The organism is Novosphingobium mississippiense (genome assembly GCF_044029535.1).
In the GTDB taxonomy this organism is placed as follows: Bacteria; Pseudomonadota; Alphaproteobacteria; order Sphingomonadales; family Sphingomonadaceae; genus Novosphingobium.
This window is the reverse complement of the sequence record NZ_CP147003.1, coordinates 1,328,127-1,385,000: the sequence shown is the minus strand read 5'-3', so window position 1 is coordinate 1,385,000 and position 56,874 is coordinate 1,328,127. Positions and strand designations below refer to the sequence as shown.

Genomic DNA, 56,874 nt, shown 5'->3' with positions numbered 1-56,874 from the left:
GCGCTCGAGCTTGATCGCGAGAGGCAGCGTCCCGTTGCCGCCACAGTTACTCCTCAGACACCGACCGACGAGCTTCCCATCAGCGAGAGAACCGTGGTTGCGCTCCAATACGGGAACTATAGGATACTGGCCGATCTATTGCCCATTGGCAACGGATACAGCGGATGCTCATGTTGCCCAATTTCCATAGGGAATGCTTGGAAGAAGTTATCACTCTGGTCGCAAGCCTCCGGTGATCCGCCTTGGTGGGCCGATCCCGGCTAAACAACCGTAAAGCCCCCCTCTATGCGGTGCCACCCATTAGGATTGGGATATGACCCGGTTGGATGCTGGGAGAAAGGTTATCAATACAGAACGATCTCCATATTGCTTAAGATCAGGACTCATTGATTGAGCCAGAAGATGACGGTTACAGCGATGCAGATGGCAGACATGAAGGTGTGGGCGCAGCGGTCGTAGCGAGTGTGTATGCGCCGCCAATCCTTGAGCCTGCCGAACATGTTCTCGATCCTGTGCCGCTGGCGATAGAGCACGGCATCGTGCGGGATCGGGACCTTTCTGTTTTTCTTTGACGGGATGCAGGCGGTGATGTGTAAGCGTACGGCCTCCGGCGTGTTGTCGCATCCGGCGTTGGCGCTGATGGACTTCCGCTAAGGAGTCTCTTTCTGGACTCCAGAAGGAGGCCGAGTGAAGGACCGGGTAGAGATCATCACACGCACCGAGCGGCGCAGAAAGTTTTCGGATGCCGAGAAGACGGCGATCCTCGCCGAGGCAGATGCAGACGGAGTATCGGTCCGTCAGGTCGCAGAGCGCCACGAGATTGCCGAGAGCCTAATTTACAACTGGCGATCGGCGCGTCGTCAGGCGGCGGCCATCGCCAGCGAGGCGCTCGAGTTCATTCCCTATGGCGCGATCATAACGGCGGAACCTGCGGCCGCGCCGGCGGTTCCCGAGCCCCAGAAGGCGCCGCGACCTGTTTCGTCGCCGATGCCGCCAGCGCCGGACGAACTGGTCCGACCGCATCCCGGCGCTCGCCCCGGCGCGATAGACATAGATCTGCCCAGCGGCGTTCGCCTGTCGGTGGACAGCTACGTCAACGAGAAGGCATTGGCCCGCGTTCTACGGGCATTCCGGGACGTGTCGTGATTTCGCTGGCGCCCGGAACGAAGGTCTATCTGGCGAGCAAGCCGGTCAGCATGCGGCTCGGTTTCGATGGGCTGGCTGCATTGGTCCGCCCGCTATTCGCGGTCGAGCCCTACGGCGGGCATGTCTTCCTGTTCCGCAGCAAGAGCGGCAACTACCTGAAGGCACTGCATTGGGACGGGAGCGGGCTTTGTCTGTTCGCGAAGCGTTTGGAACGCAGCCGTTTCGTCTGGCCGCCGCTCATCGACGGCGGTGTCGTACTCACCCCAGCGCAGTTTGCGCTGCTGATCGAAGCAATGGATTGGCGGCGCACAGTAGCCCCTGATCCGCCCCGCCTGCCGGTGCAGATTTGACGCGATAATCGCCGCATTTCCGGGCTTTCTGCTTGGGCGGAAGGCCGGATTCTGCTAACGGGAAGCGTGTCTCCCGACGATCTCGAACTCCCTACCGATCCCGCAGAACTGCGCGCTTTTGCGGAGGCCATGCGCGCACGTCTGGCTGTTTCGGAGCAGGCGCTGGAAGCCGAACGGGCGGACCATGACGCGACCCGCGAGAAGCTTCAGACTGCTCAAAACTCGATCAAGCTGACGGCGCTGCAGATCGAGAAGTTCAAGGTCCAGCTGGCCCGCCTCCGGCGCATGAAGTTCGGTCAATCATCGGAACGCCTTGCCCTTCAGGCCGACCAGCTCGAGTTGACGCTGGAGGATCTCGAGGCCGAGCATGCCCATGCGGAGTGTGTGATCGAGGGGCATGTGCCCGAAGATTCCCCGGCTAGGGCTGCCCCTCGCAAGCCTCGCCGTGCTCCGCTGCCCGATCATCTTCCTCGCGACGAGGTCATGCACGCAGCGCCGGATGCCGACGGCTGCTCCGCGTGTGGGGGCACGATGGGCAAGCTCGGCGAGGACGTGACCGAAGTGCTGGAATATGTCCCCGGCCGCTTCCGCGTCGTCCGTCATGTCCGGCCCAAGCTGTCCTGCAACCGCTGCGATGCAATCAGCCAGGCACCGGCCCCGGCGCTTCCTGTGCCGCGCGGCCGTGCTGGTCCCGGCCTGCTGACCCACGTTATCGTTTCCAAGTTTGCCGATCATCTGCCGCTGTACCGCCAGTCACAGATTTACGCTCGCGAGGGCGTGGAGATCAGCCGTTCGACCATGGCGGACTGGCTCGGCCAGGCAAGCTGGCTGCTGCAGCCGCTGGTCGATCGGATCGCCGACCACGTCATGGCCAGCGTGAAGCTCCACGCCGACGACACACCCGTCCCGGTATTAGCGCCGGGGACCGGGAAGACGGCGACCGGCAGACTATGGGTCTACCTTCGCGATAACCGACGATGGAGCCATCTGGACAAGCCGGCAGCGCTGTTCCGCTACAGCCCCGATCGCAAGGGCGAGCGACCGCGTGAGCACCTCAAGACATTCGCAGGCTTCCTGCAAGCCGATGCCTATGCCGGTTTCGAGCGCCTCTACGCGAGTGATCGCCAGCCAGCCCCGATCACGCCCGTCGCGTGTTGGGCGCATGCGCGGCGCAAACTCAACGATGTCTACAAGGCGGATCCGCACTCAGTTGCGCTCAAGGGCCTGCAGATGATCGGCGCGCTTTACGACGTCGAGCGGCAGATCGTGCGTGAGCCGGCGGATTTTCGTCGCAAGGCCCGTAAGCTCTCGAAGCTCAAGGCGCTGGAGTTCTTCGTCTGGGCCGATGACGTACTGTCCAAGGCATCGGCCCGGTCGCCGCTGGCCGAGGCGCTGCGTTATGCCGTGAAGCTCAAGCCGCAACTGCTCACCTACACCGACGACGGCAGGCTGGAGATCGACAATAATCCGGCGGAGAATGCCCTGCGGAGTATCTGCCTCGGCAGGAAGAATTGGCTTTTTGCTGGCGCCGACTGCGGCGGTGAGCGAGCTGCCGCCATGTACTCATTGCTCGAAACGGCCAAGCTTAACGGCGTCAATCCGCAGGAGTGGCTCGCGGATGTGCTCGATCGCATCGGCAAGGGCCACCCGATCAACCGGGTCAATGAATTGCTACCGTGGAACTGGCCCACCCCGCTGGAGTGAGCGCCCATTTTGAGTGGTCAGCTGCCGTTCCTGCGGAGAGTCTTGTCGATCATCCAGAAGTGAAGAAGCTGGATGAGAACGAACAAAGCACCAATCCCGATGAGTGTCGGAACTACCATGCCCTCTTGGCCTGGCCTCGGTTGCATGTTGAGTGACAAAACGACAAAACTCAGAAGCACACAGAATGCCAGCGCCGGAATAAAAGCGAGGGCCACTAGCCGCGGCACCGACCAGGTCACGTTCCCGTCTAGCCACCACTGCATCGGCAATCGATCTTCAAGGCGGAACCGGGCATTAGCCGATCGAGCTAGGCCACAAAGCGCCAAAGCAAAGAGAACCGCAATGATGACTAAGGTCATGCGCCAACCTCCGAGACTGGATAGCATCCTACCATGCAACAGCGGTTAGGGGGGCATTTTTCTGCGACCGACCTTTAAAATCGGACGCTTACGGAACTGCCGATACAGATCGACGTGACTGCACAAACTATCAGCGCCGTAACATAGAACCAGTTGGGATCTATTATCCCCAGTCCGTAGTATACCAGCGTGGGAATAGTTCCTGCCATGTTCCATGTACCGATCAGCGCACCCACTGCAAGCAAAATGAAAATCGCGCTCACCACTGAAGAGACCCCGCGACGACCTGCCTCCGCGATGCTTTCCCAAGGATGTCCGTTCTTAAGGATAATCAGGGATGCCACCATGCCGGCCAACATCATCGCGACCTGCAATGGCCCGGCCATCGCGTCCACCCCGAACAACACAACCGCGCCGCTGACGAGCACCGCCAAAATGACCAGCGGTAGCAGCGAGTCCACATAAGAAGGCTCGCGAGGCTGTTTAGGACGGGATTCTCGATCCGTTTCTCGCATGCGGTCGATCTCTCGAAAAAATCCGCAGTAAAAGCATTCACCGATTCGCCTGGATGACAGTCGGATATTGGCGCACAAGGAAAAATTATCACGCTAAAAATGCAGAAATTTGCGAATGCACTCCTTCTTCAGAATGCGTTGGCAAGCGCTGAGAGCCAATTTCGGCAGGTTTTCTGAAGGCGAATTTACCGTGACCGAGCACAACGCTGGCCGGCGGCGAGCATTGTCGCGAACTTCTTCCTGAAGTTCAGCGCCCAAGGCGGAATCGGACGATGTTGCCCTGATCATCACCGTTGGCGCCAAGGACAAGATCGATATCGATACCTGGGACGCTTTTGGCAGACAGGTTGATGTCCGTCAGTATACCGAAGGCCAGCTCTCCGTGGATGCATTCGATGCAAAAACCAATCGACCTCTCTGGCCCGGCAAGGCAGTGGACGATGTCGGCTCGAAGCTAAACCCCGACAAGGCCGACAAGGAGGTAGGCAAACTGATGGCGCAGTTTCCCGCCAGAATGGCAGGATAAAGGGATCGAAACAAAACCGAGCGAGCTGCGCGGCGGGCTTCGCAGTCTGAAGCGCAGCGCGCCGTTCTAATCCCATCATTTGGGGAAAACAGCACCGTCAGGGCAGAAAACTGTCCTCCAGTCATTCTTCATGCTGACCAGGCCAATTCCGAACTCCTCTGACCGGTCGAGCGCCTCGGCCAGCGGGCTCACGACAAACTCCCGGTCGTAAGCGAACTCCCTTTCCGCATCGTCGTGATGCAGGAGCAGACCCAATCGCGGTCCGCTTCCGGATAGGGTGTAGCGAAGCATAGCGAGATCGCCGTCGGAGTTTCCGAAGGCAAAGACCGGGCGGCGCCCGATGTGGAGCGCGATATTCTGGACCTTGACCTCCCGGTCATCGAAACTTTGCAACTCAGCGAGTTTGAGCAGATCGATCTTTCCGGCTTGGATTTCCGTACGCGTTTTCACGCTCGAACCCACGACCTGCGAGCGGGGTACTCCATAAACCTCTTCCGAGAACGCGCGGATCAGATCGATCCCGCCGCCAGACACGATGAAGACGCGAAAGTCATTCTGTCGCAGAAAATCCAGCAGTTCGAGTTGCGGCTGATAGACCAGATCGACGAACCTTCGATCCTTGAGCGGATTTTTCGCCCGAGCCAGCCACTCGCGCGCATGCGAGTGAAACTCGTCTTCGGTCATCCCTGCGTGAGTTGCTGCCGCGACCTCGAAAAACCCCTGCTTGCCCTGTTGCTTGATGACCCCAAGGTCATGCTCGAGGAAAGCCTTGTAGGGCTGACGTTCCTTGAGGCTCGGATCTGCCTGCGCCAGCTTGCCCAGTTGCTCTCGCCCAAAGAAAAACTGGACTTGCAGGGGCTGCTCGCACCACAGCGTCCCATCGTTGTCGAAGGTCGCGATCCTCTCCTCCGGCGGCAGAAAATCGGGACTATCCTGCCTAGACACACGGCCGACGAATGCCAGGATCGCCGCTTTTGCCGGTCCATCGCTCCAACTGGAAAGCGGCGATTGCATATAGTTCTCCTGGCTATCTGCCGATGCCATCGTTTCCAGCCCGCACTTCGGGCGGAAACGATGGCTCGCATTCAATTGCTGCGATGCTGCAGCGCTTCGTCGACGATCTGCTTGATATCGCCCCGGATACGTTCCGGATCGATGTTCTGCTTGAGCGTCCGGACCGCCCTGATTGCGTGCAGGGTCGATTCCAGGATGTTGGCGGGGTTGAAGCTGGGCGGGAAGGACCGCGGCGGGAAAGTCTTGAAGGTTTCGACGAATTCGAAAACCTCCGCCATCATGCCGTACGCCGCCCCGACATGGTTCAGGTTCCAGTCCCAATACGTGTTCGAGGTGATGTCCGCACGCTCGAAGGGATCCTGGAACAGATTGTAGATTTTCTGAAGCCGCAGCGTGGTGAAGGGCTCCGCCCAGAGGCCCATGGTCCCTTCCATCCGCTGTTCGGAGAAGACGTACTTGTAGTCGCCCTGCCGCATCGCCACGAGAAGACCGTCGTCGTCGGAGTAGAAGAACTTGTTACGCGCGCTCTTCGCTCCGTTGTTGACGGTCGCGCTGCCCTTCACGCTGCGCAGGAAGTCGGACTGGTCGTAGCCGTCGAGGTGAACCTTGTAGTCCAGCCCGTTAGCCGTGTAGCCCTGCTTCAGCTTGCCGACGATATCGGGTTCGCCTGCGATCGCGCAGAGCGTGGGGATCCAGTCGTTGTGGCTCATCAATTCGTTAGTCTTGGTTCCGGCCTCGATCACGCCGGGCCAGCGGACCAGCATAGGCACGCGGAAGGCGCCCTCCCAGTTCGTGTTCTTCTCGGAACGGAACCAGGTCATGGCGCCGTCGGGCCAGGTATTCATGTGCGGCCCGTTGTCGGTGCTGTAGACCACGATGGTATCATTGGTGATGCCCATTTCGTCCAGCGCATCGAGAACCGAGCCGACCGTATCGTCATGCTCCATCATGCCGTCGATATATTCGCTGTCGCCATGCTCATAGCGCCCGCGATGCTCTGAACGGACATGGGTGCGCAGATGCATGCGCGTCGTGTTGAACCAGCAGAAGAACGGCTTGCCCGCTTCATTCTGGCGCTTCATGAAGTCGATCGCGGCCGCCGATGTCTCGTCGTCAATCGTTTCCATGCGCTTCTTGGTCAGCGCGCCGGTATCCTCGATGGTCTGCTTGCCGATCTTGCCGAAGCGCGGATCCTCCGTTGGGTCATCGATGTCGGTCGCCTTGCAGCGCAGAACGCCACGCGGGCCGAACTTTTTGACGTAGGACGGATCCTTCGGATAGTCGGGCAATTCCGGCTCTTCCTCCGCATTGAGGTGGTAGAGATTACCGAAGAATTCGTCGAAGCCGTTGACGGTCGGCAGCGATTCATTGCGATCGCCAACGTGGTTCTTGCCGAACTGCCCTGTCGCGTAGCCCAGGTTTTTCAGCAAACCGCCGATGGATGGATCCAACTGGCTCATGCCCATTGGAGCCCCGGGAAATCCAACCTTGCTGAGGCCGCTGCGGATGATGTGCTGCCCGGTCAGAAACGCAGATCGTCCGGCGGTGCAGGACTGTTCGCCATAGTAATGAAAGAACTGCAGGCCCTCATCGGCGAGTCGGTCGATATTGGGCGTCCCGTAACCCATAAGACCATGAGAGTAGGCACTTATATTCGCAATCCCGATATCGTCACCCCAGATGACGAGAATGTTGGGTTTTCCATCTGCCATGGTCGTTTCCTTCCGGCGTTGAATACACCCGGACAATCCACCATGGCCGCGCAGGCCAAGCTAATCGGGAGAAACCCGGTCAAGCAAAAGGGATTCTGCCGATCAGGGATATCAGGATGGGCCTCAAGCATACGAAAGACAAAGGCGTCCGACGAAGACGACATCAAAATTCACAGCGCACTGGACGACCAGTGTCGTTTGACACTTGATGGACAAAGGGCGCGGGCGGAGACCGGCCTCTGTCAACATGGCTAAATTCGGCGCAAGCTGGAGGCGGTTCGGGAGCCGGACAGCGGAGGTTTCCGGTGTCCGGCTCCCGAACGGGCGAGGTTGGCGGTGAAGGAATTAGCGGCTTTCGGAGCCGAGTACACGGTAGCCGCCAGACCGCTGCCATTGGCGCAGCCTATGCGTCCTTCTCTATATCGCCCGGCTTCCACACCTGGTTGAACCAATTGTCGAGCGGGCCGTAGAATCTAAGCAGCGGAAACCAACCTCGGCCGGGCACGGTCTTCACCCAGTTACGCTCTTTTCCTGACGGCACACTCGGGCCGAAATAGAAGTCGATCGAGCCATCGGCGTTGAATTCAGGGTTCGTATAGACGCTGACGGTTGGGAACTTGTTGCCATTTTGAAGCATCGAACGGCTCACGGCATCATAGACGACGATCGACCAGAATGCCTTGACCGGAATGTCGGCCGGATAGTGCAGCTTGTAGTTCCTGCCGCCGTCGAGATAATCACCGTCTGCGTCACGCGGACTGAACAGATATTGCGAGCCTCCGCCCACGATCTTCTTCACCATCGCCGGGGACATGCCGATCGCGGCGTAAGCGAAGCCGGCCCGGTGGTCGCTGTTGACGAAGCCTCTTTCGTCCCAGCTTGCAGTGCCACCCACGAACAGCCGCTCCCATTTCCGATCGGGATAGACCAGTCGCACCGGATCGGGGCAGTCGTAAGTGTTGGCGCGCGCCGTCGCGGCGCCCAGCTTTGCCGCTTCCTCCAACAAGGCTTTGTGCGCGGGATCGGGCGTGAAGTCCTGGTCCTTCTCGATCCCGATCGCGGCCAGATTGAACCATTGCGCAGAGGAAAGATGATCGACCTCATAGGCGATGATGCCCGCGAGATCCTCGAAGAAGCCATAGCCGTCCCGGAAGATCGTATCGATGTCGGTGTTCGAGACATCGGCGTAGGTTTGCGCAGGCGGTGCGCCGGCAGCACTTAGGGGGTAGATGCGGATGGACCGCATCAGGCCCACCGCATGGTCCGGCTTGCCATCCACCAGAAACCCGCGAACGCCCAACACCAACCGATAGCTCGTGCCCTGGGCGACGATATATCCGTCCGGCACTGGGCCATCATAACCGGGCGGGAGCAGCAGCAGTTTGCCGCCCTGGCCCTTGTCTACGCCGGTCGGTCCCACTGCGGCATTGTCGTCCTGCCACAGGTCCGCCACCCCGCCGAGCAGCCCGGCGGGCAATTCGATTACCACCGGCCCATCACGTTTCGTATCGATCGCGCTGATCGCATAGACCGTTTCGGAATTGCCGGTGAGCAGCAGCGTCTGCGCATCCATCAACTCTTGCCAGATGACGAGCTGATTAGGCGCGGCAGCGCCCCATTCGGCGACGCCTTTCCAGACATGATACCAGGATACGACCGGCATCTGGTCCAGATAGACTTCCACCGCGCGGTTGAGTGTGCGCAAATCCCGTAGCCTCTTGCTGGCGTCCGCGCTCGGATAGCCGCCGGTAAAATCGAAGTTGCCGAGAGAGGTTTCGACGGTGCCGGTATCGATCCAGTCGTGCGTCAGTGCGTCGGTCATGAGCATCTCCTCAGGAGGTTCGTTCGATATCGTTGAGTTGCCAGGTCTTCTGAAAGAGTGCGGGTTCCGGGCCGTAGAAGCGAGCAAGCAACTCGAACTTCCGGCCAGCCACAGTCGGTATCCAGTTGGTCTCTCGGCCTTGCGGGGCCGATGGGCCGAAGTCGAGGTCGACCGACCCATCCGCGTTTACGGCAAGGCCCGGTGATTGCGACGAGCGCCCTTGGCGCGAAGATTCCCGAATGAATGCGTGGGTCTCCCGGTCGTAGACAGTGATCGACCAGTACTGCTTGACTGGCACGCCGGCGGGAACGTTGAGGCGGTAGCTTGCGCCACCGTCCAACGGGCTCCCATCCCGGTCGTAGCCAACCATCAGATAATATTGCGATTCGCCGATGTGCTTGGCGCTGAAGAAGGCAAGTGAGTAATTGTTGGCGCGGTTGTCGGTAGGATAAGAATCGGGCACCCGAAAATTGCCTTGGACCGATTTCGAGAATTCGTCGGTCGCCGGGAAAAACCAGCGTTTTCCCGGATAGAATGGCGGGGTCACGCCGTAGAGCGTTTCGATCCAGCCATGGGCCTCGACGATCGCGTCCTTCAGGACCGCCGTGGTCCTGGCATCCGGCGCGAATGGCTCGCCGCGGGCGATGCCCAGAGTTTTCAGGGGATCGATCATCGCCAGGTCACGCTCCAGCCAAGGTTCGGCGGTGACCATCCGGGCGAGCGATTCGAAAAACCGCATGTCGTAGGGGATAGTGGAATCGAATACCGTGCCCGCGGCATCGATATAAGCCGTCTGCGGAGGATCGGCCGCCGCGGCCAGCGGATAGACCTTGAGCCGCTGGGAATAGGCGATCGCGGTAGCAACGTCGGCGTCGCTCCCGCTCTTGAGCACCGATCGTACCAGCGCATAGCCGCGATAGGTGTAGGATGGCATCGGAATGTATCCCTCGGGCACGTCTTCGGCCGCAAAGCCGGGGGGTAGGATCAGGTACTTGCCGCCCTTGCCCTTATCGACGCCGCCCGGCCCGATGTCCTCAATAGCGGCCTGCCACCGGTCCATCACGCTTCCGTTCAACACGCCGTCGTCGGCCGGAGGCACCTCGAAAACCACGGGCCCGGCCTCGGTGTTGAAGAACGGCATCAGGTAGATGACGTCGGGATTAGGTGTGAGCGTCTGGTTCTTCCAGTCGAGCAGCCCGGGCCACCACACAATCTGGTTCCAGTCCCCGCCAAGCGCGACCATTTGCTGGAACATCAGGTCAAAATTGACGACCGGCATTCCCCATATCACGGCATCCACTGCGCGGCGATGGAGCATGCGATCGGCGAGTTGCTCGGGCGTAAGGCCAGAGTTGGCAGCGAGATCCGACATGAGATGTTTCCTTCAGCCGATCCGTTCGATGTCGGGGAGTTTCCAGCTTTGGTCGAACCAGGGCTCGAGCGGGCCATAGAGGCGAAAGATCGTGAACCAGCTTTTTCCCGGCACGCTTTGCACCCAGTTCGCGCCGCCTTCGGGCCGTTCCGGCGCGAACCACACATCGACGCTGCCATCTGCGTTGATCACCGGGTTGATCTGGCTGGAGAAGCTCGGAAACTGCTGGTCGGTCTGCAACATCGATCGGGTCTGCGGGTCGTAGAGCACCACCGACCAGAAATCCTTCGCCGGCACGTCCGCAGGCACATGCAGCCTGTATGTCTTCGCCCCGTCGAAGGGCTCGCCGTCAGCGTCGATATTGGCGGAGGCATACTGTGAGCCGATGCCGACCATTTTCATCGCCATCGCCGGCGTGTCGATCGTTGCGGCGTAGAAGAACATCGTTCGCGCATCGTAATTGCGCCAGCCGTCGGTCAGCCATTCGTAGCTGCCGCCAATGAACGGCGTGTGCCATTGCCGGTCCGGATAGATCAGGGATTCCGGATCCCGATTGCGGAAATCGATCGCACGAGCGGTCGCATTTCCTACCGCTACCGCATCGGTCAGGATCGCCGTCATCCGTGCATCGGGCGCGAACGGCGTGCCTTTCCTGAGGCCGATCGCGGCGAAGATGCCCATCGCCTCGGGGCCGTAAGCCTCGACCGGCTCCTCCTGAATGATCTCGTTCAGCTCCTTGAAGAAGTGGATGTCATTGGCATGGACCGTATTCATGTCCTTGCCCGAAAGATTGACGAAGCTGGTCCTGGGCGGGTTGGCGGCATCGGTGAGCTGGTAGATCCGAACCCCGGCCTTGACGCTGGCCACGCCCGGTCCGGAATCGCCGTGCTGCATGAAGCCGCGCAGGAACAGCAGATTGCCGAAAGTCGCCGGCCGGAACACGAAATAGCCCTCAGGCACCTCGCCCTGGTATCCCGGTGGCAAGAAGAGATACTTGCCACCCTTGCCGCGATCGGGACCGGCATTGCCGATGTCCGTGACATAGCGAAACCAGAAGTCATCCACCACGCCGAGCACGTTGGGCGGCGTCTCGACGACCACCGGACCGTCTTTCAGATCCATCCAGTTCCAGCAATAGATCGTCTCGGTATTGGCGGTGAGGAAGATCGAGCGCGAATCCATCAGCGTCTCGAATATCGCCATGCAGTTCCCCGTCGCCCCACTGGCACGCAGCGCGCGCCGGATCGCGACAAGCGACGCGCCGGGCACCCCGCTCAGAAACGCTTCGACACCGCGCAGGAAGTCGAGATGATCGAACAACTTCGCCGCTGTTTCGGCCGTTGGTATTCCGTCGAAATAATCGAGTTGACCGATCCGGGTGGAAACCTGATCGGGCGTGGTGATCTCGGCCGGGATCTTCGTCTGGTAATGGTAGCGGGGGAGGGTTGTCATCGGCGGCCGCATTCCAAGTTGACGAGGCAGCCATGCTTCCCAATCTCACTGCGTCCGGCGATTGGGGAAAACCCGAAAATAGTAAAAGAATTCCTCGCACCTCGCGCTACGGGGTTTCAGTGGCAGGAGCAGGCGTGCGACAACGCTAAAGCAATGGCGCCGCGTGCATTGCGATAACGCCGCAAGTTGGACGCCTGGCGCCCAGAAGACGCGCCGTTGTCGGCCCGCCGACTGTAGGATCAGTTTCCTGGCCTGCCATCCGCCGACCGCTCACCAGTTGATCCTGACCCCCAGCTTGGCGTCGTAACCGCTGCCCTTACCGTTGAAGGTGGTGTCGTAGTTCGCCGCACCGAATAGCACGGTCCGCGCTTCGACCGGGATGGTGAAGCCGCCACCGAACTGGCCGACCAGCCGCTGCAGGTCCGCCCGGAACGGCACGTAGCCATCCTCCGACGAGACTTCCGTGTGGGGGTGGCCCAGGAATTCGTACCAGAGATTGGCCCGCAACCAGAACGCCTTGGGGCCCGTCGTCGCCACGCGCACGCCCAGCCGGCCGACGAGGGAGTCGGTATCCCGATAGCGGATCGTCGCGGCCTGATCGGAGAAACTGTCGAGCGAGAGGTTCTGGTAGACGAGCTGGGCCTGCGGCTCAATCTTCACCTTGTCCAGATCGAACGGATATCCACCTTCGAGCGAGAGCGCATAGCCCATGCCCTTGGTATAGGCCGGCCGGATACGCCCTGCCTGCATTTCCAACTCGTTCCAGGTGACCTGGGCGATCCCGTCGAGATAGGCGCCATTCTTCCAGAAATGCGTCCAGTACGCTCCGACCGTATAACCCGTCACGTCGAGCGAGCCGCCGTGCACGCGAAGGTCCAGGATGTTGTGATCGACATCCGCATTGATCTTCGAATAGGCGCCGTAGAAGCCGGCGTGATCTCGGTTCCCCTTCTCGTCCTCCGCGCGATAGAGATCGAAGCCGAGTTGCCCGGCCCACAAGTCGCTGTCGTAGGCGGCCCCGCTGCCATAGATGCCGATCGGATCAGCCGAATATTCGGCATGATGGTAGACCACGCGACCCCACATGCCATTGCGGTAGTCTGAATCGCCCAACGCAGGATTGCCTCGCAGCAGTTCCTCTTCACCCACGCGATCGTGCAGCGTGCCCAGGATCGAGCGGCCCTGCATCATCATGATCGCCGGCGCTGCCGAATAGACCGAGATTTCACGCCGCACTTCCGCGGGATTGATCACCGGCGGAGCGGGCGGCGTGGGCGTGGGCGTGGGCGTGGGCGTGGGCGTCGGGGTTGGGGGCGCGGGCGGCGTTGGGGTGGGAGTGGGCGTAGGGGGCGGCGTCGGGCACGGCTCTTCGGTGCACGGCGGCGGTGGGGTAGGGGTAGGGGTCGGGGTAGGGGTAGGGGTAGGGGTAGGGGTAGGGGTAGGGGTAGGGGTAGGGGTAGGGGTAGGGGTAGGGGTAGGGGTAGGGGTAGGGGTAGGGGTAGGGGTAGGGGTAGGGGTAGGGGTAGGGGTAGGGGTAGGAGTAGGAGTAGGAGTAGGAGTAGGAGTAGGAGTAGGAGTAGGAGTAGGAGTAGGAGTAGGAGTAGGAGTAGGAGTAGGAGTAGGCGTTGGTGTTGGTGTCGGCGTTGGCGTCGGTTCGAGCGTATTGCGCAGGAACCAGCTGTCAGGCTCCGATCCTTCTACCCCGCCACGGTGCAGCGTGTACTCGTAAGGCCCGGCGATCACGAAGTTGGCCAGACGAAACGCATTCGAGGCCGTCGTTGCTCCACGCGCCGCTTCCACTACCAGAATCCCGTTCCCGGTGGTGATGGCGCCTTCTCCGGTGGTGTTGGTAATGCCCAGCCGGGTCGTCCCACTCGCCGTGCCGCCGTCGACGATGAGCAGGTCGCTGGGCGAACCATCCGTGCCCAGATAGGTGTGCATGCCGATCAGGCCCTCGGCACCCTCGTAGTTCACGGCCGTGACCGACTTGTAGCTGGAGGCCAGCGTCGGATCGCCCACTGGCGCCGTGAACAGCACCTGGCTCATGTCATTGCGCAGCAGCGTAACGTTGGAATTGGCCGTGACCGTCCAGGTGGAATCATCGCGAAGGTCCAGATTGGCAGTGCTACCGGTGCCGGTCCGGAAAGCTCCCGTCAGCGTGGAGCCCTGATCCAGCGTGACATTGGCGGTGGCGTAGGTCTGCGTCACGCAGTTGCGATCGGCATAGGTATCGTAGACGCAGCCGGTCGACACCAGGCTATCGCCCACAAGGTCGCTGGCGGTCGCAGTCAGGTTGACCAGCGTCTCCACCGGAGCGGGCAGGCCGCTCTGCTGATAACTGTTCTGGGCATAGGCAACGAAGACGTCCGGCCCCTGCACCTGGGCACCGTCGAGCACGATGTCCGTCCGTCCGCCCGCCCCCAAGGCGACCGACTGCTCGCTGGTCAGGCTGCCGCCGGTCATGGTGAACAGGTTCGCGGTCGTGCCGTAGCCATTGCGCGAATAGAAGCCGAAGGTTTCCGTTCCCGTCGCCCGCACCGTGGTATCGGTAATCTGCACCACGCTCCGGTCGCCAGCAGCGGGCGTAGTCGTGTCGGAAGCGAGCAGAATCGCGGTGCCCTCTCCGGTGGTGTTCACGGTGGAATTCGTGGCGGTGATCGTGCCGTAGGTGGAATGCAGACCACTGGTGCCCAATCCGGTGGTAGTCACATCCGTGCCCGACAGCGTCACCACGCCGGTGCGCAGCGCATAGACGCCAGCGCCATAAGTGGAGGAGACGGAAATGGCGCTGGCTGCCGCCGATAGCGTTGCGCCAGCGCCATGCCGCGACGCCGTGCGCCGGCGTGCTGCCATTGGTCTGGAATCCGGTGGACAGGACCAGGAATCCGCTGCCGGTCAGCACGTAGTAATTGGGGCTTTGCGCAGCGACGGTGATGTTGCTGTCGGCCAAGGCGATGTTGGCCCCGGCGCCACGCGCCAGTGCGCCGGACGCCGCGGAGGTGCCCTGTACGGTCAACCCGTCGAATGCCGCCTGGCCGCCGTTGATCGCCACGACGCCCGAACTGCCTGCAGAGCTGGTGGTGCCAACGGCGTTGAGGTTGATGGTAAGCCCATCGATGCTGCGGGAAAGGACTGAATTGTCCACCATCATGCCCGCGCCGCCGGCGCCGCCGTTGATGTTGAACACGGACCCTGCCGCCAGCGCGATCTGGCCGCCGTCATGGGCATAGGCAGCGGTCCGTCCCGGGGTAGTGCTGGCAGATGCCGCGTTCATGTTGACGGTGATCGGACCCGTCGCATCGATGATCCCGCCCAGGTTCGCGCCCAGCCCCACGACATTCGGATTGGCGGTGGTGATGGTCGAGCCGCCGTCCCCGAAATGGATCTGGCCGGTCAACTCTGCAATCGCGCCGTGGCTGCCGCTGGCCACGTCCGTATAGGCCACGTTGATCGTGCCGCTGCTGGTGGTGAGGCCAACGGAATTGGCATTCAGCGTGGTGACGGTCGAGCGATCTGCGGCGCTGCCCGTCAGGTTGACCGTGCCTCCGGTATCCGCTTGCACGCCGAATGACCGGCTGCCGTTGGTGACCACGTCTACCCCGGAGGCAGTGACAGTGCCCCCGCTTTCCGCGAAGAGGCCATTGGCGAAAGCGCCCGTGCCGGAGGTATTGGTGGTCGTTACCGATCCGCCGATCAGGTTGATCGCGCCCCCGTTCAAGGCGTGTACTCCCGGCGAGCGAACGCCGTTGGTCGTCACCGTCTCGTTCGCGGCCGCGATAGTGGAGCCTGCGCCGTCCGCACGCAGTCCGTCGCTGTCGCTGCCTAGCGTGCGCACGATCCCGGCGTCGCTGGTCGCCGCGCTCGTGCTCGGATCGACATTGAGCCAGACCGCTCCGCCATTCTGCGACAGCACCCCGTAAGCTGCGCTGGCGCCGGAAGAGACATATTGGCTGGGATCGGTCGCCAACGCCCCCGTGGACGTGACGGGCTTGCCATAGGTCGTGAGATCGGCGGCATTGGTGCCCAACCGCACGCCGGTATAGATGGAATCGCCCGATGAGGTGACGATCGACCCGGACCCGTCCGAGAGCAGGCCATAGGCCCCGGTGCCGGACGTGATGATGGTGGTCGGGTCAAGGTCGATCCTGCCGCCTCCGCTCGCCCAGGCACCGTGTCCACTGGCGCCCAAGGTCGAGACGGCAAGGTTTGTGCCCACGATCCGCGAGCCCGCCCCGACGGCGTAGAGCCCGGTGCCGGTAGTAACGGCATTGACCTGGTCGAGCGTGGCCAGGCCCGCGCCGGTCGCGCGCACGCCGATCACGCCGGCCGTGGTGTTGGGGTTGGACAGGGTGATCCCGCGCAGGGTGGCCGTCGATCCCGCCCCGTCGACATGGAGCAGCGTGCTATTCGCACCCGTTGTCGAGATCGTCGGCCGCGTCGTTGCCGTATCGAGCGTGACCGAAGCGCCCTGACTGACCAGCAGGACATCGGACCCTACACCGCTCGTCACGATCGCGGATGTACCCCGCGACACCAGCGTCGAACCGGCGCCGCGCACTTCCACGCCGATCGACTGGCCGCCGCTCATGTTCACCGTGGCATTGTTCAGCGTCAGCGTTCCCGCACCCGATACCAGCGCGCCGGTGATGCCTGAATACGTGCCGCTGTTGGCAAGCGTCACTCCGGTGAGCGAAGCTGCACTGCCGCTGCCGTCGACATGCAGCAATGCGCTACCGGCGCCGGAAACGGTCAATACCGGCAGCGGATTGGACGCACTGAAGCCAACGCTGGCCCCGCCGAACACATAGATGCCGTCCGCCCCTGCGCCCGTGGTCGCAACGTTGTTGCCCCCGCCCGAGAGCAAGGTCGTCCCGGCCGATTGCAGCGCGATCCCGGCTGCCCCATTCCCTGTGGTGCTGATGGTGACGTTGGTCAGGTCCAGCGAGCCGGTCAGCGTGGCCGCAGCGCCATGCGCCGCAAGGCCACTTGTCGAGACCGTGGCATTGGCGGCGATAACCGTCCCGCCTGGATTGACTGCAAAGAGCCCGTAGCTCTGTGTGCCGGATGTCGTGATGGCGGCGCCACCCGAACTCAGGTCCAGCACACCGCGCGTGGCGAAGCCCCCCCAACTGCTTGCGCCGGTGGTCGTGACTTGCGCATTGCCCGCCTTGACCAGGGAACCGTCACCGTTGGCATCCAACCCGATCGCGGCATCGCCGTTGGTGGTGACGGTGACGCTGGCGCCCAGCGTGATCTGGGCTCCAAGGTCGGCGAAGATGCCGTGCGCACCGGCGCCGCTGGTCTGAACCGCAAGATTGGCCCCGTTGATGGAAGATGCGGTACCGCTGACTGTGTCGATTCCACTGGCATGAACGCCGTGCCCAGTGTTTCCCGCAGTGGTCACGCTGTTACCGCCGCCGGAAAGATCGATCGCGCCGCCACCGGTGGCTTCGAAACCGCGTCCGTTTGTGTTGGTGGCCTGCACGACAAGGTTCGATGCGGTAATCCGGGACCCAGCGCCGTTCGTTCCCAGCGCGATGGTATCGGATCCTTCGACGCGGATCGTCCCGCCGTTCAGCGTGATCCCGCTGCCGGTGTCCGCGAACACAGCACGCGTCCCTGCGGCCGAGGTTGTTACGTTGACGTTGCTGGTCTGGACGCTTGCAGCGCTTCCGGAATAGATGCCGAAAGCGCTTGCGGTGCCAGCTGCCGTGCCCGTCACCGTGATCGCCCCCCCGGAAAGCGTCACTTGCGCCCCCGCGACAGCAAAGGCGCCGCGACTGCCGGCCCCGGAAGTGTTGATGGTGGTATTGGTCGCTGAAACGCTACCCCCATTGGCATTGATGGCATTCGCCTGTTGCCCGGAAGTGGTGATGCTGCCGCCATTCAGGGTGATCGCGCCACCGGAGATGGCAAAGGCGCCATGCGCGGCGGCACCGCTGGTACTGACGGAGAGGCTGGTCGCATCGATGGTTGAGGCCGTCGAACCCGATGACCCCGTTGCGTAGAGCCCGCGTGCGGAATCACCGGTTGTGACGATGGAACTGCCCCCGCGCGTAAAATCGAGCTTTGCGCCGCTCTGGGCTTGCGCGCCATAGGCATTGGCTCCGCGCGTCTGGATCGCCTCGTTTGCCACATTGATCGTCGTGTTGCCGGTTGCGCTGATTCCGGCACTGTCCCTGGCCGTTCCGGTGCTGTCCGGCCCGTAGGTGACGATCGTGCCGGAACGCCCAGTAGCAAGACCGGTCGTCGGATCGACGTTGACCCAGGCCGTGGCCCCGCTCTCGGCGGAGATGCCCATGCCCGATCCGCCAGATGCAATGTACTGATCGGGGCCGTTGGCCAGCGCACCAGTGGCTGTCACCGGCTTACCAAAGGTCGCCGGATTGCTCGCATCCGTCCCCAGGCGCAGACCCGCGTAGATGACATCACCGTCGGAAAGGGCGATGCCCGTTGTCAAACGGACTGCAATGCCCGTGCCGCTCGCTGTCAGAAGCGTGTTGGCCAGAGAATTGACGCGCGCTGGTGCGTCGATGCCTTTCCCGCCCAGTGCCGAGAGAGTTGAGCCTGACAGGCTCAGCGCACCGGTCTGGGTCGTAAGGACCATTCCCGCGGTTGCTCCAATCACTGTCAAGTTGGTGAACGACAGCACTGCCGAGCCGCTCCCCAACGATGTCCCAGACGCAGCCGTACCGGCAGTGTTGGTAATTGATCCACCGGTCAGATTGACGGTGCTGCCGCGCGCGTAGACGCCATAGGCATTTGCGTATGTCGACGTGGCGGCAAGGTTGGTTCCGTTGATCGTGCTGCTGGTGCTGGACGTGTTGTTAGAAACAACGGCCGACCCCGTCGCGCTGTCGTTTACGGCGGTATAACTCTGGTTCGCAGCGCTAACGGTGTTGCCGCCTGTCGCGGTAAGTTGCTGGGCATGCGCGCCTCGGGGGAAGGCGCCACACACCAGGAATGCAGCCGCCATGGCCAGCGTGGAGGTTGAGGTTCGCTGAAACCGAGGGCGGGCCCCTCCATGTTCGAAGCTCGGCCACGAAGTCGCAGAAGTCCAGACCGCGACGAGCGAAAGATTGGCGCGCACCATTCGCATTTCTCCGCTGACAGCGGAAAATAATGCCCGTGACATCAATGATCGCAATCAGGTACATTGCCGATAACGGTGTCAGGGTTGAGAACCCCCATAAGGACAATTTGGTGAACCGACGGCAGCACGTTCGCTTAGCCGGCGGAGCAGGGCAGGGCACCACCGGCAGGTCGCGACCCAAACCCAGTCGTTGCCATCCGCATCGGTCAACGTCCGATTTCACCTAAAGCGGTCGATCTGCCTGGTCGAAGTAGACAGTCACCATAGAGCCCTTCCATGCCATCGATGTTCAAAATGGTGATCTAAAAAGTTGAACAGCAGGTTCCCGGGGTAGGCACCTCCGGCGCTCGCTGTGGTGAGCGACCTCTTGCGCTCCCAAGGTCCGGGCTGCGTGCAAATGGGCCGGCGAGTTTCGGCCACTAGGCAAACATGCGGAGATTCCCGAGGGGAGTTCAGGGATAGCCCCGATTTAGGCCCGCGCCGTTCCGAGGGATTGCTTCTGATCTCTCCAGCGGAGTGCGGCCATGCCGAGTATTAGAGGGAGCTGCTTGTGCGGCGGTGTCCAATACGAGATCACCGGCCCGCTTCAGGCAGCTGCCAACTGTCACTGCACGATGTGTCGCAAGCAACATGGCGCCGCGTTCCGCTCGCGCGCCGGGGTCAACCCAGCCGATTTCCACTGGCTCCAGGGCGAGAATCTCGTGACCATCTACGAGTCTTCCCCAGGTACGCATCGTGGCTTTTGCAGAGTTTGCGGATCGCCGGTCGCGAACCGGATTGATCCGTCCGCCGTCACGGGTGGCGGCGTCGAGCGGTTGGGCGTCCAATTGGGCGGGCTGGATGACGATCCCGGCGTTAGGCCGATCGCTCATGTCTTCGTAGCCGACAAGGCTCCTTGGTTCACGATCACCGACGACCTGCCCCAGTTTCAGACGGTGCCCTCTGCAAAATCTTGAAGCGGCCAGCCAACCAACCCGCCTGAGGAGGCGCGCATGACGACCAGCCAATATGAATTTCAGGGCGGTTACCCGACCCGAGAGAGTTCACAGCGCGCGTATGGCGATGCCGATTTGAACCGCGCCGTTGAGGCGTACAAATTCTTCTATCCGACCGTATCCGGGGTTGCGATGATCAAGGGCAACGAGCCGGTCGGACTGGTTCTAAACAAGGTGTTCGGAACCCTGGAACTCAAACCCGTGCAGCTCATGTACACCGGTAATTCCGATACCCCCTATGGCCCGATGGATCTGGATCTCAGCGTCGGTCCGCTGGTGATCGAATTGCAGCCGGGACCACTGATCGTGTGCTCCATCGACATGAACCAGCGGTGGGTGGCCGACATGGGCTTGCCGGGACCGGATGCCGGAAAAGGCGGCAAGCACCTGCTGGTTGGGCCGGACTATACCGGCCCATTGCCCGAGAGCGGGTATTACATTCATCGCACCAGCGCCAATCTCCAGATTGTCGGTGCGCGTTCGCTGCCGGTGAACGGCGACGTAGCGGCAGCCAAGGCCAGGCTGACGACGATCAAGGTCTATCCGTTAGACGCTTCCGTGCCGTGGGAAGAGCCCGTTTGGAAAGACCTGACCGACATCCCGCAGGATACAACGCCGCTTGCTTGGGAGACGAACTTCCAATTCTGGGAGCAACTGAAGTACGCCATCGATACTCAGCCACCATTTGCGGGCTATCATAACGAATATGGCGCACTGGCTGCCCTGGGTATCGAGCGCGGCAAGCCATTCACGCCAGACACACGGATGCGCGCCACTCTCGAAGAAGCGGCTCGGATCGGCAACGCGCAGATGCGGGTGCGCTCGTTCGACGATGACAGTCCCGAGCGGATTGTTTGGCCCGACCGCAAGTGGGAATGGGCAAGCCTGCGATATGAGGACGGCGACTTCAATACCGGCGTCCATCTCGACCTTGAGGCACGGGAGAAATGGTTCTTCCAGGCGATTGGAGCTTCGCCCGCAATGTTCCGGCGCGATACGCAAGCCGGATCGCTCTACTGGCTTGGTCACCGCGACAATGCAGGCACCTATCTTGACGGTGGAGCGGCCTACAAGCTGACTGTGCCCCTGCCGGTTCCCGGCAAGCTCTTCTGGTCGGTGACGGTGTATGACGCCGAGACCCGCTCGCAAGTGGCGACGGATCAGAACAAGGCTGCGCTGCGCTCGCTATTCGAGCTGAAGGATATCTCGGGCAGCAACGCCGAACTATACTTTGGCCCCGCCGCCCCCGCGGGCAAGGAAGATCGCTGGATCAGGACAATCCCCGGCAAAGGCTGGTTCGTCTACTTCCGGATTTATGGCCCGGAAGCTGCCGCGTTCGACGGAAGCTGGAAGCCAGGTGATTTCGAAAGGGTTTCGTGATGCCCGTTGAAAGGCTTGCCGATGCGGAACGCGAAACGATTGCTGTTTTGGCGATGCCTGGATTCGATGAACCTACACCGTTTGTCACCGGGGGCGGGAGGGGCCGCTAGCTTCCAAGACCGGGGGTTCGCGGGCGTAGACCGATATATAGTGGGCGATATGATCGTGAGCTTCGGCTGCGCCAGTTCCTCCCGAGATGCGAAGCGTGCCGTGTCCAAAGCGCTGCGATACCAGCTCATCAAATCGTGCCCGCCACCGAGGGCGGCTCAAATCGAGTTGTCCAGCACTGACGCTGCCGGCGCCTAACTTCGACGAGCTCGGAAAAGTGCCGACCCTTCTAGGGGTTTCCATTGATCCTCCTGCACAGCAAGCTTTGCTAACTTGCGAGCAGTCTTCACAACGGCGTGACGCATGACCCGACATATTGAGAGCCTGGCCCGAACTCGAGATCGCTGGCAGTTAATCCATTGGCTGCGAGTAATGCTGGTAATCCTGACGATGCCGATGATCTTGACAGGATGTGCGACGCTGAAGCGCGAGGCGGCCGTTCCGCAGGCGCAAACCACACTCGCTGATCCCGGCTTTGGAAGGATCCGGTTCATGGTGACACGTGATGTGGCGCCGTTTGCCGAGGAAGCGATATCGGCTCAAAAGAAGGAACTCGCGTATCTTGCATCGCAAGGACACATTGGACCGCTGCCACCGGCCTCATATCTGGCAATTTCCGGCGGTGGCGACAATGGCGCCTTCGGCGCTGGCCTGCTCAACGGTTGGACCGCATCGGGTACGCGCCCATCCTTTAAGGTTGTAACCGGGATCAGCACCGGGGCGCTTACGGCGCCCTTCGCGTTTCTTGGTCCAGACTATGATAAGCAATTGACGGAAGTCTATACAACAATAACGCAGGCCGACATCATGAAGAAGCGCGGACTGATCAAGGGCATGTTCAGTGACGGGATGGCCGATACAACCCCTTTGATGCAGCTTGTCAGGCGCTTTGTCGACAAGCCGCTGCTGGATGCGATTGCCGCAGAATATGGCAAGGGGCGACTGTTGCTGGTTGCAACCACTGATCTTGATACGCTCGAGCCGGTTGTTTGGAACATGACTGCGTTAGCGGCCAGTCCCGATCCAGGCGCACCGGAGTTATTTCGCCGCGTTTTGGTGGCTTCGGCTTCCATTCCTGGCATATTTCCGCCGGTTATGATCAACGTGTCTGTCAACGGCGTAGCGCACCAGGAAATGCATGCGGACGGCGGCACGGTCGCGCAGGTGTTTTTCTACCCGCCCTCGTTGCGATCAATCGCCGGCAATGAACTACAGCAGCGTAAGCGCACTCTGTATGTCATACGCAACGCGCGCCTTGACCCCGATTGGGCAGATGTTGAGCGTAAGACAATGACAATTGCGATGCGGGCGCTGTCCTCATTAACCCAGACACAGGGCATCGGTGATCTCTATCGCATCTACACGACCACCCAGCGCGACGACATTGCTTTCAATCTTGCTTACATACCCAAGAGCTTCAATCATCCCCATCTGGAAGAATTCGATAAAGCGTATATGCAGGCCCTCTACGCAACCGGCGAGAAGATGGGGCTCGCAGGCTATCCGTGGCAGAGTTCGCCGCCGGGTTTCGACGCGCTACCATAAGTGTTGAGATTTCCTGCGCCGCTGTCGGCCATGATCCGATCACCAAGGGTCTGAAACGCGGCCCATTTACAGCCATGAACGGGATTCCGCCGGGCAAAAATTACCCGGCGGAATCCAACCCAAATCACGTCGATCCGACCCCATCGCTGTACTGTCGGCTTATGCCGTGACTGGCCATCCGCTGGCTTCCACGCCCCGACTGATCGTGGATCAGAGGTGCTCCGTCATCTCCTAATCGGTCACGGCGCAAACCGATTGCCGACCACTTTGATCTGATGTGAGCGCTTTTCAGTCGAGCTCAAAGCCGTTAGAAAAGCTCGCCAATGGTGCGGGGGTTTCCCATGTTCAGTTTTCTTCGCAAGCAATTCGTTGACGTGATCGAATGGCTGGAACAGCCCGGCGAACTGGCGTGGCGTGTTCCGTTCGAGGATCGTGAAATCCAGAACGGCGCGCAGTTGACGGTGCGCGAGGGGCAGGTGGCAGTCTTCGTCAACGAAGGTTGCGTGGCTGATTTCTTCGAGGCAGGCCTGCACACGCTCAACACCGCGAACTTGCCGGTGCTGACCAACCTGATGAACTGGGACAAGGGCTTTAAATCGCCCTTCAAGTCCGACGTGGTGTTTCTTTCGCGCAAGGAACAGCACGGGTTGAAGTGGGGCACGGCGCAGCCGGTGACCGTGCGCGATGCCGAATTCGGGGCTTTGCGCATTCGCGCTTTCGGGTCTTATTCGTTCCGGGTGGCGGAACTGGAGCCGTTCGTTTCGCGCGTGGTGGGTACGCTTCAGGGTGTGTCAGCCACCTCGCTGGAACCGCAATTGCGCGCCGCGATCCAGACCGCGATCGCAACCGCGCTGGGCGGAAGCGGCATAGCTTTCCTGGATCTTGCGGCAAACCAGCAGGCGCTTTCGGATCGGATCAAGGCGGAAGTGGACAAGGCTTTCGCGCAGTGGGGGCTGGAATGCCTCAGCTTCTATGTCGAGAGCGTTTCCTTGCCGGAAGAGGTGCAGGCGCATCTCGACAAGGGAACGTCGATGCGCGTGCTAGGCGATCTTGGCCAGTACACCCGCTTTCAGGCGGCCGAGGCGATCGAGCAGGCGGCCGGTGCAGACGGCGGCGTGGCCGGGATCGGCGCGGGCGTGGCGGCGGCAACGGCGCTGAGCGGCGCGATGTCGGCCGGACTGGGTGCGGTGGCTTCGGCTGCCCCCGCTTCCGCAGAGGAAGACCCCATCGCCACGATCGAGAAGCTGCACAAGCTCGTCACCATCGGCGCGCTGAGCCAGCAGGAGTTCGACGCCAAGAAGGCCGAACTGCTTTCGCGCATCCGCTGACGCGAAGGTATTCGGGGGGAACATCGGCGTGATCAATTGCCCGTCCTGCGGCGCGGCCCTGCCTGTGCGGGGCCTTTCCGCGCCTTATACGACCTGCAGTCACTGCCAGTCGCTGATCTTGCGGCAGGGACAGTCGGTGGAGGAGGTCGGCAAGGTTGCCGCGGTCCCCGATGACGTGTCGCCGGTGCAGATTGGCACGCGTTTCCATGTCGACGGGATCGATTTCGTGGTCGCCGGCCGGGTGCGCTGGGGCTGGAGCGGCGGATCGTGGAACGAATGGCTGCTGGCCTCTGATGCCGGCGATGTCCGCTGGCTGGGCGAGGCGATGGGTATGTATATGCTGACCGCCGAGCGGGCTGACGTCATGACATCCCCGCTGGCGCGCAGCTTTGCCGATGGGACTGAGCCGGTTCCCGGACAGACCGTGCTGGTGGACGGGGTGGAATTCGCGGTCACCGACGTGAAGCAGGCGGAATGCCTGGGTGGCGAGGGCGACCTGCCGTTCCCGCCGCGCGCGGGCTGGGCGGTGACCAATGTCGATTTCCGCGCACTCGGCGGGCAGGCACTCTCCCTCCAGCGCGACGCGCAGGGGACGACGGCGTGGCTGGGTTCGTGGCATGAACTTGCCGACCTGTCGCCCCGCGCGCTGAGCGAGATAGAGGGCTGGACGGTGCCGGAGCAGATGCGGTGAACCTGCCCCGGGAAGCTCCGAAAAAGGCCGTGCGCGCGGTCTCCTGCCCCAATTGTGGTGGCGCGCTGGAAGTACGCGCGGCGGGCTGGTCGGTAAATCTTGCCTGCCAGTATTGCGGCTCGATCCTCGACGTCTCGCGCCCGGAAGTGCAAATCATCGAGCGGCACAACCGCGCTGCTGCCGACTTTGCGCTGCCGTTGGGGAGCCGTGGGCGCCTGTTCGAGACGGAATGGGAAGTGATCGGCGCGCTGACTCGCAGCGATGCGGGGGACAGCTGGCGTGAATACCTGCTGTTCAACCCCTACGTCGGCTATCGCTGGCTCGTCGAGTATGAGGGTGACTGGCAGTTCGGCACGATGCTGCTCGATCGACCTGAAGACAATGGCAGCTCCGTCGTCTGGCGGGGGCAGCGTTTCCGGCAAGAGGATGAAGCGGCCCTCGCCACCACTGATACCGTGATCGGCGAATTCTACTGGCGGGTCGCGAGCGGGGACCGCGCGCTTTGTACGTCCTACGAATGCCGCGCTTCCTCGCTTTCGCGTGAGGAATCCGATGGGGAGGTGAACTGGACGCAGCTTGTCGCGCTGTCCGAGGGCCAGGTGGAGAGCGCGTTCGGCATTTTTGCGTCGGAGCCGCCGAAGGCGCCCAAACGCTCCAGTGGCCAGGCGCGTGGCTATGCGCTTTTCGCAGCCGAAGCGCGATCCGAAGCCAGCGACATTCCGGCCTTGCTGGGCGTCTCGATGCTCACGATCCTGGCGGGATTGCTCCTGATGGTGGGTTTTGCCGGCGGATCGGCGCATATGTCCAGCATCGTCGATGCGCCGTTCGGCCGCACTGCCGAAGGGTTGCGGGTGGGCACGGTCACGGTCACCCGCCCGTGGCAGTTCGTCAGCGTGATGGCCCGCGCCGATACGCTGGACAACCAGTGGGTCGACCTGGACTACAGCCTTGTCGATCGCGCCACCGGGCAGTCGATCGATGCCTCCGGCCTGGTCGAACACTACAGCGGCAGCGACAGCGACGGCCCGTGGAGCGAGGGCAGCATCGCGACCACGACCCAGTTCGGGCATGTGCCGAAAGGCACCTACGATGTCATTGTCGACACCGGGGCGCACCGTTGGCCGACCGACGTGCCGGCAGACGGCACTTCGTCGGCCTGGGGGACGCCTTCCGGCGGATGGGCGGAAGACAAGCCCGATCCGGTTCCGGTCGAGGTGACGGTGAAGACCAACACGATGTCCGACGGCAATTTCTGGACGCTCTGCCTGCTGGCGATGCTGATGCCGGGCATTGCGATCTATCGCGGCTGGAGAAACCGATGACCCCGCGCCTCTACTTCCACGTGATCTGCTGCCTGCTGCTGTTGGGCGGCGTGGCGGTGACGAGCTTCTATGCCTGGTCGCCCTATTCCGACGAACAGCGCGAGGCCGGCCGGGGCGGCAGCTTCGGCGTGCGGGGCACCGGCCCCACCCACAAGTAATCGCCAAACACCGTAAGAGGAGCCTGCCAATGCTCACCGTTTCCGTCTTTCTTGCGACCTTGCTCTATGCCCTGCTGGGGATCGTCGTGTTCGTCGTCAGCTTCGTGCTGGTGGACAAGCTGACCCCCGGCGAACTCTGGCGTGAGATCATCGAGCGCAAGAACATGGCCGTCGCCCTGTTGGCGGGCGCGGTGGCCATCGGCATTTCCAACATCATTGCCGCGGCCGTCCATGGCTGAAGATGGCGTTGCCGTGGGTGAGGGGGGCGAAAAGGGCCCAGCCTCGCTTGCGGTCATCCTGCTGGTTTCGGTCCTGGTCGTTGCGACCTGCGGGCTGATTTACGAACTGCTGGCGGGGACGCTGGCGAGCTATCTGCTGGGCGACAGCGTTACCCAGTTCTCCACCGTGATCGGATCCTACCTCTTCGCGATGGGTGTGGGCAGCTGGCTCTCCCGCCACGTGCGGGGGGATGAGATCGGCGTATTCGTGCGGGTAGAGGTGATGATCGCCGCGCTGGGCGGTTGGTCGGCAGCGGGGCTGTTCCTGCTGTTCCCGCTGGTGGGGGACTTCCGCGTGGCGCTCTATGCACTGGTGCTGGCAATCGGCGTGCTGGTGGGGCTGGAAATCCCGCTGCTGATCCGCATCTTGCGCCATCGCTTCGCCTTCCGCGAGCTGGTTTCCAACGTGCTGACCTACGATTACGTCGGCGCGTTGATCGCTTCACTGCTGTTCCCGCTGGTGCTGGTGCCATGGTTGGGGATGATCCGCACCGGCTTCGTCTTCGGGCTGGCCAATGTCGCCGTGGCGCTGGCGCTGCTGGTGGCGCTACGCCGCCAGCGCCGGATCGGCGCGGACATGGCGGCAGCGCTGGTTGTTACCGCCAGCCTGCTTGTCGGCCTTGCCATGGCGGACCGAATGCAGCGCTGGTCCGAAGTGGCCTTCTATGCGGAGCCGGTGATCCACGCGCGTTCCACCCCCTATCAGCGCATCGTCATCACCCGCCGCAACGAGGATCTGCGGCTCTACCTCAACGGCAACCTGCAATTCTCCACGCGGGACGAGTATCGCTATCACGAGGCGCTGGTATGGCCGGTGCTGGGCCGCGTCGCCCACCCGTCGCAAGTGCTGATCCTGGGCGGCGGAGACGGCCTTGCCGCCCGCGAAGTGCTGCGCGATCGGCGTGTGCAGCATGTAACGCTGGTCGATCTCGACCCGGAAATGATGCACCTGTTCCGCGATACGCCGCAGCTTGCGGCGCTGAACAAGCACTCGCTCTCCTCCCCGCGCATCACCGTGCACAATGCCGACGCGTTTCGCTGGGTGCGGCAGGCGCAGGGGCCTTACGATGCTGTAATCGTGGACTTTCCCGATCCCACCGAGTTCTCGCTGGGCAAGCTTTATACCGAGAGTTTCTACCACGAAGTCGCCCGCCTGCTGGCGCCGGAAGGGGTGATGACGGTGCAGAGCACTTCGCCGCTTATCGCGCCGCGCTCCTATTGGACGGTGGCAAGCACGCTGGAGGCGGCGGGCCTGACCTCGCGCGGATACCATGCCTATGTGCCCAGCTTCGGCGAATGGGGCTTCACGCTGGCGGCGCACCGGCCGATTTCGGATGCGGTGGCGCTGCCCAAGGGCCTGCGCTTTCTGACCGCGTCCAGCGAACGCGCGATGTTCGACTTTCCGCCCGACATGGCTCGCCGGCCGACGCCGGTGAACCGCCTCGACAACCAGGCCCTCGTCCGCAGCTTTGCCGAGGAATGGGGCAAGTATGAAGGCTGAGTCGACCAGGCGGCAAGTTCTGGCCAATGGAGCCCTGGCGGCCGGCACGGCCATGCTGGGCGGCTGCGGAGAGGACGCGTTCGGCGCCGAACTGCCCGGTGAATTGAGCGGGGCCGATTGGCAGCGCGGCCATCTTCTGCGCGATCGCCGGTTTCCCGCGCCGCAAGGGTCGGTGGAAGAAGTCGATGTGGTGATCGCCGGAGGCGGCGCGGCTGGCCTTGCGGCCGGGTGGCGGCTGGCCGATGCCGGGTTCGATCGCTTCGCCCTGTTCGAACTGGAGGACCATACCGGCGGCAACGCCCGATCGGGTCGCAATCCGGTCAGCGCCTATCCGCTGGGTGCGCATTATCTGCCGGTGCCTAACCGCGAGGCGGGTGCACTGCGCCACATGCTGCGCCAGTTCGGAATGATGACGGGCGAGCAGGACGGCGTGCCGGTCTACGATCCCTACCAGCTCTGCGCCGATCTGGAGGAACGCCTGCTGTGGCGCGGTCGCTGGCAGGAGGGACTGTTCCCCACTGCCGGTGTGACCGTTGCCGACCGTGAACAGCGCTTGGCATTTGACCGGCGGATGGACACCTATCGCAAGGCGGTGGGCGCAGACGGCCGGCCGGCCTTCGCCATTCCTATGGCGGGATCGAGCAGCGATCCCACATTCCGCGCGCTCGATCGCCTGAGTTTTGCGCAGTGGCTCGATGCTGAGCGTTTCACCTCGCCGGTGCTGCGGGCCTATCTGCGTTATTGCTGCCGCGACGATTACGGCAGTGAGCCCGAACATGTCTCGGCATGGGCAGGGATCCACTATTTTGCCGGGCGGCGCGGCTGGGCCACCAATGGCGATGGTGACCGCGAACTGACCTGGCCGGAAGGCAATGGCCGCCTCGTCGCGCTGATGGCCGAGCGCATCCACCCGCACCTGCACCCGGCGCACAGCGTGTTTCGCGTAGAGCGCGATGGCGACTGCGGACTGGTGGACCTGTTCGATCACACCGCCCGCCGCAGCCGTCGCATCCGTGCCAAGGCCGTCATCATGGCGATGCCGCACTTCGTCGCCGCGCGCGTCGCGCCCGGCTTCGCGACCGAAGGCGCGATGACTTATGCGCCATGGGTGGTTGCCAACGTCACCGTCGGCCGGCATCCCGAAGGCAAGGGCGTTTCCCTCGCCTGGGACAATGTCTCTACCGCCAGCGAGGCGCTCGGCTACGTTGTTGCCACGCACCAGAGCGAGGCGAGTGATGGCGGGCCTACAGTGCTGACCTGGTATCTCCCGCTGTCACGTGAAAAGCCTTCGGAAGCACGCAAGATTCTGATGACGCGCAGCCTGCACGAATGGCAGGCCATGGTTCGAGACGATCTCCTGGCCATGAACCCCGATCTGGATGGCGCGATCGAGCGGATCGACCTGTGGCGCTGGGGCCATGCGATGATCCGTCCGACGCCGGGTTTTCTCACCGATCCCGCGCGCCTTGGCGCCATCGCTTCCCGGCCACCGGTACTCTTCGCCCATTCCGACATGAGCGGCCTCTCCCTGTTCGAGGAAGCGCACCATCGCGGCGTTTCCGCTGCCGAGGCGGCTCTGTCCCACCTTGGCCATCCCTTCGAAAGTCTTGCCTGACATGGCACACACACCCGGCAACAGCCTTCACCTCATCGCCGATATCGAAGGATGCAGCGGTCTTGGCGATTTGACCTTGATCGAAGCGACGTTGCGCGAAGCTGCGGTCGCCGCGCATGCCACGGTCTTGGATGTCCGCTTGCATCACTTCGGGCCAGGTATGGGGGTGACCGGCGTGGCCCTGCTGGCGGAATCGCACATTTCGATCCACACTTGGCCCGAACATGGGATCGCTGCAGTCGATCTGTTCGTGTGCGGGGAAGAGGCGAATGCTGAGGCAGGCCTCGATCTAATCTGTGCGCGGTTGGCGGGACAGATCCGCTTGAAGCGTCGGATTGAACGGCTCAATTCACATTTGATGTTGAAGAGCGCCATCGACGGCAATGAAGCTTGAGGAGCGGCAAGCATGACCCGAGCTAGACAGTCGGCGGTGCCTTGGGCACCCTGGGGACGGCTCGCCAACTTCGGGGTAAATCGTTGAAGGCAAGTTCGTCGGCTTAGCGTTGTCTCAAGCTGCTGGTAAATGCGCCGCTTGAACAGTTCCGCCCTTCCCAAGAGCGGCGATCGGCGCCTGAAGGCGGCGGTTACAAGAAGCGGCATATGCTTTGATGAAGATGCCCTGTGCGATGAGCCAATGAGGCATATCAAGCGTGCTCTCGCAACACGTCGCGCAAGACGAAAGTTGCGGCCATGCGCTTCACGCCCGGCAATCGCTCTACCCAGCCTGCCGGAGAGGTCCAATACTCTCCGGGCTGGGCGTCTGGACTCGCAGACGATAGGGCATATCAGGGGTCACGAGCAGGCAATCGCGAACTTCGGGACAGCTTCGCACGCCACCTCGACGCGCGCGCGACCGTCACAGGCCTCATGTTGCAGCGCCTGCAATAGGTTCGGTATTAGCGACTCGCTTGGAGGGTGGCGCGGTAACTTTGACGACTGCAAGCTCGCGATCGCGACCTCTGCGATCCGGCCAGGATATGACATGTCCTTGCTGCAGGCCGATCAGGCCAACCCCGACGGGCGTGAGGATCGATATCCGATTTGCAGTAATGTCCGCTTCACCGGGATAGACGAGTTGCATGGTACGAGATGAACCGTTTGCCGCGTCAAGGAACTCGACGTAGCAATTCATCGAAACGGTGTGGGGAGGAAGCGTTCCAGCGCCGTGCAGCGTCGCGCGTCCTAGTTCCGCGATGAGGAGTTCAGCGACGCCCGGAAGGCGATGCTCAGCCGCCAGCGCGAGATTGGTGAGAATATCGGCCTCATCGTCAATGAGGTGGATCGGCGGCCGCTTGACCGTTGTCTTGGTATTCATGATGCTGGCTATCCCGCAAGAGAGTGGCCGCTGCACAAGACAGCGGACGTTTCCTTGAATTCCCCGGGCCAGATGCACACGGCACCCAAACCGGGGCTAGTTGCCTGCGAGAAGCTGTCCCCCGTGGTGGGCGAACCGGATATGACGATGGGGTCCGTGCATAGGCGCAGCAGCATGCCTTGCTCATAGCGGCGCGTCAAACAGAGTGAGCTTGGCCCTTGCTTCGGGATGATGAAGACAACCCTGGAGCGGAATGTTACAGAGCGGACATGATGTCCTTTTTTTCCTCGAAGAAGCCCGAGTTCGCTATCGATTTCGGCACAGCGAACGTTCGCGTCGTCCATCGCTCCGAGGGCATCCTGTTCGATGAGCCATCACTCTGTTGCTTCACGGGTCCATTAGGCGGGGAGCAACTTCTCGCCGCGGGAAAGACTGCTTGGGAGATGCTGGACCGGACACCGAGCCACATGCGGATCAAGCATCCGCTTCGCCGCGGCGTCCTTCAGGATATCGATGCCGCCACGCACATGTTGCGCTATGCGCTGCGCAGTTCGATGGGACGAACGCGTTTGGGTGGCACGCGCGTCCTGATCGGAGTACCTGCGGACGCCACGCAGGCTGAGCGCGCGGCCCTTCTTACTGCAGCGAGCGACGCGGGAATCGGCGCGGTCCGCCTTGTTCCCGAGCCGCTGGCGGGGGCAATCGGCGCCGAGCTTCCCATTGAGCGTCCTGCCGGCACCATGATTGTCGAATGCGGCGCTGGAACGAGCGAAGTGGCCGTCATCTCATTGGGCGGGATTTGCCGGACGCGCTCGGTTCGTGTCGGCGGCGCATCGCTGTCTCGCGCAATCGCCGACGACCTTCACCTGCGGCACAAATTGCTCATCGGCGACCTCACTGCGGAGCGCGTCATGGAAGAGTACAGCGAAGTCAAGCAGAGCGCGGACCGTTCGACATACATCGAGGTGAAAGGCCGCAGTCTGCTCACGCAGATGCCCGCGGTGCTTTCGCTTTCTTGCACGGAATTGGATCTCGTTGCGGAAAAGCATTTCCGCGTCATCATCGAGGCTGTGCGTCAACTTCTCAGCGAAACTCCGCCGGAGCTGAGCCATGACATTCTTGTGGACGGAATCGTTCTGACCGGCGGCGGCGCACTCTCACCCCTGCTTGGGTCGCTGATGTCCCAGGAAACCGGTCTTGCGGTGCGTATAGCCGCCGATACGCGCGACTGTGTAGTCAAAGGCCTGCAAGCGATTCTCCATTGAGATTGGCCTTGGCAGACTGGCTCCTCATGGAATTCTTTGCGGGCCGGTTTGCGAGATTTGAACCATGTAGTTGGTTTCGCTGAAACTGACGGCCGGCTCTTGGAAAACGTGGGCAGAGGAGGTTTCCGGTGTCCGGCTCCCGAGCGGACGAGGTTGGCCGTGAAAGAATCAGCGGCTTTCGGAGCAGAGCACACGGTAGCCGCCATACCGCTGCGATTGGCGCAGCCTATGCGTCCTTCTCTATATCGCCCGGCTTCCACACCTGGTTGAACCAATTGTCGAGCGGGCCGTAGAATCTAAGCAGCGGAAACCAACCTCGGCCGGGCACGGTCGTCACCCAGTTACGCTCTTTCCCTAACGGTGCGCTCGACAATGCTGACCCTCGCTCCCCTTCAATGTAGGGGGCACTGACCGCGGGTTGACGAAACAGCATCTCCGATGAGTCAGATTGAGGTGCGTTTCAGCGTGAAGATTGGGGCATGATTGGATTTCCAGCGATCGAGTGGCCGATGGCAGATTTCGCAATCGAAGTAGCCTTCAACCCGAACCGGGAGCCGTTCGACAGTGATCTCATAGACGGCACCGCACTTACATGTCTTGCCAGGCCAACCGCCCTTGTTCCAAGTTGCAACCATTGGCGCCCCTCCAAACCGATTTTGACCAATATACGACAAACACGGCGAACAAAAATCCCGAATTGGGGGGAGTCGCTGACGTCTCCAGTCCCGGGGGCAAGCCCATTGCGCAGTGGTTCTTTCGCGAGGAGAATGAGCGTCATCAAGGAGATTGAAACGCGATCCCAGGCTGGTAGGCTACCTGCGTGAAAGACGCAGACGCCGAGCGCCAGAAATTGGTCACCGCGTTGGGTAGAGTGGCCCGCGGAGATCGATCGGCACTGCGCGAAGTCTATGACATGACATCGGCGAAGCTTTTCGGCGTTTGCCTTCGTATCTCCGCTGACCGGGAGGCTGCGGAGGACATATTGCAGGACGTATACGTCAAAGTTTGGAAACGGGCCGATAGGTTCGATTCCGGGCGCTCCAGCCCGATCACCTGGCTTTGCGCGATCGCCCGTAACGCCGCGATCGACTGGAGCCGGGCATCGCGACGCACCGATGCCACAGGCCGCGCGGCCCTTCCGGAAGCGGCTGCCGGCCAGATAGCCGACGATGCCTTGCCGGCTGACGAACTGATCGAGCAGGACCAGCTTCAGGCACGCATGGCGTTTTGTCTCGATCAACTGGAGCACCGGCAACGCGAATCCATTCGTGCCGCCTTTCTCGATGGTCTGACCTATGTGGAGTTGGCGGAGCGCATGGCGGTGCCGCTCGGGACCATGAAAAGCTGGATCCGGCGCGGCATGCAACGGCTGAAGGAGTGTATCGGCGATGCCTGATACGCCGTTGTCCCCCGAAGATCGCGATGCCCTGATCGCGGAACTCGCTCTTGGCGTTCTGGGTGCAGCCGAGCGTGCAGATGCCCTGCGCCAACTCATGGCGGATCCTCGCTTTGCCCCGGCAATGATCGACGAATGGGATCGACGGCTTGAGCCGCTTTACAGCCAATACATTCCGATCGAACCGCCTTCCCACCTTTGGACCGGGATCGAGGCGCGGATTACGGGCGCCACGCCGTCGGTTGTTTCGGTCAATCGCCGGTTGCGCTTCTGGCGGGTCAGCGCTCTCGTCGCCGGTCTTGTCGCTGCATCGCTGGCGTTGGTGCTGGTTTTGCGCCCTTCGCCTTCTACCACATCGGTTCCGACGCCTTACGCCGCGCAAGTCGCTGTCGCTCAGTTGACCGGGGCGCCCAACGGCCCAGTGGTCCTCGCCCGCTTCGATCCGGTAGGCGGTTTCCTGGCGCTGCGACCATCCGGCATCAAGGCCGACACATTGAAGCCCGAACTCTGGATCATTCCCGGCGACGGAAAGCCGCGATCGCTGGGGCTGATTTCACGCGATGCCGAAAGCCATATTCTGGTGGAAGGCCCGCTTCGCGCGTTCATGACCGAAGGCGCAACACTGGCCGTCACCATGGAGCAGGCTGTCGGCGCTCCCCATGCCGCACCAAGTTCGGCTCCGGTTGCCTCCGGGAAAATATCGCTAATCTGACTGCATCCGCCGACGGCTCGCCTTCGTAGCTGTCATGCACGCCCGCCTTTAGGGACGCGCGACATAGGAAGGATGCCAGGATGACAAATATCCTCACGAAGTTCTCTCTTTCGCTCGCCGGCGCGGCGCTGCTTGCCGCAGGCGCGCCGATCGTGGCAGCGAGCATGGGAGCAAACCCGATGGTCGGCGGTGCCGCGATGTATCCGTCGAAGGACATCATCGACAATGCCGTCCACTCAAAGGATCACACGACGCTGGTCGCCGCGGTGAAGGCCGCAGGATTGGTCGATACCCTGAAGGGGCCGGGCCCGTTCACCGTTTTCGCGCCGACCAATGAAGCTTTTGCCAAGTTGCCTGCCGGCACTGTCGACACGCTTCTGAAGCCGGAAAACAAGGCCATGCTGACCAAGGTGCTTACCTATCATGTCGTTCCCGGGCGCCTTACCGCCAAGGACATCGCCGCAAAAGCGAAGATGGGTGGAGGCAAGGCAGTGCTGACGACCGTCGAAGGTGAACGGCTGACCGCTTGGGAGAAGAACGGTGCCTGGTATCTGACCGATGCCAAGGGCGGCACCGCAAAGATCACGATCGCCAATGTCATGCAGTCCAATGGCGTCATTCACGTGGTGGATACGGTTCTTATGCCCTGAGCCCCGGCTCGGGTCGCGAAAGCCCGTCGATCGTGGGGGTCGGCGGGCTTTCCTTTTGAAGTCTTCGCAAATGGTTGAAGCGCGGCGAGCCAACCAAGCGAACGGCTGGCCGTCGCCGCAATGAGATTTGGTAGTAAACGTTGATCCGACTATTTCTGGGCGTGAAAAGAACGGCAGGTTCCGGGCAACAGACTCGGGAAAGGCGCCGTTTCCAAATATTGTAAGGGAGGCGGCTACCGACCCAACATGCGCCATTCGGCATTGGTGCCGTCAACGGCAGATTCTAGCGAAATTGCCGCCCACCTTTCACCAAGTGATCAGACTGCGCCGCGCCTCGAATTCACGACCAACGATCTCGATCGAACCTCACATTCCGCCGAGCGCCACGTATTTCGTTTCGAGGTACTCCTCGATCCCGACCGTTGAACCTTCGCGCCCCAGGCCGGACGCTTTGACCCCGCCAAAGGGGGCGACTTCGGTCGAGATCAAGCCTTCGTTCACGCCGACCATCCCGAACTCCAACCCCTCGACCACGCGGAATATCCGGCCCACATCGCGGGCGCAAAGATAGGCGGCAAGCCCGAAGGGCGTGTCGTTGGCCAGCCGAAGCGCCTCCGCTTCGGTCTCGAAGCGGAAGATGGGGGCGACCGGGCCGAAGGTTTCGTCCGCAAAGATCAGCGCATTGTGCGGAACCCCGGTCAGCACGGTCGGCTCGAAGAAGGTGCCGCCAAGGGCATGGCGCCGGCCTCCCGCTGCGATGGATGCTCCCTTGGCCACGGCATCGGCGATGTGTTCTTCCACTTTCGCCACGGCGGCGGCGTCGATCAGCGGGCCGATCGCGACATCCGGATCGGTACCGGCCGCGACCTTCAGCTTCGCCGTTTCCTCCGCAAGGCGGGCGGCAAAGGCATCGTGGATGCGCGACTGCACCAGGAAGCGGTTGGCGCCGATGCAGGATTGCCCGCTGTTGCGATACTTGGCGACGAGCGCGGCCTTCACGGCGGTTTCCAGGTCGGCATCGTCAAAGACGATGAAGGGGGCGTTACCGCCCAGTTCCATGCTGGTGCGCTTGATCGTCGGCGCGCACTGTTCCAGCAACAATGCGCCGATCTCGGTCGAGCCGGTGAAGGAGAGCTTGCGCACCGTGGGATTGGCGGTGAGTTCGCCGCCGATCGCGCCGGCCGATCCGGTCACGACATTGCAGACGCCGGCGGGAAGCCCGGCCCGCTCTGCCAGAACGCCTAGTGCCAAGGCGGTCAGTGGGGTCTGGCTGGCCGGCTTGATCACGCCGGTGCAGCCCGCTGCCCAGCCGGGCCCTGCCTTGCGCGTGATCATCGCCGCCGGGAAGTTCCACGGCGTGATCGCGGCGAAGACGCCGACGGGAGCCTTCTGCACCAGGATCCGGCGGCCGTGCGTGTTCTCGGGAATGATCTGCCCATTGGCGCGCTTGGCCTCTTCGGCGAACCATTCCAGGAAGCTGGCGGCGTAGAGAACCTCGCCCCGTGCCTCGGCAAGCGGCTTGCCCTGTTCGGAGGTGATCAGCAGGGCAAGATCGTCGATGTTCTCGATAACGAGTTCGTAGAGCCGGCGCAGGATGACCGAGCGTTCCTTGGCCAAAGTGCCTCGCCATGTCGGCAAGGCCCGCGCGGCGGCATCGATCGCACGGCGCGTTTCGGCAGTGCCGGCCTTGGGGACGCGGGCGATCAACGAGCCATCGGCGGGATTGCGCACGTCGATTGTCGCACCGTCATCCGCGCCGACCCAGGTGCCGTCGATGAGCATGGCCTGCCGCAGCAGTTCGGGATCGCGCAGGGCGATCGGGGCAAGGTTCTCCATGGTCTTTCCCTTCAGGCCGGGTTGCGGCCGACGAAGAACAGCTCATCGGCATCGCGCGTGGGGTTGAGCCCGGCGGCTTCCTGCCCCCGACGCAAGGCGATCATGTCGCGCTGGTAGACGCGTGGGGTGGGATGGCGCAGCGGCCCGCCATTGTAGCCCTGCAGCCAGCTCTCATACTTCCACATCATGCGGTTGATCAGGCCGTTGCTGGCCTGCGGAACGCTGCCGAAGGCCTTGCGTGCGGGATCGATGCGGTGAAATTCGCCCGTCGCTTCGTCGAACCGGCCTTCCCGGATCATCGTGAACACCCGCGGCAAAACCGGCCCGAAGAAGGCGGAGAAATTGGTACCGCAGAACGGCACGTCGATCAGTTGGGCCAGCGGAATGAACTCGTGCTCCATCGGGAACGAGATCACGACTTCCTCGTGAAAGGCGCGGTGCACTTCGATCGGGCCCATGATGTGCGGCATCCCGCCCTCGGCCTTGATGGCGACGACATTGGGGCAATCATCGACAAGGCGACGCAACAGATCCACCGGCATGTCGATCGGGCTCAGACGGCCGAAGCCCCAGGTCGGGATCGGGAAGAGCATGACGGCAAGCTGGGTCGCGTCGCAGAATGCCTTGGTATAGGCATAGACGTCTTCCAGCGACTTGGGGTGGAAGTAGGGCGGATAGCCCAGCAGGACCAGTTCCGCGCCCGCATCGGCAGCCAGGCGCGCCGCCTCGATATTATCTTCCAGTGTGTTGAACACGGCGTGGTGGACCACGAAGATGCGGCCGGCGGCCTGTTCCACCATGACCTGCACGAAGCGGTGGTACTCCTGCAAGGTCATCGCGACTTCCGAGCAGGCGAGGGTGCCCACGAAACCATGCGCGATCGTGGTCTCCACGTCGTGGCGCGCAGCGGCTTCGTTGATCGCCTTGAAGTCGCCGGTCATTGTCGGGATCACGACATTGGCGACACCGAACATCTTTTCGCGCGCCCAGGCGCGGGCTTCGGAACGGGTGTAACTGGGCATGGCTCTGTTCTCCGAAACGAGGCGCAAGAAAGCCTGCGCGCTCACTTTCCCTTGTCGACGGGGGTGATGGGGGCGGCGATGAGGGTGCCGATGCCCGCCGCATGCGCACGTTCAACGCACATGGCGGCAACGGCGAGGTCCTGGATCGCCGCGCCGACCGACTTGTAGAGCATGATCTGCCCAGCGTCGGTGCGGCCGGGCACTGTGCCGGATGCGACGTCACCCAGGCTCACCAGCTTGCCTTCGAAGGTGACGCCTGCCTTGCCGGCGGCGATCATGTCGCCGGTGTCGTGCGCCACTTCCTCGGGCATGTCGGTAACGATCAGATCGGCGCGCTCGATCGCTTCGGGATCGAGTTCGCGCTGTTCCGGAAGGGTGGATCCGATGGAGACGACGGTCATTCCCGGCCGCAGCCAGGCACCCCGGATAGTCGGCGTCTCGTCGCGAGAGCGCGCGGCGCAGATCACCAGATCACTCGAAGCGACGGCCTGCTCGGCGCTGGTCGCAGGCGAGGCCGCTATGCCTTTCTCGGCCATCGCCGCGCAGAAGGCGGCGCGGCTGGCCTCGCGCGGGCTGAAGACAGTGACGGTGCCAAGCAGGCCAGTATTAGCAAGCGCCTCCAGATGCGTGCGGGCCTCGAAGCCGGAGCCGATCACGGCCACGTTCGGCGCATCGCCATGGGCAAGTTGGCGAGCGGCGAGTGCGGAAGTGGCGGCGGTGCGGAAGCCGGTAATCGCGTTGCCGTCCAGCAGCGCCTCCAACGCCATCGTCCGACCATTGAACAACGGCACCAGATAAGATGCCGCTTTGGCCGCCGGTGATGCCGCGATCAGCTTCGCACCCATGATTGCACCGCCCGGCATGATCCCCGAAAGCGTACGCAGCCAGGCCCCTTCCACGCGAGCCATGGTACGCGGCGGAAACTGGGCAGAGGCCACGGGGGCGCCGTAAGCAGCCGCCAAAGCGGCAATCGCAGCCTCCCAGTCGAAGGCCGCCCGCACATCCGCATCAGAGAGCACGAGGGTTGTTGGTGAGACGGAATTCATGACACCCCACTTCCAGAATCAGTGATTGAGGTGATGGTTATTTTCACAATTGATTCGTGTCAATCGTGACTATGATGTGTTTTCACGTGACCGTCGATGTGGTAACCGCCGGTCGAGAATGGAGAACAACGTGCCAGACCAGGACCTTTCCCGCCTCCGGGCCTTGCTCGAAGAAACCGTGCTGCGTGGGGAAGATCGCCTGCCACCCGAACCACGTCTGAGTGAGGAACTGGGCGTCACGCGCGGCCGTCTGCGCACGCTGCTGAAGAAGTTGGAGAACGAAGGCGCGATCTGGCGTCACGTTGGCAAGGGCACGTTCGTCGGCCCCCGCCAGATGATCGAGGCGCCCACGCAATCGGTATCCTTCAGCGTGGACGACATCCTTCAGGCGCGCGGGGCCCTCGAACCCCAGCTTGCCGCCGAAGCGGCCATCCATGCGACCATGGCCGACATTTCTTCCATGGATGAATGCTTGGCGGAAATGCGCAATTCCGCGTCGCTTCTGCAATGGAAACGACTGGACGAACGTCTGCACCGGACCATTGCGGAGGCCACCCACAACGTCCTGCTGCTGATGCTCTACGACACTCTGCGCGCGCAGATGAAGATGACGCTGGATCGCCGCATCGATCAGGTTTTCGGCGCGGAGCCGGGGCCGAAGGAAAATACTGATTCCGAACATCGCGCGCTGATCGAAGCGATCCGCAGCCATGACCCGGTGGCTGCGGAAACGGCCATGCGCGAACACATCCGATCGGTGCGCGTGAAGCTGTTCGGTCTGCGCTAAGCCATCCGGAACGCAAGACCAGCCCAATTTTCACTTGACCCGCGCCCGGAAGATTGATGCAATCAATTTAGATTAATTTACGCACAGCAGAGCCGGATATGCGGGAGAGGCAGTGATGCGGTTTCAAAGGCTCGATCTCAATCTACTGGTCGCGCTCCACGCGTTGCTGACGGACAAGAGCGTCTCGCTCGCCGCCGACCGGCTCTGCCTCTCGCAGTCCGCCACTTCGAGCGCGCTGGCACGGCTGCGAGAGTACTTTGCCGATGACCTGCTCGTGTCAAAGGGTCGGTCGATGTATCTCACCGCCAGGGCCGAGGAGCTGATCGAACCGGTCCGAGACGTGCTGGATCGCGTTCGCGACACGATCGCTGTCGCCCCGACTTTCGACCCAGCAACCGCCGACCGACAGGTGCGGATCATGGCTTCGGATTATTCGACGCAGGTCCTGCTTGCCGACGCCCTCACCGAAATGCACCACAAGGCACCAGGCATCCGCTTCGATATCCAGACGATGAACGAAGCCCCGATCGAAGCGCTGGAGCGTGGTTTGATCGACCTTCTGCTGACCATAGACTGCGCGATCTCCACCGATCACCCCTCGCAATTCCTCTTCAGCGACGATTACGTGGTCATCGGTTCTGCCCAAAACCCGGCATTGGCTGGGCCGCTTACGCGGGACCAATTCTTCGCGCTGGGCCATGTCACCGCCAGCTTCGGAAATGCCAGGGTACCCTCATTTGATGACTGGTGCATGCGGCGCGGATCCAGGCAGCGCCGGATAGAAGTGGTCGCTCCCAGTTTCATGGCCTTGCCCGGCCTGGTCATCAATACCAATCGGATCGCGACGATGTTACGCCGCCTGGCCGAACAGGTGACGGACGGTTTCTCACTGGTCATGCAGGAATTGCCGTTTGCGTTGCCCCCTATTCGCGAGGCAATCCAGTGGCACAGAACGAACGAGAGCGATCCAGGCCTTGTCTGGATTGTGAACCAACTGAAGCAGACGGCGATTCTGAAGCGGAAGCCACTGCAACACCCGACAGTTCTGAGCCTCGACGCTCATCGCTGGCAAGCCGACGCCCAGTATTTTACGGGTAGGCGAAGGGCGTCGGATCGACTTTGAACAACCAGGCGGCCCGACGATCATGCAAACAGTCTGACGAGTTGGTCTCGCGGGAGAAATTGCTGCCAATGTCAATCAAAGAAGGCGGTATTTCGTATCCGAGACCTTGCGCAAATTATTAAAGAAGCCACCTCACAGCGGTTTCCTGCAAATCCGCAATAAACGCATCGTCGGAATACGGCGTTCCGATATCAAGAGCACTGGGTGTGGCCACGCGCGCGATCAGCGCCGCAAAAATCACATGAAAGCACCGGTCGATGTCGTCGGGGTTCGAGCTGCGCAGAGCGGATTTTTGTTGCAACATCAAACCTCGAAACCAATTTGACGTTTCCGATCTTGCCTGCCGCGTCCGGAGGGCGATCTCGGGGTCGGCTTCGGCCCTGAGAACCACGGGGCGGTTAAACCGCTCGTGCGCCAAGGTCGTGCGCGCAATTGCTTCAACGGCATTGCGTATGACCGTATCTGGTGTGCCGCCAGTAAGACGAGCTCTTCTCGCCTCGGTCTCGTCCCGGAGCGCGCGGAAGCCGTGTTCGAATACGGCGAGAAACAGGGCCTTCTTTGTGCGAACGCGCGCATAGATAGCCGGCGGGTTGACTTTCGCCCGCTCGCAGATCGCCGCGATCGTGAATGCCTCATATCCCTGTTCCACAAGGATCGACAGGCCGGCATCGAGTATGCGCTCCCACCCTGCAAGAGTTCGTCCTTGCTGAGGTGGATTGATGTCGAGTTCAGTTGATGAATGGTTCATACATAAGCGCGGTTTCGGGTTTCAATTGGAAGTTTTATAGAGGTAATGCTTCGCATGTTACGACGTGTCTTATCGCTGCTCCGGTAACAGGTCGAGTACATTTCCCTGCAACCGCCGGGCCATCCTAGCGGAGATTGCCAGGCCAAATTCCGTGGCGGCCGGGATTTATTATTCCTCGGGGGTCGACTGCATCCTTGATCTTCTCGACGAACCGTCGGTAGGCGTGGTCACCGAAGCCGTACTGCTCCTGTGCCAAGTCCATGAATTGCAGATGGGCGCGATATTCGCCGTATCCGATCTTGCCAGCCTCTCTGACAAGGTTCTGCATCGCAAGATAGGCTGCAGCAGTAGCCGGTTCATCGTCGATATCAAATTGAATGCCTGCAACACTGACGAGTGATCGGGCATTTACGACGATAAGGTCCGCCGTATGGTCGATCCCGCTGCGCTCGAAGCCATCGCGCATCCAGCGTTGCAATTCATAGACTTTCCGTCCCGTCAGCGGTGCGACGGGAGCAAAACTCATGTGGCCACCGCGATCGCCCCCGTACCAGCCGCCCATGTCCTTCCAGTCGAGGTTCGGGACGCCAGCATAGACACGGTCGGAGGGATCGGACAACGCCGCCCATTCGTCGGCGCCGGTCGTGGTCGATCTAATTCGGCTGCCAGGAATAAGGCGAAATGCCTTCTCCGCTTTCGCAAGTTGAAGCGCGAGAACGTTTCGATCCCCGTAAAGCGCAAACCGCAGGTGCCAACGGCCGACGTCGATCCGGTCGGCGATTGCATCGATTTGCCGATCCGGGATCGGCAATGCGGGATCGCCATCGTACCAGTGGCTGCGCTTGGCAATCGTCGATGCGATCAACAAAGTATTGAGGATACACGGGACACCATCAATCGTGCCATCAAGTCGCAACCGTCGAAGTGTATCGACGAGCGGGACAAGATCTTCGTCACGCCTCACGTCTACGTGAACGTGGGTAATGGCCTCAGGCTTGGGCATCAGCCAAAGCCCCAGTTTGGTAGTGATGCCAAAATTGCCCTGCATGAAGAGCGGTTCGATCGTTGGGCCAAGGCTGCGTTTGTACAGGTTCCAGCTTTCATTGCCGTCCATGGCTCCCATACCTGTACGGAGCAAACCGCCATCGGCGGTCACAGCCTCAATTCCGCACACAGCTTGGAAGTCCCGGCCGTAAGGAAGATAGGTCAGCCCGTTATCCTGGGAGTTTCCGCCGAGACTGCCCCAGCCAAGATCAGGAACGGAAACCATGAGGTTCGCTCCAGACGATTCAATCGCATCGTACATATCCTGGAACGAAACGCCCGGCTCGATCAGTGCATAACCGAGTTCTTCATCGATCTTGAGAACACGATTCATTCTGCGAAAATTGACAGTGATCCCGCCTGAGAGGCGTGGGGCAGCGCCTCCGTAACCGTTGTTCCGTCCTTGGCCCTGGGCCCAGATCGGAACGCCATGCTGCGCTGCAATCCGTACAATAGCCTGCACATCTTCGACGCTGTCCGGCTGGACAACACCAGCAGTTGAAAATGCATCCCATTCCGCAGGCTGAAAGGGATCGCGAAATTCACCGGCATCGCCGGTTAACACGCGGTCTTGCCCAATTTTCTCGGCAATCTGCTGAAGGGCCGCAGCTACGCGAGCCGGCTCCACTTCGGTACGGCGTGCGGGGATAAACTTGGGGGTCGTCGCAGTCATGACTTTGGATCCCGTCCCTGGAGTTTTTACTATCCAGGACAATCATAGTGCTCGCTATGGTTACGAGCAAGGTGGAAATGTAGTGAGCACTATGGTTTTATGACGACTGTCTATCGTCGGGAAAAACGTCGCCGCAGCATATTGGGGAGGCGGGTGACGTCCGCCGGTCCCGGAATGGGCCGGATCGCTTGAACCACGTCGCGATGGCGGTTCGCGTCGATCAACAACCGTTTTTGGTGTTCAGGGCTGTAAATTGCCCCACCAAGAAACGAAGGTTCGGCAAAATGTGATGAGGACGTCGTCGCGGAATGGCTGCGAGACGGAGGTCAGTTGCCGAAAGTTGCCAGTCGCTGCAGGGCCGGCTCAGACGCCAACTGCCACCACTCCGCGAATGACAGCTTCAACCGAAACCCGACGCTCCCAAGCATGGGCGGCAACAAACGGATTGTCCCCAATACGCGCTGTTCGCCCCGGGGCCGCCGGCGTAAGTTACGGTTGCTGAAGGTCATGAGATAACCTTCATCGCAGGAAGAACTCGACCGGTACGACCAGTTCAATCGCATCGCCCTTCACGTCCTCAGGCGGCTTCGGCAAGGGTTGCGCGCGCTTTGGCAGCGAAAGTGCCTCCTGATCGAGCGAACGAAAGCCCGAGGACCGTTCCAGCGAGGCCGACAGCACTTTACCCTGCCGGTCCATCGTGAAGCGGATGTAGGGTACGCCCTGCTGCCGCGCAAAATGGGCATCGCGAGGGTAGCGTTTCACTTTGTCCAGTGCGGCGAGGACCAGTCCCTGCCAGGTTGGCTTGCCGCTCGATACTTGCGGGGCAGGAGGAGCGGGCTTGCTTACGGGCGCGGCGGTCTCTTTCGCGGGAGGGCCAGGGTCGGGCGGGGTCGGTTTGGTGGGCGGCGCGGCTATCACGAGATTGGCACTGGGAATCGCGATCATCGGCGTCTCGATCTCGGGACGATCCGGCTGGGGAACATGTTTGTCCTTCTTCACCTGCTCTGGGCCCGGCGCGACTTCGCGGACCGGCTCGGGCGGAGCCGCGGGTGGCGCGACGTTGAAGGCCGTCAGCGTCGTGGCAGGCGGCACTGCAGTATAGGTGTGCCAGGTCAGGAACAAGCCGGCGAGGATTGCGAGACCGATGGCACTTGTGCCCACCATTCCGACCAGACGCGTGACGAATGGCACGGGCTGGTCCGCATAGCGGGGGGATGGCCATATCAGGTCGGCAGTGTTGTCAGGTGCCAAAGGTGCTGAACGCCGACGTGCGGCAAGCGAATTAGTCATAGCGATCATCCGACACGCATGAAGAGAACGACGAGGCCGCAGGGTAAAGTGAAGGCGAGCAGCCAACAGCAGGCTCTGACAGCGCTACGGGCGTGGAAGGCGGCCATGGCGACTGCGGCGAAGATGGCGAAGCTCGCCAGTGTGGCAGCGGTGACAGCCTCGACCCGGTTCATGCCGATCCAGGCCAATAGCAGCGACAGGGCAACAGTGGCGAGTGAGGTCAGGCCATAAGCTCCCAAGGTCCCCGCGATGACACGAAGGGCCGCCGACCAGCGCCCGCGAGCCGGTTCGCTCAGGCGGATCATGGCCGCGCCTTTCGCATGATGCGTTCGCGGTTGGTATTGGTGGTGACGACCAGCGCGGCGGCAACGGAGAGCCAGCCGAACCAGGCTACGGCGCCATAACCCCAGCCAAGGCCCGCTCCGGCCACTACAAAGGCAATCATCAACGTTGCGAAGCCTGAAAGGCGTAAGGTGCCGGTCAGCGGCAGGGGCAGCTTGCGGCGAAGCCAGTCCTGTTGATGCCGCGCCAAAGACAGCAGCAACAGCACGAAGCCGCCCAAAGACAGCAGAAATATCCCAGCATGGATCATGGGGCGGCCTCCATCGCCATACGCGCCTTGCGACGAGGACCCGCTTTCGGTTTGTGGGTGGCGACTTTCCACGCCATGAAGGCACAGGCGGCGGCCATCGCCAGCATCACGCCATCAAAGCAGACGAACACCCAATCGCGTGCGATCAGGCTGGGGATCAGGCCGCGCGCGGTGGTCAGAGCGTTGACCAGCGGCACCAGCGCATAGAGCGCCGCGCAGGCGGCCAACGCCTCCATCCAGGCCTGCTTGACGGGACGGGCGAGCGTCCAGACGAATACGCCGCCCCATGCGATGAACAGGCTGTTGATTTCCCAATCGGCGCGGTTCGTCATAGCGATTGGCAACACCCGGTTGGCGAGGAAATACACCGCGATTCCGGCAGGCGCTCCGGCAATGACGCCAATGTTCAGCCGCTCGACCAGGCGTAAACCGAAATAGGGCAGCGCCGGATCGGGCAACTTCGCACGGCGCTTGACGGTCCACAGGACAAGGCTGCTCGCCACCATCACCGTACCGCCAATGCCGGACAGGATATAGAGCCAACGCAGCATCCATCCGGCGAAAAGCCCGGTGTGCAGATCAATCATCATTGCGTGTGTCGCGACAGCGGGACCGCGCGAGGGCAGCGGCGATAGCAATTCGCCGCCCGCGACGCGGAACACAAGCGCACTGCGAACAGACCCCAGACGATCGCGAAAGGGGCTCAATTCTACCCGGGCATCTCGGGTGCCTGGATCGGAAACTGTCAGATGACGCACCGACGGGCCGTGCCAGATGCTTTCTGCTCGGCGCACCAGCACCCGTAAAGGAACATCAGGGGCAGGGAGAGTGCCTGCGGTGACCTGCCCGACTTGCGGCGATGCGGCCTCATTAAATGCGTCGCGATCCGTGAAATTGGCGCTGATCGCCCAGGGCATCAGCGTGAACAGCAAGGTCGCAAGCCCGGTATAGGTAATCATCAGATGGAAAGGCAGAGCAAGAACGGCCGTTACATTATGAGCATCGAGCCAGGATCGTTGCCCCTTGCCGAAACGCAACAGGAAGAAGTCCGCGAATATCTTTTTGTGGGTGAGGATGCCCGACAGGATACCCACCAGCATGGCCAGCGCCGCCAGACTGACGATCATCCGCGTCCAGAACACCGGCGCGTAATGTAGCTCAAAATGGAAACGGTAGAGGAACCAGCCTCCCAGCGTTTCGCGAATGGTTATTTCCCGACCGCTGGCAGGATCGAGGGTAACCTCTCCGTTCGATCCGCCTCGTGCCCCCTCCCGTGGCATCCAGGCCACGGTAATCGGATCGCCACCACGCGCGGATGGCAATGCGACCTGCCATTGTCCGGCATCAGCCGCGCGGGCCGAGAGCAGGCTTGCGGCAGCATCAAGCCCTTTGTCCGAAACCTCTCCCGATACGAGTTCAGGCTTCATCCAGCAGGATATCTCCTGCTGGATGAACGACACGGTCCCGAACAGAAAGATGACGAACAAGAGCCATCCGGGCAGAAGTCCCACCCAGATATGCAGCCTTGCCATCGCCTGGCGCAAGGCGCGGTGCTGCACGCCTTGTATCTTCTGCCGAGATTGCCGGAAAAAAGGCATCAGAAATTGGCGCGGGCAGTCACCATCACGTTGCGCGGCATCCCATAGGTCTGATAACCGATATTCGGCACGGTCTGGTCGTTGGCGATGCCCTGGAAATAGCGCTTGTCGAACAGGTTGCCGACATTGGCCTTGAGCGTCAGTTGTGCGCTCATCTCCCATGCCAGGAACATATCCGTCACGGCATAGGCTTTCTGTTCGCGGCGATAGGGTGCCCCGTCACCCTGCAATCCCGCTGCATAAATCCCGCTCTGCCAGTTCACCGTACCGCCAACGCGGGCCCGCGACAGCGCGCCTGGCAAGCGATAAGTGGTGGTGAGCTTGAAGGTCTCCACGGGGATGGAGCTGTCGTAACGCCGCCCGATGTTCGCGGGGTCGTCATCCCGACGATAGACCGCCCGTGCATAGGAATATCCGCCGCCGATTTGCCAATCGGGCGTCAAAGCGCCGTTCAGCTCGATTTCGAAGCCCTTGCTGCGGACGAGCCCTGCCGCCTCATAGCAGGTGATATCGTCCGCATAGCCTGGACACTGCGTCTGATCGGAGATCGCGGTTCCCCGGTTTTCTTCATCGATCAGGAACGCAGCGACCTGTGCATTGAGCGCGCCATCGAAATATTCACCCTTGGCACCAATTTCGTAGTTTCTACCGACGATGGGCGCAAGCAACTTGCTGTTCTGATCAAGAAGCGTCTGCGCTTTGAAGATATCGGTATAGCTTGCATAAAGCGAATGGTGCCGGTCGACATCATAGACGATGCCGGCATATTTGGTGAGGCGCCCGTTTATCTTGGCGCTATCGGCCGCGTAGATATCTTCGCCATCCGATTTGTACCAATCCAGTCTTCCACCGATGATCAGCTTCAGATTGTCCGTCAGGTTCAACCTTGTTGTCGCGTAAGCGCTGCTGAGCTGCTCGTGCCGGTTCGTGAACCAGGCGCTCAGATCGATCGATGCGGGCCGTGCGACCAGGTCATGGTCCCAGTCATAGATGTCGATGTTGGTCGCGATCGTCCCGCCGCTGCCCCCGATCCCGCGGAAACGGCTGTCGCGATAGCTTGCGCCGACCACCAGTTGATGCTCACGGCCCAGAAGCTGGAACGGGCCGGAGACGTTGCCGTCAAGGCTCACATGCTTTTCATGATAGATGTAGCGACCGACAGTCTGGTTGAAGACGTTGGGTGCGCTCTGCCTGATGCGTACACCCAGCATGTCGACATTCGACTTGAGGGCATTTGCGGCCAGACGCAAATTCCATCCTTGCCCGAACGCTTGCGTCAATTCCGCGAAGGCCGAACGGTTGTCCTTGTTCCAATAGCCCCAGCGATTGCCCAGATAGGTGGAACGCGGCAGGTGTAGATCGCTGCCATCCCATGCGGCGGGCAGATTGCCCCACATGTTGTGATTATCTTCCTGCTGATAGGAACCGCCAAGCGTCACCATGGTCGTGGGCGTCAGATCCGCCTCGACAACCCCGTAAACCAGGGCTCTCTTCTGGTCGACCACATCCTGGAAACTCTCGTTATCCTGATAAGCCGCAACACCGCGCGCCCGGATACTGCCCGCAGCATTGATCGCACCGGAAGCATCCGCCTCGACGCGATAGCGATCCCAGTTCCCCGCGCTGACGAGCAAGTGCAGCGCCGGATCACGGGTAGGCCGCTTGCGGACCATATTGATCGCGGCGGATGGACTGCCATTGCCCTGCGTCAAACCCGCGGCGCCACGTACCACCTCGACCCGGTCATAGAGCGCCAGATCGGATAAAATGAGGTCGGCCGAAAGATTGCCGGTATTGATGCTGCTTGGCAGGCCGTCGAACATCAGATTTTCGACGTTGAGGCCGCGTGCATAGAAGCGCTGGCGAACCGGCCCCTCCTTGAAGAAGACCAGACCCGGTGTCGCGTTGATAACCTCGTTAATATCGCGCAGGTCCTGATCGTCCATGCGCTGGCGGGTGATGACAGTGACGCTTTGCGGTGTTTCGCGGATTGAAAGGGGCAACTTGGTCGCAGTGGCCATAATGCCGGTCGTATAAGAACCCGTGCCTTCTGTTGCCGCAGCATCACTCGTAATGGAGAGTGGAAGGCCCGAACTCCCTTGATCGGATTGCCCCTCAACCCGAACCGGACCAAGCTGGATCGCGCCATCCGCCGATTGCGGTGCGGGTTCCACTACGACTGCCCGATTGGATTGCCAACGAAAGGTTAGCCCGGTGCCGGTGAGCAGACGCGACAGCGCTTCCGCGGGCGACAGATTGCCGGACACGCCGTTGGTCGAGCGGCCGCGCGTATTGGCGCTTTCGGCCGTTACCTCAACGGCTGCCTGCCGACCGAAGAGGATGAGGGCATCGGGAAGGGCTTGAGCAGGAATGTCGAACGATCGCGCACTGGACGATGATTGCGCCAAAGCCGAAGTCGGCGCGACTACCGCTGTGCCTGCCGTGGTCGCCAACAGCACGGCCACTGCCATCGCACGCCGCGTTTCATTCCGTAATCCACTCGTCAATCTCATGCCGATACCCGTTAAACAGAGTTCTAGGTCTGCGGGGTAGCAGCGCGTTCTGATAATAGTTCGCATCCGCAAACCCCTCATAACAAGGACTCTGCGAGGCGGATCCATTTTCAGATTTTTTTGCGATTTTTTCGCAAAAACTCATAAATCAATGATATTAAAGGATGTTTCTAACCGCGAACGACGATGATCCAAGGGGTGATCTGCGTCACTGTGCCTCCCAGGGGGAGCACCATCGAACGGATTGCCTTGCCTGCATCGCGCGGGTCGTAGACGCCGTTGATGCGGCGGTCTGCAAGGGCGGATCCCATGACGATGATCTTCCCGCGATACCATGGACGGATATCTTCGATTACATCGGCGACTCTCCGGTCCCGCGCGTTGACCTCTCCCAGCGCCCATGACGCAACCAGTTGCGGGGCGGCATGATCGCTCCGAGCTTCCCCATCCGGAACGATCGACAGCTGATCTCCGGCTGCGAGAATGTACGAGCCTGCCTGCGAATCCAGACGATCGACCCGGACACGGCCATGCTGGACGCCTACTTCCGTTGCGGATGCAAGGCGGCGAACGTCGAAGCCCGTTCCCAGAACCGTGGTCTGCACCTCATCGGCATGGACGCGGAAAGGTCGGGCCATGTTTGGTTTCACCTGAAACAGCGCTTCTCCGGCCAGCAGATCGACACGGCGCTCGCCCTCTGCATAGCGCACCTTGATCGCGGACCCCGGCCCGAGTTGCGCCGTCGAGCCATCTTCAAGCCGCACCATGCGCAGTTCGCCCGTACCCGTCCGATAGTCGGCCCGCAGCGCCACCATGGCGTCGGGTGCGAGCCAAACCGCCAGGGCCGTGGCGGCGACGACGGCCGCAATCCGGCGCTTGGGCAATCGACGCAACGGCACTGCGGCCTCCCGCCTGCTCCGGTCACGCTGCTGTCGCCAGTGTGCGCCATGCACAGGCATATCGAGTGACTGCCACTGATCTGCCGTTTCCGGTTCGGTTTCGCCGATCAGGTCGTAGCTGGTGTTCAGCTCGTTCCACACCGCGGCATGGCGGCTGTCCTCCGCTAGCCAGTGCTGGAACTGCGCCCTGACCGTCCGGTCATCGGGCTTTTCGGTCAGTGCCAGCAGCCAGTCGGTCGCCTGGTCGAGGATGCGGTCGGAATCCTCCATCACCGGCACGGCACGGCCCTGAAGCGCGACAAGTTTAAGTCTTGCCCGCCAGATTGCCGATCGCTGCAAAGACGAACCCTCGTCCATGTCCTATAGACGAAACCACCCGCCAGGATTTTCAGAAATACCCTCATGAAGCTATTTGTCGCCGTTACGACGGCGATGGCAATGTTTGATTCCATCGGCAACGAGCGTGTGCGCCAACCCTATCGAAATGCCCATGGACCGAGCAATATCGGCCAGCTTATGCCCGCCGAACCTGTGCATTTCGACGGCGATCCGTGTGCGCTCGGGCAGTTCCGCGAGAGCTCTGCGAATGAAATCCAGTTCGTTGCGCGCCAGCACCACGTCTTCAGGCGAAGGTGCATCGCTCGCAACCGTGCCGGTAATCGCGCCCACATCGACCGAATGACGCTCGGCCTCAAGGCTCGCACGGCGGTTGCGATCGATCGCAAGGTTGCGGACAATGCGATAGAGATAGTGCAGCGGCTCCCTGAGCATCGCGGAACCGCGAGCGCGCTCGAAGCGCAGCCATGCGTCCTGCACGATATCGTCTGCTTGACTGCGGCTGCCGGTAATGACGCGTGCGTAATCCACCAGCGACGCACGATGCGACTGGAACAATTCTAACGCTTCGCGCTCCTGCAGCACGACCTTCGACATTCCTTTTCTGCCCGCCACACTCGCCGGGAGTCGAAGCGTTACTAATCCAGTTTGCAATAATTGCGAGTCGTTCGCAATAAGCGCCTAAGCCGGAATTCATGATTATGCAAGCGAGATTACGCCATCACGCTCCCAGCCGTCCTTATCGAGAATTTCGGAAAAGGAGTTCGCCCGGTCTCGTTCAGTCAACGCGAATGAAGCAATGCGGCGAGCTTTCGCGCGGCGACCGTTTCGGCTCGCCTGCTACCATTGGCAATCGAGCGAGAGCTTCAACGCGCCGTACGCAAGTGATCGTTGGAAAGAACGCGTGATTTCGGTTTGTGGATTGGGGTCAAGAACGAAGGTTTTACCGCAGACCCATTCTGTCCATCTTTTTGAGCAGTCCGACCCGTGACAGGCCAAGTTCGCGCGCGGTATGCGTGTGGTTGTGGCCAGTTCGGTCGAGGGTTTCGGTGATGCGGAGCCGTTCGAGAGCGGTCACTTCATCCTGCAGCGTCTGGCCGGATGGCGGCATCGTTGCGGTATTCGGCCCTGGGTCGCCATCCTCTCCCATCGCGAAGGCGAGGTCGGCGATGCCAATCGTCAATCCAGCCGCGCTCCTGGGCGCGAGGGCAGCAGCGCATTCGATGACGGAGCGCAGTTCGCGCACGTTGCCGGGCCAGCCGTGGCTTTCCAACCAGTCCAGCGCGCCGGGCACGAAGCCGGCAGGACCGTCGCTGGAGCGGCGCAGGAACAGCTTGGACAGCAAGGCGATGTCGCCTGGGCGGTCTGCCAGCGCCGGAACCCGCAGGACGACGCCCTTCAGGCGGTAGTAAAGGTCCTCGCGAAAAGTGCCGTCTGCGACAGCGGCGGTAAGGTCGCGGTGGGTTGCGGCAACGATACGCACGTCGGCACGGCGAACTTCGCGGCCGCCGACCGGCTGGTAGCTACCGTCGGCGAGAAACCGCAGCAGTTTGACCTGCATGGGGGCCGGCATTTCGCCGATCTCGTCCAGGAACAGGGTTCCGTGCGCGGCGGTTTCGACAAGGCCGGGGCGGTCGGCGTGGGCGCCCGTGAAGCTGCCCTTGAGGTGTCCGAACAACTCGCTTTCCAGCAGTTCTGCCGGGACCGCGCCGCAATGCACCGGCACCAGCGCGCGGCCGGCGCGGGGGGAGGCGGCGTGGATCGCGCGCGCAACGAGTTCCTTGCCGGTGCCGCTGGGCCCCAGGACCATGACTGGCAAAGTTGTAGGCGCAATGCGGCGGATCATGTCACGCAGCGCCGTCATCGGCAGGGATTGGCCGACGAGCCCCATGTCCTCTGCCGAATGGTCAAGGGCTTTCGCCGCAGCCAGATCGCGGGCAAGCCGCGCGCGTTCAAGGGCGCGCTCGACGACGACCTTGAGCATATCGGGATCGACCGGCTTGGCAAGGAAGTCCCAGGCGCCGGCCTCGATCGCCTTGAGGGCCAGCGGCTGATCGGCATGGCCCGTCATCACCACCACCGGAGCAGGCGCGAACGCGGGGATGAGGGCAAGCCCGGCCTCGGGATCGTGATGCGGCGGCATCGCCAGGTCAAGCAGGACCACGTCGGCGCCGTGCTGTGCAAAGGCCTGCCGCGCGGCATCGCCGTCCCCCACCGTTGTCACCTCATGACCGAGCGAGCGAAGCCAGCCGGCAGTCAGGCGCTGGAATGCCGGTTCGTCGTCGGCGAGCAGGATCATGGCGTTCTCCCGAAAGCCAGGCGGAAACAGGTGGACCAACCCGGCCGTGCGGCCAGTGTCACCGTTCCGCCGTGGGCCTCCATGATCCGCCGTACGATGGCAAGGCCCAGTCCGGTCCCCCCGGGGCGGCGTGAAACGAAGGGGCGGAACAGGCTCTGCGCGATATCCGGTGCGATGCCGGGCCCGTCGTCGCAGATGTCGATCGTGACGGGGGGACCCGGTTCGGTGACGATCAGGACGCGGGAGCCCATCGCGCGGGCATTGTCGACAAGGTTGGCAAGGGCGCGGTTCAGCGCCATGCGGTCGGCCTCGATCTCAAGGTCGGGCGGGCCCTGAACCTCTACGCCAAACTGGCCAATCAGGTCGTTGACGCGCAGGGCGCGCGCCGTAACGGTCCAGGCGCGGGCGTAATCGAGAATGTCGGTGACCAGCGCATTCATCCGCGCAACTTGCTCTCCGATTTCGGCGCGGACTTCGGCCGGGGCGCCGGTGGCGGCCATTTGCACGATACCTAGCGGATTGCGCAGGTCGTGAGCCACCGTGGCCGCCAGCGCGCCCAGCTCGGCGAGGCGAGCCTCGCGCTCGACATCGACCATGCGCCGGGCGGCCGAGAGGCGGCGTGCGCTTTCGGCGGTGATCGCGGCGAAGCGTTCGGCGGTGTTGCGGGTGCCGGCGGGGGCATCCTCCCATCCGCGCAGCGAGACGGTTTCCCCTTCGAGCAGCAGATCGGGGCCGCCGGGCGAAAGGCCAAGGTGCCGGTGGAGCAGGGCATTGGCGGTGGTGGCCAGTTCGGTTTCGCTGGTAGCCTCGGCCATCCGATCGCGCCACTGCGCGATCTGGGCTTGCGCGATGCGGCTGCCGGGGAAGACCATGCGGTCGACGAGGCGCTTGAGCGGCGTGAGGATCGCCAAACCCAGCAGCAGCGTGCCTGCCAGTGCGAGCCAGGTCGCCAGGAAACCCGCCGGGCGCCCCGCGAGTGCGAGTGGCAGCGCGGCTATGAACACGCTGGCGCCGCCTGCACCGGCGAGCAGGAGTATCCAGACGAGCGCGCGGCGGGCCCAGATATCCGCGAGCATGAAGCGATGGCGGATGATGCCGTAGACCAGCGCCACCGAATAGAGCGGCAGCAACAACACCGGCCAGGGGTAGGCGTCGATCCCGAAGGCGGGAAAGGCGAAGCCGGAAAGGGCGAAGAGGCCGATCAGGCTGGAGACGAATACGGCGCCTGCCTGCTGCCCGTGAAGGCCGTCTTGCCGCTTCCAGACGCTCAGGAGCCGGAGATGGCCGGCGATCGACAGGGCGGCCGCCACTCCCAGCACGCCCCAGCCGACTGCCGAGGGGATGAAGAAACCCGCAAACCCGCGCCAAGGCACGACCGCCCCGACGCCGAAGAGCAGGCCGACAAGGGCAGTGAAAGCGGCAAGGGCGTAGCTCGCCACCGCCACGGGCCGCAGCGCGCCGCAAAGCGCAAAGGCGAAGACCAGATGGACGAAGGCCGCAGCCGGCAAGGGGGATAAGGCGATCAGCGTGGCGGTGACCTCTTCGGCCTGCGGACCGAAGAGTGCGGGCGCGGCCTGGGCGATGCTCCATATGCCGACGCCCGCCAGGAACGCGGCGAGCAGCGACGATCCGGGAAGGTTTCGCGCCCGCAGGACCACGAAGCCGGCCAGCAGAAGGCTGGCGATTGCCGTCAGCGCGAGTGCGCCGATAAAGGCTGGGACGCCGATTGCTGTATCCATCGTTGATAGCTCTAGCATCGTTTTGCGTACACGTCGTTAACATCCATCCATGTCAGAGCGCCAGAAACCCGCGGCCTTTCGTGGTTTTACGCAATTGGCATGCCACTTGCGAAAAGGCTCCCGAAGCCGCGCCGGCCTGGCGCGGCATCCATGAAGGAGCCCGCCATGTTGATCCCGATTGCCGCTTTGCTGCTGACTTATGCCCTTACCGTGCTGGTTGCGACCTTGGCTGTCGTCGCCCTGTGGCGCCCGCTGTTGATCCTCCTGTCCGAACTGTGCGGAACCGAGCAACGCTCGCGGTTCTGGAGCGTGTGGACGGTCGTGATGATGATGGCCACGCCGTTGCTGTTCGTCTCGCTCCACCCGGTGGCGACGGACCCGACCGACCTTGTGCAAGGAACGATGACGAGCGCGCTGTTCGGCATTCTCCTGGCGCTTGTCGGCATGGGTTATGCGGTGTGGAGTCGCACGCCGCGCCGCGCCGGTCATGAGGCGTAAGGAGGCCATGATGCGTGTGCTGATCGTCGGGGCTGGGGGCTTCATCGGGCGGCACTTGGCGGCGCGGCTTGCAGGCGAAGGCCTGCAGGTCGTCGCGGCCGGGCGCGATCCCAAGGCTTTGTCTCGGCTCCTGCCCGGTGTGGAGATCGTGTCCTGCGATCTCGCGCGCGACGGGGCCGGTGATTGGGCGGAGAGGTTGCGCGGCATCGATGCCGTGGTCAACTGTGCCGGTATCATCGGCGCCGGGGCCGATTACGCCGGGGTTCATCAGCGCGGGGCCATCGCCTTGTTCGATGGCGCGCGCGCGGCGGGTGTCGGCCGGGTGATCCAGATATCCGCGCTTGGCGCGGACGAGACCGGGACGACGCCCTACCATCGCAGCAAGCGCGCGGCGGACGATCACCTCGCCCGCCTTGGCGCCGATGGAACGGGCATGGGCTGGGCGGTTCTGAGGCCCTCGCTGGTCCTGGGGCGCGGCGGCGCAAGCGCTGCGTTGTTTGCTGCACTGGCGGCCTTGCCGGTGACGCCGCGCCTGGGCAGCGGTCACTGGCAGGTGCAGCCGATCCATGTCGATGACCTGGTGGCGATCCTGGTGCACCTGCTTCGGGCACCCAAGGCCCTGTGCGCCCGGCTTGACGTCGTCGGTCCCCAGGCGATGTCCACGGACGAACTGACCGCCGAGATGCGGCGCTGGCTGGGACTGGGGCTGGGGCCGGAGATGGAGCGGGCGCCGGTCCTGCCGATCCCGCGCTGGCTTCTGGCCCTCGTCACCCGTGCGGGAATAGGGCCTGCCTCGCCAGAAAGCCTGACCATGCTCGCGGCGGGGAATACTGCGCCGCTTGCTCCGCTGGTCGAGGCGACGGGGATCACGCCCCGTCCGGTTGGACAGATACTGGCGCTGCATCCATCGACCGAGGCCGATCTGGCGATGAGCCAACTGACGCCGATAGCCCCCGTCATGCGGTGGCTGCTGGCCTTGGTCTGGCTCGCCGGGGGACTGGTCTCGCTGGGGCTGGCACCTGCCGGCAGCACCGATGCCATCCTGGCGCGGCTGGGGCTTGAGGGCGCGGCGGCGGTGGGCGCGCTCTGGGCCGGATCGCTGGCCGACATCGCCGTGGGCCTGGCCATTCTGGCAAAGCGACGCGGCGCCTCCCTTGCAGGCGTGGTGCTGATGGGTGGCTACACGGCGATCCTCAGCGCGATCGCCCCCGAACTCTGGACGGACCCTTTCGGGCCGCTCGTCAAGAACCTGGCCGTTCTGGGCCTTTCCCTCGCCGTTCATGCATTGGAGATGCGCCGTGGATGAATACCTGCTTCTCAAGCTGATCCATATTCTCAGTTCCACGCTGCTGTTCGGGACGGGGCTGGGCACGGCTTTTCACGGATGGATGGCGAACCGTACGGGATCGCTCGCCGCGCGCCGCGTGGTGAACCGCAATGTCGTCCTTGCCGACTGGCTGTTCACGACGCCTGCCGTCGTTGTTCAGCCCGTGACGGGCGTATGGCT

Annotated in this window: 49 protein-coding genes and 1 pseudogene (2 of these 50 running past the window's edge); 25 read left to right on the top strand and 25 right to left on the bottom strand. The window is 62.2% G+C overall.

Annotated elements, in window-relative coordinates; all coding sequences use genetic code 11:
• Window positions 1–264, top strand: the 3' portion of a protein-coding gene (locus WBP06_RS24590; protein ID WP_395334890.1) for a sigma factor-like helix-turn-helix DNA-binding protein. It extends 147 nt beyond the left edge of the window; 264 of the gene's 411 nt are visible here — the last part of the coding sequence; its start codon lies beyond the left edge, outside the window; its stop codon occupies window positions 262–264.
• Window positions 265–383: 119 nt separating this feature from the next.
• Here WBP06_RS24590 and WBP06_RS24585 read toward each other — a convergent pair.
• Window positions 384–590: pseudogene (locus WBP06_RS24585) on the bottom strand (transposase); the annotation flags it as partial.
• A gap of 97 nt (window positions 591–687) precedes the next feature.
• Between WBP06_RS24585 and tnpA the strand changes: the two are divergent.
• The 3 genes from tnpA to tnpC all read left to right on the top strand — a co-directional run bounded on the left by tnpA (window position 688) and on the right by tnpC (window position 3,200).
• Entirely contained in the window at window positions 688–1,146 is a 459-nt protein-coding gene (tnpA, locus tag WBP06_RS24580; protein WP_395334614.1) for an IS66-like element accessory protein TnpA, read from the top strand.
• Window positions 1,143–1,496, top strand: coding sequence for an IS66 family insertion sequence element accessory protein TnpB (tnpB, locus tag WBP06_RS24575; protein WP_395331926.1), 354 nt, complete (start codon window positions 1,143–1,145; stop codon window positions 1,494–1,496). The genes tnpA and tnpB overlap by 4 nt, the downstream gene beginning before the upstream one ends.
• A gap of 129 nt (window positions 1,497–1,625) precedes the next feature.
• Complete coding sequence (gene tnpC / locus WBP06_RS24570) at window positions 1,626–3,200, top strand: IS66 family transposase (RefSeq protein ID WP_395334018.1); 1,575 nt, start codon at window positions 1,626–1,628, stop codon at window positions 3,198–3,200.
• A gap of 17 nt (window positions 3,201–3,217) precedes the next feature.
• Here the strand turns inward: tnpC and WBP06_RS24565 are convergent, their stop codons facing one another.
• The gene (locus WBP06_RS24565; protein WP_395331924.1) at window positions 3,218–3,559 is read right to left on the bottom strand and encodes a hypothetical protein; all 342 of its coding nucleotides are present in this window, start codon (window positions 3,557–3,559) and stop codon (window positions 3,218–3,220) included.
• 74 nt (window positions 3,560–3,633) lie between these two features.
• On the bottom strand, window positions 3,634–4,074 hold the full coding sequence (locus tag WBP06_RS24560) for a hypothetical protein (protein ID WP_395334888.1): 441 nt from the start codon (window positions 4,072–4,074) through the stop codon (window positions 3,634–3,636).
• A 280-nt stretch (window positions 4,075–4,354) separates the two neighbouring features.
• Here WBP06_RS24560 and WBP06_RS24555 point away from each other — a divergent pair, with 280 nt between their 5' ends.
• The gene (locus WBP06_RS24555) at window positions 4,355–4,600 is read left to right on the top strand and encodes a DUF4136 domain-containing protein (protein WP_395337575.1); all 246 of its coding nucleotides are present in this window, start codon (window positions 4,355–4,357) and stop codon (window positions 4,598–4,600) included.
• Between the two features lie 75 nt (window positions 4,601–4,675).
• Here the strand turns inward: WBP06_RS24555 and WBP06_RS24550 are convergent, their stop codons facing one another.
• From WBP06_RS24550 to WBP06_RS24520, 7 genes are all read right to left on the bottom strand, one after another.
• On the bottom strand, window positions 4,676–5,644 hold the full coding sequence (locus WBP06_RS24550; protein WP_395334886.1) for an HAD family hydrolase: 969 nt from the start codon (window positions 5,642–5,644) through the stop codon (window positions 4,676–4,678).
• A gap of 41 nt (window positions 5,645–5,685) precedes the next feature.
• Window positions 5,686–7,326, bottom strand: coding sequence for an arylsulfatase (locus WBP06_RS24545; RefSeq protein ID WP_395334884.1), 1,641 nt, complete (start codon window positions 7,324–7,326; stop codon window positions 5,686–5,688).
• 403 nt (window positions 7,327–7,729) lie between these two features.
• The gene (locus tag WBP06_RS24540) at window positions 7,730–9,148 is read right to left on the bottom strand and encodes a DUF1254 domain-containing protein (protein WP_395334883.1); all 1,419 of its coding nucleotides are present in this window, start codon (window positions 9,146–9,148) and stop codon (window positions 7,730–7,732) included.
• 10 nt (window positions 9,149–9,158) lie between these two features.
• Window positions 9,159–10,520: a DUF1214 domain-containing protein gene (locus WBP06_RS24535; RefSeq protein ID WP_395334882.1), complete on the bottom strand. Its 1,362-nt coding sequence runs from the start codon at window positions 10,518–10,520 to the stop codon at window positions 9,159–9,161.
• 12 nt (window positions 10,521–10,532) lie between these two features.
• A complete protein-coding gene (locus WBP06_RS24530; RefSeq protein ID WP_395334881.1) occupies window positions 10,533–11,972 on the bottom strand; it encodes a DUF1254 domain-containing protein in 1,440 nt (479 codons plus the stop codon).
• 270 nt (window positions 11,973–12,242) lie between these two features.
• On the bottom strand, window positions 12,243–14,180 hold the full coding sequence (locus WBP06_RS24525; protein WP_395337574.1) for an autotransporter outer membrane beta-barrel domain-containing protein: 1,938 nt from the start codon (window positions 14,178–14,180) through the stop codon (window positions 12,243–12,245).
• Between the two features lie 49 nt (window positions 14,181–14,229).
• On the bottom strand, window positions 14,230–18,579 hold the full coding sequence (locus WBP06_RS24520) for a beta strand repeat-containing protein (RefSeq protein WP_395334880.1): 4,350 nt from the start codon (window positions 18,577–18,579) through the stop codon (window positions 14,230–14,232).
• A gap of 1,010 nt (window positions 18,580–19,589) precedes the next feature.
• Here WBP06_RS24520 and WBP06_RS24515 point away from each other — a divergent pair.
• The 11 genes from WBP06_RS24515 (at window position 19,590) to speD (ending at window position 30,380) form a co-directional block, all read left to right on the top strand.
• A complete protein-coding gene (locus tag WBP06_RS24515; protein WP_395334879.1) occupies window positions 19,590–20,021 on the top strand; it encodes a GFA family protein in 432 nt (143 codons plus the stop codon).
• Between the two features lie 36 nt (window positions 20,022–20,057).
• Window positions 20,058–21,440, top strand: coding sequence for a DUF1254 domain-containing protein (locus WBP06_RS24510; RefSeq protein ID WP_395334877.1), 1,383 nt, complete (start codon window positions 20,058–20,060; stop codon window positions 21,438–21,440).
• A 411-nt stretch (window positions 21,441–21,851) separates the two neighbouring features.
• Complete coding sequence (locus WBP06_RS24505) at window positions 21,852–23,093, top strand: patatin-like phospholipase family protein (RefSeq protein ID WP_395334875.1); 1,242 nt, start codon at window positions 21,852–21,854, stop codon at window positions 23,091–23,093.
• Window positions 23,094–23,434: 341 nt separating this feature from the next.
• Window positions 23,435–24,421: an SPFH domain-containing protein gene (locus tag WBP06_RS24500; protein WP_395334873.1), complete on the top strand. Its 987-nt coding sequence runs from the start codon at window positions 23,435–23,437 to the stop codon at window positions 24,419–24,421.
• A gap of 28 nt (window positions 24,422–24,449) precedes the next feature.
• Window positions 24,450–25,112 (top strand): DUF4178 domain-containing protein, encoded by a 663-nt coding sequence (locus tag WBP06_RS24495; RefSeq protein WP_395334871.1) that lies wholly within the window; start codon window positions 24,450–24,452, stop codon window positions 25,110–25,112.
• A complete protein-coding gene (locus tag WBP06_RS24490; protein ID WP_395334869.1) occupies window positions 25,109–26,434 on the top strand; it encodes a DUF4178 domain-containing protein in 1,326 nt (441 codons plus the stop codon). Before WBP06_RS24495 ends, WBP06_RS24490 begins: the two co-directional genes overlap by 4 nt.
• Window positions 26,431–26,592, top strand: a complete 162-nt coding sequence (locus WBP06_RS24485; protein ID WP_395334868.1) for a hypothetical protein — start codon at window positions 26,431–26,433, stop codon at window positions 26,590–26,592. The genes WBP06_RS24490 and WBP06_RS24485 overlap by 4 nt, the downstream gene beginning before the upstream one ends.
• 29 nt (window positions 26,593–26,621) lie before the next feature.
• On the top strand, window positions 26,622–26,831 hold the full coding sequence (locus tag WBP06_RS24480; protein ID WP_395334866.1) for a DUF350 domain-containing protein: 210 nt from the start codon (window positions 26,622–26,624) through the stop codon (window positions 26,829–26,831).
• A complete protein-coding gene (locus WBP06_RS24475) occupies window positions 26,824–28,371 on the top strand; it encodes a polyamine aminopropyltransferase (RefSeq protein WP_395334864.1) in 1,548 nt (515 codons plus the stop codon). Before WBP06_RS24480 ends, WBP06_RS24475 begins: the two co-directional genes overlap by 8 nt.
• Window positions 28,361–29,986, top strand: coding sequence for an FAD-dependent oxidoreductase (locus WBP06_RS24470; RefSeq protein WP_395334862.1), 1,626 nt, complete (start codon window positions 28,361–28,363; stop codon window positions 29,984–29,986). The genes WBP06_RS24475 and WBP06_RS24470 overlap by 11 nt, the downstream gene beginning before the upstream one ends.
• Window position 29,987: 1 nt before the next feature.
• On the top strand, window positions 29,988–30,380 hold the full coding sequence (gene speD / locus WBP06_RS24465) for an adenosylmethionine decarboxylase (protein WP_395334860.1): 393 nt from the start codon (window positions 29,988–29,990) through the stop codon (window positions 30,378–30,380).
• Window positions 30,381–30,851: 471 nt separating this feature from the next.
• On the opposite strand, the gene rnk is transcribed toward speD, so the two are convergent.
• Window positions 30,852–31,301, bottom strand: coding sequence for a nucleoside diphosphate kinase regulator (rnk, locus tag WBP06_RS24460; protein ID WP_395334858.1), 450 nt, complete (start codon window positions 31,299–31,301; stop codon window positions 30,852–30,854).
• Window positions 31,302–31,570: 269 nt separating this feature from the next.
• On the opposite strand from rnk, the gene WBP06_RS24455 reads away from it, so the two are divergent.
• The 4 genes from WBP06_RS24455 (at window position 31,571) to WBP06_RS24440 (ending at window position 35,324) form a co-directional block, all read left to right on the top strand.
• Complete coding sequence (locus tag WBP06_RS24455) at window positions 31,571–32,566, top strand: rod shape-determining protein (protein WP_395334856.1); 996 nt, start codon at window positions 31,571–31,573, stop codon at window positions 32,564–32,566.
• Window positions 32,567–33,386: 820 nt separating this feature from the next.
• On the top strand, window positions 33,387–33,962 hold the full coding sequence (locus WBP06_RS24450) for a sigma-70 family RNA polymerase sigma factor (protein ID WP_395334854.1): 576 nt from the start codon (window positions 33,387–33,389) through the stop codon (window positions 33,960–33,962).
• Window positions 33,955–34,674 (top strand): anti-sigma factor domain-containing protein, encoded by a 720-nt coding sequence (locus WBP06_RS24445; protein ID WP_395334852.1) that lies wholly within the window; start codon window positions 33,955–33,957, stop codon window positions 34,672–34,674. The genes WBP06_RS24450 and WBP06_RS24445 overlap by 8 nt, the downstream gene beginning before the upstream one ends.
• Before the next feature lie 80 nt (window positions 34,675–34,754).
• The gene (locus tag WBP06_RS24440; RefSeq protein WP_395334849.1) at window positions 34,755–35,324 is read left to right on the top strand and encodes a fasciclin domain-containing protein; all 570 of its coding nucleotides are present in this window, start codon (window positions 34,755–34,757) and stop codon (window positions 35,322–35,324) included.
• Between the two features lie 366 nt (window positions 35,325–35,690).
• Here the strand turns inward: WBP06_RS24440 and WBP06_RS24435 are convergent, their stop codons facing one another.
• Genes WBP06_RS24435 through WBP06_RS24425 form a run of 3 tightly spaced genes read right to left on the bottom strand, consistent with a single transcriptional unit; the run spans window position 35,691 to window position 39,228 of the window.
• Window positions 35,691–37,160 carry an NAD-dependent succinate-semialdehyde dehydrogenase gene (locus tag WBP06_RS24435; RefSeq protein ID WP_395334847.1) on the bottom strand — a complete coding sequence of 490 codons (1,470 nt, stop codon included), beginning with the start codon at window positions 37,158–37,160 and terminating at the stop codon, window positions 35,691–35,693.
• 11 nt (window positions 37,161–37,171) lie between these two features.
• Complete coding sequence (locus tag WBP06_RS24430) at window positions 37,172–38,182, bottom strand: dihydrodipicolinate synthase family protein (RefSeq protein ID WP_395334845.1); 1,011 nt, start codon at window positions 38,180–38,182, stop codon at window positions 37,172–37,174.
• A gap of 41 nt (window positions 38,183–38,223) precedes the next feature.
• Entirely contained in the window at window positions 38,224–39,228 is a 1,005-nt protein-coding gene (locus WBP06_RS24425) for an ornithine cyclodeaminase family protein (RefSeq protein ID WP_395334842.1), read from the bottom strand.
• A gap of 130 nt (window positions 39,229–39,358) precedes the next feature.
• On the opposite strand from WBP06_RS24425, the gene WBP06_RS24420 reads away from it, so the two are divergent.
• A complete protein-coding gene (locus WBP06_RS24420; protein ID WP_395334840.1) occupies window positions 39,359–40,015 on the top strand; it encodes a FadR/GntR family transcriptional regulator in 657 nt (218 codons plus the stop codon).
• Window positions 40,016–40,130: 115 nt separating this feature from the next.
• The gene (locus WBP06_RS24415) at window positions 40,131–41,138 is read left to right on the top strand and encodes a LysR family transcriptional regulator (protein ID WP_395337573.1); all 1,008 of its coding nucleotides are present in this window, start codon (window positions 40,131–40,133) and stop codon (window positions 41,136–41,138) included.
• Window positions 41,139–41,256: 118 nt separating this feature from the next.
• On the opposite strand, the gene WBP06_RS24410 is transcribed toward WBP06_RS24415, so the two are convergent.
• The 11 genes from WBP06_RS24410 to WBP06_RS24360 form a co-directional block, all read right to left on the bottom strand.
• Complete coding sequence (locus tag WBP06_RS24410; RefSeq protein ID WP_395334838.1) at window positions 41,257–41,886, bottom strand: TetR/AcrR family transcriptional regulator; 630 nt, start codon at window positions 41,884–41,886, stop codon at window positions 41,257–41,259.
• A gap of 124 nt (window positions 41,887–42,010) precedes the next feature.
• Complete coding sequence (locus WBP06_RS24405) at window positions 42,011–43,603, bottom strand: FAD-binding oxidoreductase (protein ID WP_395334836.1); 1,593 nt, start codon at window positions 43,601–43,603, stop codon at window positions 42,011–42,013.
• 519 nt (window positions 43,604–44,122) lie between these two features.
• Window positions 44,123–44,794, bottom strand: coding sequence for an energy transducer TonB (locus WBP06_RS24400; protein ID WP_395334834.1), 672 nt, complete (start codon window positions 44,792–44,794; stop codon window positions 44,123–44,125).
• Between the two features lie 104 nt (window positions 44,795–44,898).
• Window positions 44,899–45,198 (bottom strand): hypothetical protein, encoded by a 300-nt coding sequence (locus WBP06_RS24395; RefSeq protein ID WP_395334832.1) that lies wholly within the window; start codon window positions 45,196–45,198, stop codon window positions 44,899–44,901.
• Window positions 45,195–45,485: a DUF3325 domain-containing protein gene (locus tag WBP06_RS24390; protein ID WP_395334829.1), complete on the bottom strand. Its 291-nt coding sequence runs from the start codon at window positions 45,483–45,485 to the stop codon at window positions 45,195–45,197. The genes WBP06_RS24395 and WBP06_RS24390 overlap by 4 nt, the downstream gene beginning before the upstream one ends.
• Window positions 45,482–47,044, bottom strand: coding sequence for a PepSY-associated TM helix domain-containing protein (locus WBP06_RS24385; RefSeq protein ID WP_395334827.1), 1,563 nt, complete (start codon window positions 47,042–47,044; stop codon window positions 45,482–45,484). Before WBP06_RS24385 ends, WBP06_RS24390 begins: the two co-directional genes overlap by 4 nt.
• Before the next feature lie 38 nt (window positions 47,045–47,082).
• On the bottom strand, window positions 47,083–49,554 hold the full coding sequence (locus WBP06_RS24380; protein WP_395334825.1) for a TonB-dependent siderophore receptor: 2,472 nt from the start codon (window positions 49,552–49,554) through the stop codon (window positions 47,083–47,085).
• A gap of 212 nt (window positions 49,555–49,766) precedes the next feature.
• A complete protein-coding gene (locus WBP06_RS24375; RefSeq protein WP_395334823.1) occupies window positions 49,767–50,834 on the bottom strand; it encodes a FecR family protein in 1,068 nt (355 codons plus the stop codon).
• Between the two features lie 69 nt (window positions 50,835–50,903).
• On the bottom strand, window positions 50,904–51,428 hold the full coding sequence (locus WBP06_RS24370) for a sigma-70 family RNA polymerase sigma factor (RefSeq protein WP_395334821.1): 525 nt from the start codon (window positions 51,426–51,428) through the stop codon (window positions 50,904–50,906).
• 346 nt (window positions 51,429–51,774) lie between these two features.
• Entirely contained in the window at window positions 51,775–53,130 is a 1,356-nt protein-coding gene (locus WBP06_RS24365) for a sigma-54-dependent transcriptional regulator (RefSeq protein ID WP_395334819.1), read from the bottom strand.
• Window positions 53,127–54,869, bottom strand: a complete 1,743-nt coding sequence (locus WBP06_RS24360) for an ATP-binding protein (protein WP_395334817.1) — start codon at window positions 54,867–54,869, stop codon at window positions 53,127–53,129. Before WBP06_RS24360 ends, WBP06_RS24365 begins: the two co-directional genes overlap by 4 nt.
• Before the next feature lie 165 nt (window positions 54,870–55,034).
• Here WBP06_RS24360 and WBP06_RS24355 point away from each other — a divergent pair, with 165 nt between their 5' ends.
• The 3 genes in view from WBP06_RS24355 to WBP06_RS24345 are tightly spaced (at most 7 nt apart) and all read left to right on the top strand, a layout consistent with a single transcriptional unit that may run on beyond the window.
• Complete coding sequence (locus tag WBP06_RS24355) at window positions 55,035–55,367, top strand: hypothetical protein (RefSeq protein ID WP_395334815.1); 333 nt, start codon at window positions 55,035–55,037, stop codon at window positions 55,365–55,367.
• A gap of 7 nt (window positions 55,368–55,374) precedes the next feature.
• Window positions 55,375–56,673 (top strand): SDR family oxidoreductase, encoded by a 1,299-nt coding sequence (locus WBP06_RS24350; protein ID WP_395334813.1) that lies wholly within the window; start codon window positions 55,375–55,377, stop codon window positions 56,671–56,673.
• Window positions 56,666–56,874: the beginning of a DUF2269 family protein gene (locus WBP06_RS24345; RefSeq protein WP_395334811.1), read on the top strand. Its footprint extends 265 nt past the window's final position; the window shows 209 of its 474 coding nt (coding positions 1–209); it begins with the start codon at window positions 56,666–56,668; its stop codon lies off the right edge, out of view. The genes WBP06_RS24350 and WBP06_RS24345 overlap by 8 nt, the downstream gene beginning before the upstream one ends.

Coding starts and splice junctions, on each gene's coding strand:
- WBP06_RS24415 (WP_395337573.1), top strand. CDS start 40,131: ATGCGGTTTCAAAGGCTCGATCTCAATCTACTGGTCGCGCTCCACGCG.
- WBP06_RS24435 (WP_395334847.1), bottom strand. CDS start 37,160: ATGGAGAACCTTGCCCCGATCGCCCTGCGCGATCCCGAACTGCTGCGG.
- WBP06_RS24560 (WP_395334888.1), bottom strand. CDS start 4,074: ATGCGAGAAACGGATCGAGAATCCCGTCCTAAACAGCCTCGCGAGCCT.
- WBP06_RS24480 (WP_395334866.1), top strand. CDS start 26,622: ATGCTCACCGTTTCCGTCTTTCTTGCGACCTTGCTCTATGCCCTGCTG.
- WBP06_RS24365 (WP_395334819.1), bottom strand. CDS start 53,130: ATGATCCTGCTCGCCGACGACGAACCGGCATTCCAGCGCCTGACTGCC.
- WBP06_RS24390 (WP_395334829.1), bottom strand. CDS start 45,485: ATGATCCATGCTGGGATATTTCTGCTGTCTTTGGGCGGCTTCGTGCTG.
- WBP06_RS24520 (WP_395334880.1), bottom strand. CDS start 18,579: ATGGTCCTTACGACCCAGACCGGTGCGCTGAGCCTGTCAGGCTCAACT.
- rnk (WP_395334858.1), bottom strand. CDS start 31,301: ATGAATACCAAGACAACGGTCAAGCGGCCGCCGATCCACCTCATTGAC.
- WBP06_RS24425 (WP_395334842.1), bottom strand. CDS start 39,228: ATGAATTCCGTCTCACCAACAACCCTCGTGCTCTCTGATGCGGATGTG.
- WBP06_RS24500 (WP_395334873.1), top strand. CDS start 23,435: ATGTTCAGTTTTCTTCGCAAGCAATTCGTTGACGTGATCGAATGGCTG.
- WBP06_RS24550 (WP_395334886.1), bottom strand. CDS start 5,644: ATGGCATCGGCAGATAGCCAGGAGAACTATATGCAATCGCCGCTTTCC.
- WBP06_RS24455 (WP_395334856.1), top strand. CDS start 31,571: ATGATGTCCTTTTTTTCCTCGAAGAAGCCCGAGTTCGCTATCGATTTC.
- WBP06_RS24535 (WP_395334882.1), bottom strand. CDS start 10,520: ATGTCGGATCTCGCTGCCAACTCTGGCCTTACGCCCGAGCAACTCGCC.
- WBP06_RS24540 (WP_395334883.1), bottom strand. CDS start 9,148: ATGACCGACGCACTGACGCACGACTGGATCGATACCGGCACCGTCGAA.
- WBP06_RS24485 (WP_395334868.1), top strand. CDS start 26,431: ATGACCCCGCGCCTCTACTTCCACGTGATCTGCTGCCTGCTGCTGTTG.
- WBP06_RS24370 (WP_395334821.1), bottom strand. CDS start 51,428: ATGTCGAAGGTCGTGCTGCAGGAGCGCGAAGCGTTAGAATTGTTCCAG.
- WBP06_RS24380 (WP_395334825.1), bottom strand. CDS start 49,554: ATGGCAGTGGCCGTGCTGTTGGCGACCACGGCAGGCACAGCGGTAGTC.
- WBP06_RS24360 (WP_395334817.1), bottom strand. CDS start 54,869: ATGGATACAGCAATCGGCGTCCCAGCCTTTATCGGCGCACTCGCGCTG.
- WBP06_RS24565 (WP_395331924.1), bottom strand. CDS start 3,559: ATGACCTTAGTCATCATTGCGGTTCTCTTTGCTTTGGCGCTTTGTGGC.
- WBP06_RS24410 (WP_395334838.1), bottom strand. CDS start 41,886: ATGAACCATTCATCAACTGAACTCGACATCAATCCACCTCAGCAAGGA.
- WBP06_RS24430 (WP_395334845.1), bottom strand. CDS start 38,182: ATGCCCAGTTACACCCGTTCCGAAGCCCGCGCCTGGGCGCGCGAAAAG.
- WBP06_RS24405 (WP_395334836.1), bottom strand. CDS start 43,603: ATGACTGCGACGACCCCCAAGTTTATCCCCGCACGCCGTACCGAAGTG.
- tnpC (WP_395334018.1), top strand. CDS start 1,626: ATGCGCGCACGTCTGGCTGTTTCGGAGCAGGCGCTGGAAGCCGAACGG.
- WBP06_RS24515 (WP_395334879.1), top strand. CDS start 19,590: ATGCCGAGTATTAGAGGGAGCTGCTTGTGCGGCGGTGTCCAATACGAG.
- WBP06_RS24505 (WP_395334875.1), top strand. CDS start 21,852: ATGACCCGACATATTGAGAGCCTGGCCCGAACTCGAGATCGCTGGCAG.
- WBP06_RS24470 (WP_395334862.1), top strand. CDS start 28,361: ATGAAGGCTGAGTCGACCAGGCGGCAAGTTCTGGCCAATGGAGCCCTG.
- WBP06_RS24445 (WP_395334852.1), top strand. CDS start 33,955: ATGCCTGATACGCCGTTGTCCCCCGAAGATCGCGATGCCCTGATCGCG.
- WBP06_RS24530 (WP_395334881.1), bottom strand. CDS start 11,972: ATGACAACCCTCCCCCGCTACCATTACCAGACGAAGATCCCGGCCGAG.
- WBP06_RS24545 (WP_395334884.1), bottom strand. CDS start 7,326: ATGGCAGATGGAAAACCCAACATTCTCGTCATCTGGGGTGACGATATC.
- WBP06_RS24350 (WP_395334813.1), top strand. CDS start 55,375: ATGATGCGTGTGCTGATCGTCGGGGCTGGGGGCTTCATCGGGCGGCAC.
- WBP06_RS24440 (WP_395334849.1), top strand. CDS start 34,755: ATGACAAATATCCTCACGAAGTTCTCTCTTTCGCTCGCCGGCGCGGCG.
- WBP06_RS24475 (WP_395334864.1), top strand. CDS start 26,824: ATGGCTGAAGATGGCGTTGCCGTGGGTGAGGGGGGCGAAAAGGGCCCA.
- speD (WP_395334860.1), top strand. CDS start 29,988: ATGGCACACACACCCGGCAACAGCCTTCACCTCATCGCCGATATCGAA.
- WBP06_RS24395 (WP_395334832.1), bottom strand. CDS start 45,198: ATGATCCGCCTGAGCGAACCGGCTCGCGGGCGCTGGTCGGCGGCCCTT.
- WBP06_RS24355 (WP_395334815.1), top strand. CDS start 55,035: ATGTTGATCCCGATTGCCGCTTTGCTGCTGACTTATGCCCTTACCGTG.
- WBP06_RS24510 (WP_395334877.1), top strand. CDS start 20,058: ATGACGACCAGCCAATATGAATTTCAGGGCGGTTACCCGACCCGAGAG.